We start from the raw sequence: 57671 nt of genomic DNA, 5'->3' as shown, positions 1-57671 counted from the left end.
CACGTTCATCGCGGCAATCGACCAGTTTGACTTCCTCGAGTCTCTCTATCAGCCCATCGTCACCGGCGCCGTCATCGGTCTTATCCTTGGCGACCTCAACACCGGTCTTCTCGTGGGTGGTACCTATCAGCTCATGACGATCGGCAACATGCCGATCGGAGGCGCTCAGCCGCCTAACGCCGTCATCGGCGGCATCATGGCAGCCATTCTCGCTATCGCCACGGGCCTCGAGCCCAACGCGGCAGTCGGCCTCGCCATTCCGTTCGCTCTGCTTGGCCAGCTTGGCGTTACCCTGGTCTTCACGCTTATGTCCCCGCTTATGTCCACGGCCGATAACATGGCTCACAACGCGGACACCAAGGGCATCGAGCGCCTGAACTACTTCGCCATGGCTCTGCTTGGCCTGATCTTCGCTGTCGTCGTCACCCTGTTCTTCATCGCTGGCGCTACCATCGGTCAGACCATCGCTTCTGCCATCCCGACTTGGCTGCAGACCGGTCTGTCCGCTGCAGGCGGCATGATGCGCTTCGTCGGCTTCGCCGTCCTGCTCAAGGTTATGATGAACCGCGATATGTGGGGCTTCTTCCTCATGGGCTTTGGCCTCGCGCTCATCACCGTTGCCAACGATTCGCTGGCAACCCCTGCTCTGCTCATCCTCGCTCTCATCGGCTTCGGCATCGCTTTCTGGGACTTCCAGCAGCAGACCGAGCTGAAGGGTGCAGCTGTTTCTGACGGAGGTGACTTCGAAGATGGCATCTAATGAGTATGTGATCCCGGAGCACTACGAGGATCTCACTCCTGCTCCGCAGCTCGACCAGAAGACCCTCAACAAGATGGCTTGGCGCTCCTGCTTCCTGCAGGCATCGTTCAACTACGAGCGCATGCAGGCCGCTGGCTGGCTTTACTCCATCATCCCCGGTCTGGAGAAGATCCACACCAACAAGAACGACCTCGCGGCTTCCATGAGCCACAACCTGGAGTTCTTCAACACCCACCCGTTCCTCGTCACCTTTGTTATGGGCATCGTGCTTTCGCTCGAGCAGAACAAGGTTGACATCCCCACGATCCGCGCCGTCCGCGTCGCCGCAATGGGCCCGCTCGGTGGTATCGGTGACGCCCTGTTCTGGCTGACGCTCGTGCCTATCACGGCCGGCATCACCTCCAACATGGCCATCAACGGCAACGCCGCTGCGCCGATCATCTTCCTGGTGATCTTCAACGCCGTCCAGTTCGCTCTGCGCTTCTGGCTCATGAACTGGTCCTACAAGCTTGGCACCAGCGCTATTGACGCTCTGACCGCCAACATGCAGGCCTTCACGCGTGCCGCTTCCATCATGGGCGTCTTCGTCGTCGGTTGCCTGGTCGTCACCATGGGTGGCACCCAGATCAACCTCCAGATCCCCAACGGCACCACCCGTGGTCTCTCCGCTACTACCGTGATCGTCTCCGAGAAGGAGGCCGAGAACTTCACCGGTATGGAGGGCATCGATACCGAGACCGCTGAGGCCGGTACCATCGCCATGACCGATAAGGACGGCAACGCCCTTACCGCTTCCGATGCCGACGGCAACGCTGTCGAGTGCGGCGTCACCGATCTGGGTAACGGCATGGAGTCCGTGACCTACGGCACCGTTACCGAGGATCCGGTCAACTTCTCTGTTGCCGACACCCTCAACACCATCGTCCCGAAGCTCGTCCCGCTTATGCTTACGCTGCTGCTTTACTACATGTTCGCTAAGCACAGCTGGACCCCGACCAAGGGCATTCTCCTGCTCTTCGTCCTTGGCATCCTGGGCGCTGGCCCGCTTGGTCTCTGGCCGAGCATCTGGTAAGGCTCTAGCTTGAGGGGTGTGTCCCTACGCGGCTCACACCCCGACCCCTTAAGCCATGTGTATGTTAAAAGCCGCGTGCTCGAAAGAGCGCGCGGCTTTTGTTTTCTTAATGATTCGGGTGTGGCAGACAGATAATGCATAACACCCTAGGTAGTTAGCCGAATTCGAGCAAAAGGGAGGATAGGATGGCGATCGGAGCGCGTAAGCAACCGCTGTACGATCAGCTGGTCGATATTCTGACCGAAAAGATTGACCATGAATATCGCGCCGGTGACATGATTCCTTCCGAGCGCGAACTTTCGGAGCGCTATGGTCTCTCGCGCACTACGGTACGCCTGGCTCTGCAGGAACTGGAGCGTTTAGGACTGGTGGTTCGGCAGCACGGTCGCGGTACCTTTGTGACCGACCGTTCGGCAAAAGCAACCAATCTTATGCAGTCCTACAGCTTTACCGAGCAGATGCGCGCGATGGGTCGAGAACCCGAGACCACGATTCTCGAGTTTTGCGAGATGGAGGCCGATAAGAATCTGGCCGAGCATATGGGATTGCGCATCGGTGATCGCATTTTTAAGCTCAAGCGCCTTCGCTCTGCCGACAACATGCCCATGATGGTCGAACGCAGCTATCTGCCGGTTCGTCAATTTCTGTCCCTAAAGCGACCGCTGCTGGAGCGTAAGCCGCTTTACGATGTGATTGAGCAGGACTTTCAGCAAAAGATTCGCGTGGCCGAAGAGGAGTTCTATGCGAGCATAGCCCGTCCCACCGATGCCCACCTTTTGGGAATTGTCGAGGGCTCGCCTGTGCTCGATTTGGTCAGGACTACGTATAACGAGTCAAACGAGGTTGTGGAGTACACACTCTCGGTTGCTCGTGCCGATCAGTTTAAATACAAGGTTTACCACCAGCGCAGTAACTAGTGCTCGCATCGTTTCCATATGGTGATTCTTTGCATTTAACTGGTTACTACCAGATAACCAACCGAAGTGTATAATTGCACGTCAGAGGATTACTTCTAGAGAGAGGTATTAGAAATGTTCGAGAAGAGTGTCGAGGAGCTCACCGAGCTCGGCGCCCAGATCACCACGGCCGAGATTGCTCAGCAGCCCGAGCTTTGGCGTGATACGCTCAACATCTATCGCGAGAACAAGGAGGCCATCGAGGCCTTCCTGGCCGAGGCTCGCGCTATGGGCGAGGGTCGTCTGTCCGTTGTCTTCACCGGTGCCGGTACGTCCGACTACGTTGGCGATACCTGCGCCCCGTACCTGCGTCACGCTGGCAACACTGATCTCTACGACTTTAAGCCCATCGCCACGACCGACATCGTGAGCGCCCCGCGCGACTTCCTGCGCGCCGAGGATCCCACGCTCGTGGTTTCCTTTGCCCGCTCTGGCAACAGCCCCGAGAGTCTTGCCGCCGTTGCCGTTGCCAAGGAGCTCGTCCACAACGTCAAGTTCCTCAACATCACCTGCGCTCCCGAGGGCAAGCTTGCCGTCGAGTCTGCCGATGATCCCAATGCGCTGACGCTGCTCATTCCGCGCGCCAACGACAAGGGCTTCGCCATGACCGGTTCTTATTCCTGCATGACCCTGCTCTCCACCCTTATTTTCGACACTGCCTCTGACGAGCAGAAGGCCGAGTGGGTCGAGACCATCGCCAAGATGGGCGAGGAGGTCATCTCCCGTGAGCCCGAGATCGCCGATTACCTGGCTGGCGATTTCAACCGCGTGACCTACTTGGGTTCTGGCTCCTTCGGTGGCCTTGCTCAGGAGAGCCAGCTCAAGATCCTCGAGCTCGCTCACGGTCTGGTCGCTACTTCCTACGACACCTCCATGGGCTATCGTCACGGACCTAAGTCCTTCGTCGACGATAAGACGCTCGTCTTCGTGTTCGTCAACAACGACGCCTACACCCGTCAGTACGACATCGACATCCTCAACGAGATCGGTGGCGACGAGACCGCTCAGCACACCATCGCCGTTCAGCAGGAAGGTGCCACCGTCTATGAGGGTGAGTCCTTCACCTTTAAGGGCTACGAGGCACTTCCCGAGGGCTACCTTGCCCTGCCGTTCGTGATGTTTGCCCAGGCTATCAGCCTGCTCAACTCCGTGCGCGTGGGCAACACGCCCGATACGCCGAGCCCCACCGGCACGGTCAACCGCGTGGTCAAGGGTGTGACGATTCACCCCTTCACCGCTTAATCGCGTCCCCCTGTAAGGGCGCCCGTCCGCTCATAACGGCGGGCGGGCGCTTTTTGTTTTTACATGGACCGGGTATAAGCATTACCACAGTCAACTGCTTTAGAAGCAAGGAGTGCATATGAGCACGTACGCAATTAAGGCTGACAAGTTCTTCTTGCCGGCAGGCCCGCAACTGGGCGGCTATCTTATGGTCGAGGATGGGGTTTTTGGCGCCTGGCAGGCCGACGAGCCCTCTTGCGAGATCAAGGACTACACGGGATCGTGGATCGCACCGGGTATGGTCGATACTCACATCCATGGCTTCTATAACCACTCGACTACCGATAACGATCCCGAGGGCATTGATATCAGCTCGACCGAGCTCGCCCGTCGCGGTACCACCAGCTGGCTGCCCACGACGTTCACCGATGGCGTCGAGCAGATCAAGGATGCCTGCGCCGCCATCGCCCAGGCGGACGAGGGTCGCGGCCCTGACTTCTGCGGTGCTCGCATTCAGGGCATCTATCTGGAGGGCCCCTTCTTTACCATGAAGCACGTGGGCGCGCAGAACCCCGCTTATCTTATCGATCCCTCCGAGGAGGTCTTCGATCAGTGGCAGGAGGCTGCGGGCGGTCGCATCGTCAAGAGCGCCATGGCGGCCGAGCGCGACGGTGCCGCTGCTTATGCGGCTGCTCTGAATGCCAAGGGTGTGGTGACCAGCATCGGTCACTCCGACGCCACCTACGATGAGTGCATCGCCGCCATCAACGCCGGTGCCAGCTGCTTTACGCATACCTATAACGGTCAGCGCGGGCTGCATCACCGTGAGCCCGGTGTCGTGGGCGCTGCCATGTCCACGCCCGAGACCTACGCCGAGATCATCTGTGACGGCAAGCACGTTAACCCTGCCGCCATCAAGGCGCTGCTGCAGGCAAAGGGCTGGCAACACACGGTGCTCATCACTGACTGCCTGGGCTGCGGCGGCATGCCCGAGGGCAGCTACACCAGTGGTGGCATGGACGTCATCATGAAGGACAACCTGTGCTGGCTCGCCGACGGCAAGAGCATTGCCGGCTCGGTGCTCACGCTTGCCCAGGGCGTCAAGAACATCGTTGACTGGGGCATCGCCAGCGCCGATATCGCCATTCGCATGGCAACCGAGGTGCCGGCACGCTCCGCGCACATCGAGGATAAGTGCGGCAGCATCATGCCGGGTCGCGACGCCGACTTTGTCGTGTTCGACCATGAGCTTACCCTCGTCGAGACGTATGTTGGCGGCCAGAGCGTCGGCAACGCCTTTACCGAGTAACGATAGAAAAAGACGGCGGGCCCGAATCTGCTCGGACCCGCCGTATGGGTTAAACGCTCAAAAGCACCTTCACAGTTACAGCTTGTTAGCGATCTTCTTTGCCGTGCGCTTAACGCCGGCCACCAGGCCTCCTGCAGGATGCTCCTTCTCGTATGCTAGACGCTTCTCACGTTTGGCGTACTCTTCGACGATGATATCGCCGTACTCATCTTCGATCTTGTCGAAGAAGTCGACGGCGCCCTTAATTTCCTCAGCGGTCGGGTGTCCCTTTTGGACACCGCCGGCGAGTTTGAACGGCCCCCACGTATCAAAGCCGGGGCAGCCGTAGACACCCATAAAGATGGCCTGCCTCATGCGGCAGATGCCATCGATATCCTTGCCGTACCACTTGTTTTTGCCACCGTAGGTCATAAGGCCAAACACCTTGTCCTGCGGCTGCAGCACGTTGGTCAGTACACGTGCCATATCCTTGTCGATCTCGGAGTAATAGATGCCCGTGGCGACGCCGATTAGATGATATTCGTGCAGGTTGGGGTACTCGTTTTTGCCGAGTGACTTCACGTCGAGGGTATCGATCTCGGGGTGCGCCTCGACGATGGCGTCCACGAGCTTTTTCGTATTGCCGTGATGGCGCGAGGCGTAGAGGATGATGGTTCGCATAAGAAGGCCTTTCAGCTGTAATTGCATCAATGTCTGTATGGTACCCCGTTACATGGCTGGGATACCGGACGCATCGATGAACGTGCGGGTTTGTCCTTTGGTCAGGGCCGAGACGGGTACTTGCGAGCAAAAAGCAGTTGTTCGAAAGGATGGGCAATGGAATACGCTCTCTCCAACGATTCGATTTCTATTAAGGTGTCCACGGCTGGTGGTTCGTTTACCTCGATCGAGGCCGGAGGTCGCGAGTATCTGTGGCAGGGCGATCCCGCCGTGTGGTCCGGCCAGGCACCGATTTGCTTCCCGATTTGCGGAGGCTTGCGCGATAACAACGCCATGACGTTTGCCGGGCATCATGTAAAGCTCGCTCGCCATGGGTTTGCGCGCAAACAGGAGTGGAAGCTGCTGAGCCAGAGCGAGAACGAGCTGGCGATGTGCCTGGCTTCGGAGGATAACGCCGCGCTGCTGAGCGATTATCCGTATCCGTTTAAGCTTGTCGCCCGCTATACGCTCGAGGACGCTGCCGTGCGCGTTTCCTATGAGGTCACCAACGAGGGCACCGAGGACATGCCGTTCTTTATTGGCGGTCATCCCGGCTTTAGGTGTCCGCTCGATGAGGGCGAGGCCTATACGGACTACGAGTTGCGCTTTGAGAAGGACGAGGCTGCGGAGCTCTGCACCGCCGTCCCCTCGACTGGCTTGATTGACGTGACCAATCGCTCCAAGAACCCCATGGTGGGAAAGACGCTGCCTCTGTCACATGAGCTCTTCGATTTTGCGGAGACCATCTTTGACGTGCTCGAGAGCCGTCAGGTCACGCTTTCCAAAAAGGGCGAGGACAAGGGCGTCCGCCTGAGCTTTGAGGACTTCCCATATCTCATTGTGTGGAGCAAGCCCGAGGGCGATTTTGTGGCGGTTGAGCCCTGGGGCGGCCTTTCGACCTGCTCCGATGAGGACGACGTGCTTGAGCATAAGCGCGGCTGCCTTGTCGCCAAGCCCAAGGAGACCGTCGTTCGCTCGTTCACGATTGAGATTCTGTAATTCCGTTTTGTCGACTCGTATCGCGAGGCATAAGGAGCCTGCGAGATAAGGAGCTAAAAATGATCCTCACCGTTACGATGAACCCGTCTGTCGATACGCGCTATCAGCTCGATGAGCTCATTATCGACGACGTCAACCGTGTGACGCCCGAAAAGACCGCCGGCGGCAAGGGCCTCAACGTGGCCCGTGTACTGGGTCAGCTGGGCGACGACGTTGTGGCAACCGGTCTGCTCGGCGGCCACATGGGCGCCTACATGGCCGAGCTCATGGACGCCAACGGTATTAACAACGACTTTGTGCCCATCAAGGGCGAGACCCGTATTTGCCTCAACATCCTCCACGCCGGCAACCAGACCGAGCTGCTCGAGAGCGGCCCGACAATTGCCCCCGAGGAGCTCGATGCCTTTACCGCCAAGTTTACCGAGCTTGCGGGCAAGGCCGACGTCGTCACTATTTCGGGGTCGCTGCCCCGCGGTGTCGAGGCAGACTACTATGCCAAGATCACGGGCATTGCCGAGAACGCCGGCGCCAAGGTGCTGCTCGATACCTCGGGTGCTTCGCTCGAGGCCGCCCTTAAGTCCGAAATTAAGCCCGAGCTGGTCAAGCCTAACTTGACCGAGATCAACGGCCTTCTGGGCACGAGCTTTACCACCGACGATGTGGACGAGCTCCGCGCCGCGCTTGCCTCTGATGCCCGCTTCTCCGATATCCCCTGGGTCGTCGTGTCCATGGGCGCTGCCGGCTCCGTTGGCTTCCACAATGGCCGTGCGTTCCGCGCAAAGACGCCCGATATCCCTGCCGTTAACGCCACGGGCTCTGGTGACTCCACTATCGCAGGCTTCGCACATGCCATCGCTGCTGGCGCAGACGACGAGACGGTGCTGCGTACCGCCAACACCTGCGGCAAGCTCAACGCCATGGATCCCATGACTGGCCACTTGGTTATGGATCGTTGGGACGAGGTCTACAACGGCGTTGTCGTGACCGAGCTGTAAGGGCTTGGGCGTCGGCCCCGGCATCGATTGCTAGCTCATGTCGACGACAAGTGCGATAGCATTATGTCGGGGCGCGACGCCGACGTTGTCGTGTTCAATCCCGACCTTACCCTGGTCGAGACGTATGTGGGTGGCAACAGCGTCGGTAACGCGTTTGCCGAGTAGCCGCCAAAGAAGCGATCCGAGAGGGGATTTAGATGATTTACGGTGCATTGGGCGATATCGAGGAGTACCGCGGAATGCTCAAGGGCCTCGACGTGTTGATCGACTGGCTCGAGGAGAACGACCCGGCGCAGCTCGAGGTCGGCAGCCATCCGATTCTGGGCGACAAGGTCTTTGCGAACGTCATGGCTCCCACGACGCGTCCCGAGGCAGAGGCTCACTACGAGACGCATCAGCGCTATCACGACCTGCAGATCGACATTGAGGGTCGCGAGGCCTTTAAGGTTGCCACGGGCAGCCTGACGCTGGTCCAGGAGTTTGACGAGAAGGACGACTACGACCTGGTCGATTCAGACGCCTCGATTGCCGGCGATCTTGCCGACGACAAGTTCGCGCTGTTCGTTGCCGGCGAGCCTCACATGCCCACGCTCGAGTTCCCGGGCGATGGCGCACAGCCGGTCAAGAAGATCTGCTTTAAGCTACTTGCAGATGCTTACTGGGAGGAGTAACGCGCTGCTCGGCTGAGCTGTTCGTGTTGTGAGCGTTTTCCTTTGGAGGAGCGCGCTTAGGCCCCGCTGATCGCGGTTCCTTTGGGGATTGCGGCTGGCGGGGCTTTTTGTTGAGTAGGGGAGTTGCCGGCGGCGTTGTGCTTGGATTGGCATTGTGCGATAAATCGGCAAGAAAAAAGCCGCCCGAAGGCGGCTATCTTGTGCAATGGAGCCAGCGACCGGGCTCGAACCGGTGACCCCCGCTTTACGAGAGCGGTGCTCTACCAACTGAGCTACGCTGGCGGCCATGTGGTGACGCAACTGAGGCGTCAATGGCTGTTTATGATACGGGACATCGCACATCCGCGCAAGGGTTCTGACGGCTTTTCTCACTTTAAATGCACTAATATTGGAGACGTGATGTCCCGCTCGTATGGGTCTCAAACAGAATGGGGCAGCCATGGCTCAACCCAAGATTCTTCTCACGCGTATCGATGACCGTTTCATTTACGGGCAAGACGTTGAGCTGTGGAACGAGGCGACTGGTTCCAACCTTGTCCTAATCGTCAACGATGAGATCGCGGCGGATTCGCGCCAATGGGCACCCATGAGGGCGGCGGCGCCAGAAGGCGTCTGGACAAGGTTTTTCTCGGTGCAAAGGACTATCGACATCATTCATACCGCAACGCCGCGTCAATGGATTCTGATCATGGTAGCCTCACCCGTCGATGCGCTCGCGCTAGTTAAGGGTGGTGTGCCGATTACCAAGATCAGCATTGGCCATATGCAGACAGGGGAGGGCAAACGCTCTGTAACGCCCGCAGTCGCCATAGACGATGCGGACATCGTCGCCCTCAAAGAGCTGCAAAAGCTCGGCATAGAACTAGAAATCCGTTACCTCCCCAGCTCCAATCCCGACCCCATCCAACTAGTCATTGGGGACGTTCTTAAATGACTAGTCAAGCGGGACACCCTTGGCACTTGGGGACGTTCCTTATGTGCCGGCCTTTTAGGAACGTCCCCAAGTGCCGGCAGATTGGGACAGTCTTTCTTGCCAAACGTTAAAGACTGTCCCCAACGACTAGTCATTTAAGAACGTCCCCAATGACTAGATAGCAAAACGCCCGTCGGCGGTGGTGCCGGCGGGCGTTGCTGTGCAATATGTTGCATTGTGGGCTTAGTGCCTCATAAAGCGGTACTCGATCACATTGCTGTAGGGGTGACCCGGGCCCACAATGCCCTGCGGGAACAACGGCTGGTGCGGCGTGTCGGGGTACATCTCGGCCTCGAGAGCAAAGCCGGCGCCCCAGCCATAGTTAGCATCGTCCTTGGCGTGCTCGTCGCCCAGCCAGTTGCCGGTGTAGAGCTGCACGCCCGGGGCAGTGGTGTAGTAGTCCAGCTCGCGGCCGGTCCACATCTCCTCGACGTGCATCGCGCGGCGGAGATTGCGGCCGTACTGATAGCCATCGATGCACAGACAGTGATCGTAGCCACGGGCCTGCTTAATCTGCGGGTCGTCGGCCTCCATGCCGGGAGCGACGGGGCGCAGCTCGCGAAAGTCAAACGGTGTTCCCTCGACCGGAGCGATCTCGCCGGTGGGGATATTCTGCTCGTTGATGGGCAGGTAGTGGGCAGCGTTGGCAACAAAGAAGTGCTCGCAGTCCATGCCGGCGTTATGGCCGGCAAGGTTAAAGTATGTGTGGTTGGTCATGGACACGTAGGTGGCGCGGTCGCTCTCGCAACCATACTCGATGCGAAAGACGCCGGTGCGTGTAACGGTAAACACGGCCGTAAAGGTGCGTTTGCCGGGAAGGCCCAGTTCGCCATCCTCAAGCGAGGTGGTCATGCGCACGGCGTTGTGAGTCTCGTCGAGCTCAACGTCCCACACGCGTTTATGCAGACCGTGCTCAAGATCGCTGTGCAGGTTGTTGGCGCCCTCGTTGGCGGGCATATGCCAGTCCGTACCGTCGATGGTGATCGTGGCGCCCGCGGTGCGGTTTGCCACGGGGCCGATGGTCGCGCCAAAGCAGGCGGGGTTGTCAAAGTAATCCTCGAGCTTATCGAAGCCCAGCACCACATCGCGCACGTTGCCGGGAATGTCGGGCACGTCGATACCAAGCACGGTGGCGCCATAGTCCATAATGCGAACGCAGATCTCGGGCCCGTTGAGGGTGTAACGATGAACGGGGGTACCGCACGGCGCGGTGCCGAAAAGCTCGGAAGTGATCATTTGGTTCCTAACATCGAGGTATTTCCGACAAACTGTAGCGCGAACAGGCGAGATTATCACTACACCCCACTAAAGCAAGGGGTATTTTTCTCAAAAAAGTGATGATTGGAGCTGTGCGGGCGTTCATTTTTGACGCGCACGGGTCTGATACAATTTGTTCGTTACTGTTTGAATGATATGCACGCATAGAACGGCGAGGATTCATCGTGATTAAGGCAGAGCGACAGGATAGGGTTCGCCAGCTGCTCGATGAGCAGGGCACGGTTTCGGTTAAGGAGATTTCGGATGCGTTAGGTGTCTCGGACATGACGATCCGTCGCGACCTTGAGGAGCTTGCGAGCCTAGGCGAGATCGAGCGCGTGCACGGCGGCGCCCGTAGTGCGCAGAGTCGCCCGCACGCTATGTTGCGCCATGAGTATTCGCACAGTGAAAAGCGCACTAAGCATGCCGAGGAAAAGCTGCAGATCGCGCGCCGCGCCGTTGGGCTCATCGAGGAGGGCTCGACCATCTTTTTGGGGACGGGCACTACAGTTGAGCAGATGGCCTCGATGCTGCCGGCGTGCCGCCTACGCATCGTGACTAATTCGCTTTCGGTGTTTAATCTGCTCGAGGCGCGCGAAGACTGCGACCTGTGTCTCGTGGGCGGTATGTACCGTCGCCGCACTGCCGCCTTTGTGGGCCCCACGGCCGAGGACACCTTGCGCGCACTGGGGATCGACGCAGCCTTTATCGGCGCAAACGGCATTCTGGACGGCGACGTGTCTACGTCTAACATGGAAGAGGGCCGCATCCAGCAGCTCGCCTTTAGCAAGGCCGATTCACGCTACCTCATCGCCGACTCCAGCAAGATCGGCAAGCGCGACTTCTACACCTTCTGCCGCCTGGACAGTTTGGACGCCGTGGTGTGCGAGCCGGGTATCGCCGCCGAGGATCGTGTCGCCATCGAGGAGCACACGCAGGTCATTTGCTAGCTAGCGCTACGGGATTGCCAACAGGCGATGCGGGAGGACTTTTACCTCCTGTCATTGTGGAAACCAGCGCGTCAGCGCTACGCGATATGACGCGCAAATGAGGATTCCACTATCAAATCGTCTCAGCCTGTAACAGGTAGGGGTGAAACCACCAACCAGATGTTGCAGATTGAGATTTTTGACCCGGCCTATTCCGTTTGTCTCGATCTGTAACAGCTAGGACCGAATAATTCAGCTAGTTGTTACAGATTTAGATTGGGGATATTGGCCTGTGCATTCATCTCAATCTGTAACATCTAGACGTCCAAAACCGGTCTTAGTGTTACAGATTGAGACAATTCGGCGGGGCCTACCTTGTTTGTCTCGATCTGTAACGGTTAGGACTTAAAAACTCGGCTACGTGTTACAGATCGAGACAAAAGAAAAAGAACATTAGGACTTGAAAATAAAGTTTTGATAAGGGACCCGCCCAGTTAAGACGGTGCGGCAGACAATTGAGATTAGTTTGCCTCCGGAGTCGTAAGCATAATGAGTCAGTTCGATGACCGGAAGTTTTGCAACACCATAATTACTGGCTTCGGAATCGCTAAGCTGACGTGCTCTATAGCTTTCCCTAACAGATTGGATAGACTTGGACAAGTCGTCCATGATTCTGCTAAATGCCTGAAAATCTAACTGGTTATTCGGAACGCGCGACTTTGAAATGAAGAACGTATCAGCGCCTATGAAGCTGCCTTCAAGTTCGTAGGTCAATTCAAGACGCTGAATTTCATCGCGACTTTGACATCCAAATTGTTGGAGCATCATTACGGAAATTGGACGACCTGATGTGAGGCCGCCGAAATGTTTGGTGATGGCATCCGGATCAACGCCATCGCAATGGCTTGCAAAGTCAAAGTCTAAAAGTGAATTGAGCTCGCTAACGCGTTTCGGTGCAACAAACGACCCCTTACCTTGGATTCGATAGATACTTCCACGATGCTCCAGCTCACTCATGGCAAGTCGGACGGTTGTTCTGCTTACGGCGTATTCGTCGCAGAGTTCCATTTCTGTTGGAAGTTTATCGTCTGCTTGATATTCATCGACGATCTGCTTGAGCAGCGCGTCGGTGAGCTGTAAATAGAGTGGCCGTTTTTCGTGTGTATCGAGCATTAGAGCCTCAGTTTGCATGTTGGTTATACCTGATGGTTGCCTCAGTCGGGATGTAACGTGGGCAAGGTAACCTTAACGTATCACAGAGCGGCTCAGCATGACGATCTGATGCCTGTATCCACGAAGGGCTTGTCCGAGCGTGAAGATATTCTGGGGCAGGCAAATACCGTTCATGGAGTCCCCGATATGTTGGAGGTCAGCACCGGCTGCTTTTGCTGCAAGGCCTATTTTCTTAATGGTCTCGCTGTCGCAGGAGTCTTGACTCGTCCCGTTCGCCGCCATGACGAGAACCTTCTCTTCAATTGACTTGCCTACGTTGTGGGATCGTACAAAGTCTACGATGGCGCGCAGGTCTGCTTCTTGGAAGCAAGGGACGGTGTAGGGGGCTGGCACGAGAAGGATATCGACGCCGAGGTCAACAAACTTGCGCGCAATTTCGAGCGTCATGACAGGTTCCGCAACGCCCGCTCCATGCATTTTTCCGGCTATGACCAGGCCATTGAAATGCTCTTTGGAGAGTTTAATCGAATGGGCGATTGCATCGTTGGAGACGCCGGTTCCAGGGTTGCCCGTCAGGCAGATAAAATCAAATCCGAGTTCGTTAGCCTTTTCTAAGGTCTTGGGAGAGACGCGACGACCCATGGGGATTTCCGTTCGGGATTCAGACATCTCTGCCTCGTTATCAACTGGCTCCAGATTGACGCCAATGGGCCTTCCGCATGCTCGCTTCACCCAAGTGACCGGGTTTTCATTGAGATCATCTGGAATACCGGCAATAACTGGATCGAACACATCGAGCGCGTTAAACAGAAGCAGGTCGGCACCTGCGGCACGTTCGATTTCTGCATTAGTAACGCCGCCGAGAAATTGGGAAGAGGGTACGTTTTCCGCCATGATGGTACGTCCCTCGGAAGCCAGAATTGCCTGTTTTAGATCCATGGGTGACGTGGCGGCAAAATCGGATGCGGACATGTTCAGTAATCGTTTGGGCATTGTTACTTCCTTTGACTAGAACGACAGGCTTGTGACATTGTCTCTAATATTGTTACAACAATATATTCAATATGTTATATCCAATCGGTGAACGGTTGCAAACTTATTGTACTGCTCGGAAAAAATAGCCTTTAGCTGGGAAAACATTATATTAATCAACTACCGTTCACCGAATAAGTATTTGAATTCTTGACATATCGACAAAGCGGAAAAAGAATTGGTTATGACAAATCGCGCAAATGATATTACATTTCGCACAAGAACGTATTCACTTACATAAGTGGATACAAACGGGGACGACGACGGTTGAGTCCGGATAAATCGTTGTGTGCCCGGGAATCATGAAAGGATGTGTTATGGACGCTATCGTCAAATTCCTTGAAAAACACCAGCCTCTCTTCGACAAAATCTCGAGGAACATTTATCTGGTGGCGATCAAGGATGGCTTTCTCTCGAATATGCCAATTGTGCTGTTCTCGAGCCTGTTCCTTCTTCTTTCGACGCTCCCTGCCTATGTAGGCATCACGCTTCCGCCTGAGGTGCTGGATTTCTTCAATAAAATCTATGCATATACCATGGGGCTTCTTGGCATTATGGTGGCCGGCACCACGGCGAGCTCACTTGCCATGTCGATGAACCGTCGCATGCCTTCGGGTAAATCTCTCAACCCCACCTCGTGCATGGTTTGTGCCATGTGCGGCATGCTCTTGCTATCGGTGACGAACGATGTTGTCTCGATTGGCGGAGCAGATACATCTGTTTTTGAAACCGGCTATATGGGAACCAAGGGTTTTCTCGCTGCGTTCGTAGCCGCATTCTTGACCGTTAATATCTATAAGGTGTGCATTAGCCATAATGTGACGATCAAGCTCCCCAAAGAGGTCCCTGGCTCTATTGCGCAGAGTTTTCGCGATATCTTTGCATTTGGGTTTTCGATCCTTGCGTGCGCTTTTATCGATCTTGCGAGCCGCAAGCTGCTTGCTGTGCCGTTCGCCAATTTGGTATCCGCTCTCATCTCGCCGCTGTTCTCCGCGGTTGACACCTATCCTGGCATGGCGCTTATCGAAGGCGCGGTCGCACTTTTCCAATTTATGGGTATCCACGGTGCTTCGGTTGTCATGAGTCCGATCAATGCTGCGCTCTACGGCAATACCGTTACCAATCTTGAGGTTTTCCAAGCAGGTGGACACCCGTCAATTGCTCTCACGCAGGACTTTACAAGCTTCATCGGCGGTCTGGGCGGTTCTGGCTGCACGTTCATCGTTCCTATTATCCTGATCATGTTTATGCGCTCCAAGCAGCTTAAAGCCATGGGCAAGGCATCGATTATCCCGGTGATTTTTGGAGTTAACGAGCCCGTTATCTTCGGTATGCCGATTGTTCTCAATCCCTATATGTTCGTGCCCTTCCTAGTGGCTCCTATGGTCAACGCCATTATCGGTAAATTTTTCATTGACGTCATTGGAATGAACGCCCCCATGTATACCATGCCGTGGGCGCTTCCCGGCCCAATCGGTGCATTCCTCACCACGGGTCTCGATCTGCGTTCTCTCGTATTGATGGCAGTGCTGTTGGTCGTTGACTTTGTGATTTACTATCCGTTCTGCAAGGCGTATGACCATCAGCTTTGTTTGGAAGAGTCTGCAAAGGAGACTGCAGGAACCTCGGATGCAGATGCTATTGCCGCACAGGAAAATGTCGCAAAAGCTCTCGAGGCGGTAAAGGACAAGGCGGAGCAGATCCGCGTGCTTGTGCTTTGCCAGGGTGCCGGCACTTCGACTCTCTTGGCAAATGCTCTTCGCGAAGGTGCCGCTGCTAAGGGTATCGATCTGGTTTCTCAGTCCGGTGCGTACGGAAGCCACTATGAGACGATGGATCAGTACAACGTGATTGTTCTGGCACCCCAGGCACGCATGTACTATGACGCTATGAAGGCCGATACCGATCGCCTTGGAATTAAACTGCTCACCACAAGGGGCAAGGAGTATATCGACCTTACCAACGATCCCGAAGGTGCAATTGACTGGATCGTTCAGGAGCTGGCCAAATAGTGGATGCACTCCGTCGTTGATTCGTCGGTGTATAGTACGGCCCTGCAGCTTATTGAGCTGCGGGGCCGTATTTCGTTGAGTATCTAATTGAGACAATGAGCGCAACCGTCGTGAGATCGCATTGGCGCTCTCCGAGTCACCGACAAGCTGACTTTCATCTATGTGACCAATTCGCTTTCGGCCTTTAGCCTGCTCGAGGCGCGCGAGGATTGCGAGCTGTGCCTGGTGGGCGGCATGTACCGCCGCCGCACCGCCGCCTTTGTGGGGCCCACGGCCGAGGATACCCTGCGCGCGCTGGGCATCGATGCGGCGTTTATCGGCGCCAACGGTATTCTGGACGGCGACGTGTCCACGTCCAACATGGACGAGGGCCGCATCCAGCAGCTCGCCTTTAGCAAGGTCGATACGCGCTATCTGATTGCCGACTCCAGCAGGATCGGCAGGCGATACATCTGCCCCCCTGCCGGCGCGGGGGTACCGCTTTACAATGACGCGCAAATAACTTTGAGCAACAAGGATGAGGCTATTCTGAGATATGACTAGACTCCGTATTTCGTCTTTATGTCCCTTGAGAATGAATCATAGTCTTCATAGAGCCCCTCTTTGCTTTCATCCTCGGCGTGGTTTATACGTTCAAGGAGCTTATCCTTTGGAGCCTCTTTTGTTATTGCGGCCTCGCTATCGGGTATTGTGGATTGCAAGAATAGTTCTAGAGCATGGACGTCTTTGAGTATGTAGCCTGTCGAACGACCCGCTCCTGTTTTTTCGATTGCGCTGCAACTAACAAGCTGACCGAGGGTTCGTTTAACGGTGACCTCGCTGATATCGGGGCAGTTGGATCGGATGTCGGATTTCTTAATGACGCCGGGTCTCTGTTGAAATAGAACGGCGATGCGCGCTTGCTTCGACATGGGACGAGTGCTTGATTCAATTAAGGTACGCTGCTCGAGCTGTCGGTAGGCGGCCAGGGTTGTTCCGAGCATGAAACGGATAAAGGGTACTTCGGTGTTTTGATTTTCATTCCATCCAGTGGAGCTTGCAGCGAGAGCGTTGTAGTAAAGCGCTTTGTTGTCTTCAATAAGTCGTTCGATGCTGATGTAACGCGCAACGTCGTATCCAGTCTTTTCGAGCAGCAGCGTTGTAAGGAGCCGGCTCATCCTGCCATTGCCATCGTTGAAGGGATGAATGCTAACAAAATCGAAGATAAAGCGGAGCGATATAAGGAGGGGATCGCAAACTTGGCGAGATAAAGCATCGTTGAGGGACTGGCAGGCTTCTTTAATAAGTCCCGGGGTTGCTAGGGCCGAAGGGGGCCTAAAGCGCACAAATCGATTTCCTTGATCGTCAATGGAGACGATTTCGTTATCGCTATCTTTCCAATGGCCTCCATACGAGATTGCCGTGTGCGCCATGAGGTCACGATGCAACTGCAGAATGACCGATGGCGTTACGGGAATGGAATCGTGTTGCTCGTGAATAAGCGACAGCACATCTCGGTATCCAGCAATTTCTTCCTCTGCGCGGGAGCTTGGCTTGGCGGAATACGCCATGATCGCTTTGAGTCTTTTTTGGGTGGTAACAATTCCTTCAAGTCCGTTGGAGGACCGGGTGCTTTGGATCTTAGCCTCCTCCATTAGGGACGATAGAAGCTCGGGTTTGACTTGACTCAGAGCAAGCTGACGGCCTTTATGCTCGCGTATCGAGAGGAGGAGGTTGGTGATTGGAGTTGCTTCGAGTTCCGCTGGGACTGTGGTGTAATCGAACTGGCGCATGCGGCTCCTTTCGGTATCACGAACATACTTTCGATATCATAATATCATTAAATGATACCGAAAGTATGTTCGTGATACCGAAAACTAGAAACCATGCTTTATAACTGCTTGGAAAGTTCGGATTTGACTATCTTATTGTCTCGATCTGTAACAGTTAGACGGTTAAAAGTGGGCTACGTGTTACAGATTGAGATCTTTCAGCCCTGGTCGCCCGTTCGTCTAAATCTATAACAGTTAGGATTGAAAATCCCTGCTAGATGTTACAGATCGAGATAAACGGCCTGCTCGGGCTCACCAAAAACAAAAAAGGCCGCATGCGAACCCGTGGGGGATTCGCATGCGGCCGACAGGGGATACGCGGCTGAAGTTAGGCCATGAGCAGGCCGGTCTCCGCGACGTTCTTGTACCAGTACGCGCTCGCCTTGGGATAGCGCTTCTGGGTCTCAAAGTCGATGTAGAACAGGCCATAGCGCTTGTTATAGCCGTTGGTCCAGGAGAACTGGTCCTGCAGCGACCACACAAAGTAGCCGTCGACGTTCACGCCGCCGTCAATCGCCTTGAGGATCCATGCGAGATGCTGACGCATGTAGTCGATGCGAGGGGCGTCGTCGATAAAGCCGTCCTCGAAGTCGTCCTTATAGCCCATGCCGTTCTCGGTGATGTAGATTTTCTTGTAGTTGGGGTAATCGTTCTTAATGCGGAGCAGCAGGTCGTAGAGGCCTTCGGGATAGATAATCCAGTCCCAATCGGTGGTGGGTACGCCTTCGCGCACGCATGACTCGCCCACGCCCTTGAGGAACCAGCGCGAGGAGCCCTTGTCACCGGTGCCATTGTGGTTGATGTCGTTTTCGCCCTCGGCGGCACGCAGGAACTGGCACTTGTAGGTGTTGACGCCCAGGCAATCGTTGTAGGGGAGCGCGGCGGTCAGCGCGGCGATGTCCTCGTCGCGGACGTCGAGCTCGCCGCCGGCGATATGGGCCAGCTTGGTCGCAGCCTCCATGGTGTCGGCTGCATAGTGGCCGCGGAAGGTGGCGTCGAGTACCCAGCGGTTGTTGATGACGTCGGCCATGCGAGCTGCCTCGCAGTCGGTGGCGTTGTTGGGGTCGAGGGGATACTTGGGCTCCAGGTTCTGGACAATGCCGATCTCGCCCTCAAAGCCGCCCTCGTGGAAGGCGACGACGGTCTTGGCATGGGCCACCATCATGTTGTGCATGAGCTGGAAGGCCTTGTCCAGGCGATACTTCTCGCCGTGCGGCCAGTTGCCGACGATAAAGCTGCCCTCGGCGGTCGCGGGAATCTCGTTAAAGGTAAACCAGTGCTTGACCTCGGTGAACTCGGCAAAGCAGAACTTGGCGTACTCGACAAAGGCGTCGATCGTCGTGCGCGTCAGGAAGCCCTCGCCGCCGTTCTGGTAAAAGGCCTCGGGCGTATCGAAGTGATCGAGCGTGACATAGGGGATAACGCCGGCTTTATTGCAGGTGGCAAAGAGCTCGTGATAGAAGGCAACACCCTCGGGGTTAATCTCACCAGTGCCGCTGGGGAAGATGCGGCTCCAAGCGATGGAGACACGGATACCGTTGATGCCGAAGCGCTGGCACAGGTCGATATCGACCGGGTACTTGTTGTAGAAATCGCTTGCGGGATCGGGGGAGAAGCGACCCTGAGCAGCCAGGAAATCGTCCCAGGGCACTTTGCCCTTGCCGTGCGTACGGGTCTCGCCCTCAACCTGGTAAGCAGCGGTGGCGCCGCCAAACACAAAGCCGTCGGGGAACTGCATGGGGTTGGTCATGAGTCATCCTTTCTGTGGGATACGAATAGGGAGAGGTGCCCGAACCGGGAATCCGGGCACCAACAGAGGGAGGAACTAGTCGAGGTTCTCGCGGAGCCACTTGATGGCGCCAGCGGGGTCGCGAGTAAGGTCGATATATTCCTTACCGCGGGGAGCGAGCAGCTTAATGCCCAGGCGATCGGTGTCGGCCTTCATGTCGTTGTAGTAGCTACGAACCTGCGGGGCGAGCACGATAACGTCGTACTGATCCATGATGGCAGTGTGCTGGCCATAGGCGCCTGCGGAGGAAGCGATGTTCTCTCCGGTCTGCGCAGCACCTTCCTTGATGGCGTTGGCGAGCATGGCAGAGGTGCCGGCGCCGGCGCACAGGACGAGGACCTTCAGGCCATCGACATCCTTCTTAGCGGATGCGTCGGAGGCGGGCTCGGGCTGATCGGCGACAGGCTTGCTGTCGGCGGCAGCGGCGGTCGGCTCGACGGAAGCGGCGGTCTGCTCGACAGCGGGCGCAGAGGTGCTGGCGGTGATGGTGGCAGCACCATCGGACTCGAGACCCAGCTCGGCGGCGCGCTCGGCCTCCTGGTCGCAGAGCAGCTTATCGTATGCCTTCAAGAACGGCAGGTAGATGATGGCGTCCAGCAAGATGATGATCGCGACAAATACCAGGGCGATAAGCTGGAAGTTCGTGGTGATGAAGATGCCGATGGGGGCAGGGGTAGCCCAAGGCACCACGAAGGAGAAGCCGTTCATGCCCACGTTGTCGATAAAGAACTTGGCAACACTTACGTTGACGCAGCCGGCGGCAACAAAGGGGATGAGCATGTAGGGGTTAAGGATCATCGGCGCGCCAAAGAGCAGCGGCTCGTTGACGGCGAAGGCAACAGGAACAATCGAGGCCTTACCGACGGCTTTGAGCTGCTTGGACTTCATAAAGAGAATCAGCAGAAGCGGCACGATGAACGTGGCGCCGGTGCCGCCGAACTCACCCACGAGCGACATGTTAAAGGTGAGGGAGTGGGCGGGGTGGCCGCCGGCCAGCAGAACCTGCAGGTTCTCAGCCTGGTTGGCAAGACGGATGGGGTCGATGCCCGGCTGGACAATCGAAGGACCATGGACACCGATGAACCAGAAGAACGCGGTGGCTGCCTGGATAAGGATAAGGCCAGGATAGTTTTCTGCCGCAGTGAAGAGCGGGGAGAGCAGCTTGATGAGCAGCTCGGAGAACGGAACGCCCATGAGGTTGCGCACGACGACATCGATGATGCCGCAGATGATGACAGCGCCGCCAAAGGGGATGATGTCGCGGAAGTTCTGAGCGATGGCGCCCGGAACCTCCTTGGGCAGCTTAATGGTCAGATCGCGCGAGACGCAGAACTTATAGACCCACACGGTAATGAACGCGGCGATATAGGCCGAGAACAGACCGCGCGTACCCATGCTGGTGCAATCGAAGACAGAAAGCTCGGAGCCGTTGAACTTGGTGGTGAACTGCGTAACAGCGAGCAGCAGCATGCTGCACTGGGCGGCAACCATGGTGGAGCCGTCGTTGAGCACCTTGCCGGCGGGCATGCGACGGTTCATGGAAGCCGTGAAGTTCTTGGCGGTGGTGCCGGCAACCATGATGCCCATGACGCCCATGGTGAAGTTGTACAGCTTGTTGCACCAGTCGATGAGCGGCTGGGGCAGCGTGATGCCAACTACGCCGGGAAGGGTGGCGATCAGCAGAAAGATCGAAGAGGTAAGGACGATGGGCATGCACCCAAGGAATCCGTCTTTGATGGCCTGGAGGTAGATGTTCCTCGAGATCTTCTCGAAGAACGGTTGATGCTTCTCGAGCATCTTTACGATGGCGTCCATAGAGCTCCTTTGCTACTTGATGCGCGATGCATGTGAATGGAACTGGTCGTCGATGGATGGTCAGGACTGCCCGGAAACCTTCCTGCTCAAGGAAGGCATTGCGAAATGACAACGTTGTCATTTCGTTAATGACAACGTAAGACATTTTTCGAAGAGCAACAAGGATTTACAGGTGAACGGTCGATATCGTCCGATAAACGGCTGATTTATCAGTCAGGCAGGTAGTGTATGCTAGAACACAAAAAAACAAGCGATGCAAAACCGACTGGAGAAGTAGTGGCAACGATGGACAAGAAAAATGTCTCAATGAACGATGTGGCGATTGCTGCGGGTGTTTCTCTCAAGACGGTTTCGCGTGTGATCAACGAGCCCGATAGCGTGCGAGAGTCGACACGCGATAGGGTCCATGCGGCCATGGAGGCGCTTGGGTTCCGGGCGAACTTTGCCGCGCGTTCACTCAAGTTGGGTCGTTACGGGTGCATCGGCGTGGTGCTGTTCCACTTGTCGGGCGGTGCCGTGGACATGATTGACGGTATTGCCGATGCCGCCGAAGAGCGAGGCTTTGCGCTCACGATGATTAAAAAGCGGGCGGGGGAGAAGATGACCCTTGCCGAAGCGGCACGTAGGATGTCGCAGCTTCCCGTCGACGGCATGATTTTCAACCTGCGCCAGATGGTCGATGACTTTGATACCTTTGAGGCGCCGAAAGACCTCAAGACGGTGATTATCACACCGATGGAGCATCCTACCTGCTCCACCGTCAGTGACGATCAAGAGGGCGGCGCTCGTATGGCGTGCGAGTACTTCTTGAATCGCGGGCACAAGAACGTGTACTTCGTCTCTGGTAAGGAAGAGTCGCTGTCGAGCCAGTGCCGTATGAAAGGTTGGCGTGCGGCGCTCGAGGCGCGTGGCATTGAGCCGCCCGAGCCTCTGCAAGGCGATTGGAATGCGGATAGTGGCTATGCCGCGGGCCTTGTGCTTGCCGATAAACCCGATTGCACGGCGGTCCTCGCTGCTAACGACTGCATGGCAAACGGCGTGATGATGGCTCTACGTGACAAAGGGCTCAGTGTGCCCGACGACGTGTCCGTGATCGGCTTCGACGATGAACTCTATAAGACGATTCCCAACTCGATTCTGACGTCGGTAAAGTTTCGCCACCGCGAGCTGGGCGTCCGTGCGCTTAACGAGGTCGTCGCAGGTCTGGAGGCCCCGAGCTCCAGAAGCCGTACGCTCGTCTCGGGTGTGCTGGTCGAGCGTTCCAGCGTAAAGGACTTGCGGGCGTAGACGTGCTCGGCCTGTTCGTCTAAATCTGTAACAGCTAGGACCCAAAAACTCGGCTAGATGTTATAGATTTAGACAATTCGGTCCGGCTTATTCCGTTTGTCTCGATCTGTAACAACTAGACGGTCAAAAGTGGTCTACATGTTACAGATCGAGACAAACGGCCCGCCCTCGGTCCGCCCAAAAACAAAAACGGCGGATACGACCAAGGATGCTGGAGCATCCACCGGGAAGGTCGTATCCGCCACACGGAAAGAGGTGCATGGACGCAGCGCCCATGCGATCGGGAATGGTGAGGTGCACGGCAGCGTGATGGTTACGGCGGCCGATGGCGTTAACTAGTCCAGACGACGGGTCTGCGCCACGTGCTTATACCAGTATGCGCTTGCCTTGGGCGTGCGCTTTTGGGTTTCAAAGTCAACGTAGAAGAAGCCGTAACGCTTGTTGTAGCCATTGGTCCAGGAGAACTGATCCTGCAGGCTCCACAGGAAGTAGCCGCCCACGTTGACGCCAACCTCCATGGCCTTGAGCAACCAGCGCAGGTGCTGCTCGATGTAGTCGATGCGCGGCTGGTCGTCCACAAAACCGTCCTTGTAGGGGTCCTTGTAGCCCATGCCGTTCTCGGTGATGAAGATCTGCTTGTAGTTGGGGTAGCGCTGCTTAATGTAGACGAGCAGATCGAACAGGCCCTCGGGATAGATGATCCAGTCCCAGTCGGTGGTGGGGATACCAGGCTTGTTCACATGCTCGCCAATGCCCTTAACGCGCCAGCGGCCAGTGCCCTTCTCGCCCGTACCGTTGTGGTGCAGGTCGTTCTCGCCGTCGTAAGCCTTCAAGAAGCGGCACTGGTAGTTGTTAACGCCCAGGTAGTCGTTGTAGAGCGCTGCCTCGCGCATGATTTCCAGATCCTCGTCCAGGATCTGGATGGTGCCGCCCGAGACGGCAGCCAGGCGGTTGGCGCACTCGAGGGTGTCGGGCGCGTAGTCGCCGCGGAACGTCGCGTCGAGCAAGAACTGGTTTTGCAGCACGTGCTCGTTGTTGGCGGCCTTGATGTCGGCGGGGTCGTTCTCGTTGAGCGGATACTTAAACTCCAACGACTGAATGACGCCGATCTTGCCCTTAAAACCGCCGTTGTGGAAGGCAAGCACAGCCTTGGCGTGGGCGAGCATCATGTTGTGCTCGCACTGGAAAGCCTCGGCCAGATGCGCCTTGACGCCACCGGGGAAGGTGCCCTCGATGTAGGTGTTGGAGGCGTCGGCCCAGATCTCGTTAAAGGTGAACCAGTAGGTCACCTGGTCGGCGTACTCCTTAAAGCAGAAGGTGGCAAAGTCCACAAAGGCGTCGATGGTCTCGCGGTTGAGGAAGTCGCCCTTCTCAAAGAGGGGCAATGGCGTATCGAAGTGATGCAGGGTAACGAACGGCTCAACATGGTGCTTGTGGCACTCGGCGAAAAGGTCGTGGTAGAACTGGACACCCTCGGGGTTGATTTCGCCGGTACCGTTGGGGAAGATGCGGCTCCAAGCGATGGAGAGGCGAATGCCGTTGATGCCAAACTCCTCGCAAAGCTCCAGATCGACGGGGTACTGGTTGTAGAAGTCGGAAGCGGGATCGGGGGAGAAGCGGCCCTGGGCCTCCAGGAAGTCGTCCCAGGCAACCTTGCCCTTACCGTGAGTGCGGGTCTCGCCCTCTACCTGGTAGGCAGCGGTGGCGCCGCCAAAGACAAAGTCCTCGGGAAACTGCGCAGGCGGGTTGGTGACGCTGGCGGGGTTAACGGACATGATGATCCAATCGTCTAAATCGAAGGGCCAGCCGGCTGCTGATGGTCGGCTGGCCCTGGGCGTTACTTACTTCGAGAGTTGCTCGGAGACGAAGGCGAGAGACTTGTCGCCGTTCTGGGAGAGCTCGATGTACTGCTTGCCACGGCAGGCGACGCACTTGTTGCCCACGCGCTCGCAGTCCTTTTGCAGATCGGCCAGATAGCTTGCGGCCTGCGGGGCCAGGACGACCAGGTCAAAGTCGGGGAGCATGTCGACGTGGTTGCCATAGGCCTCGGCAGCGGTTTCAAGATTGATGCCGCGCTCCTTGGCGGCCTTGGCCAGCGCGTTGGCGAGCAGGCCCGAGGTACCGCCACCCTGGCAGAGTACGAGCACGCGCTTGCCGTTGAGGTCACTGGCGGTCGTTGCCTCGGCAGCGGGTGCTGCAGAAGCGGCGGGAGCGTCGACCTTCACGGCCTCGGCAGCAGCGCCAGCGGCAACGCTCTTGGCGTCAGCCTTGCCCTGGAAGGCATCGTTGAGCTTGGCGGCCTTCTCGGCGTTCTTGGCGGCGAGCTCCTCCTCGGAAATCTCGGCCTCCTCGGCGCACTTCTGGGCGTCATAGGCACGGAAGAACGGGTAGTACAGAACAAAGTCGACGACCAGGATAAGGGCGAGCATCACAAAGGCGAGCGGCTGGAAGCCCAGGCCCATGATGGTGCCGATGGGGCCGGGGACGGTCCAGGGCAGGGTGTACATAAAGCCGTTCATGCCCAAGAAGTCGATAAAGATCTTGAGGATCCAGATGTTGGCGATCGGGGCAAAGACAAACGGGACAAAGAAGACGGGGTTGAGCACGATGGGCGCGGCGAACAGCAGCGGCTCGTTGACGGCAAAGCACACGGGGACGATGGCGGCCTTACCGACGGCGCGCATCTCCTGAGACTTGGCCAGGAAGCAGAACATGAAGACCAGGACGAGCGTGGCACCGGTGCCGCCCATGCAGACGACGAAGTACTGGGCACCCTGGGTCAGGACAGCGGAAGCGTGCTGACCAGCCTGGAACGCAGCCAGGTTGTCCGTCATGTTGGCAACGAGGGCGGCGGCGATGGCGGGCTCGACGATCGAGGGGCCGTGGACGCCCACGAACCAGAACAGGCTCATGGCGCCGTAAATTACAGCGAGGCCAATATAGCCGTCGGCAGCGGTGAACAGGGGCTGGAACACCTGGATGACGCCCTGGGCAAAGCAGAAGCCAAAGGCAGCACGGAAGACGATGTCAAAGACCCAAAAGACGGCGATGCAGACGGAGAAGGGGATGATGTCCTTAAAGGTCTGCGAGATGTTGGGCGGAACCTGCTCGGGCATCTTGACGGTGATGTTGCGCTTAATGAAGAACTTGTAGATGATGCCGGTCACAAACGCAGCGATAAAGGCGGTCAGCAGGCCTTTGGAACCAAGGTAGGTGGTGTTGAAGCCGCTGGCAGCGTCCGTGGCGATGGTGTCGCTCGAAAGGAGCAAGAAGCCGATGATGGCCGCGCACATGCACGAGATAAAGTTGATCTGGTTGTTCTTGGGCAGATCGCGGTTCTGCGCGTCGGCGAAGTGCTTGGCCGTGGTGGCGGCGCAGGCGATGGCCAGGATGCCCATGGAGTAGTTGTAGCACTTCCACAGGGCGTTGTTGATGTCATCGGGCCAGTAGAAACCCCAGATGTTGGGGACCGAGGCTACCAGGCAGAAGATGGACGAGAAGATGATGATGGGGATGACGGAGATAAAGCCGTCGCGAATCGCCTTGAGATACTTGTTGCGGGCGATCGCGTTGAAAAAGGGCTGGCCCTTTTCGATGATGGCGATGAGTTGCTCCATGCAATGCTCCTAAGAGTCGGTGGGTTAGCAACGATGGTAGCTTTTGGCGTTCAGTTGCCAAAATGTTGACGTTGCCATTTTGCGACACAAAAAAAGACACGAACCGGTGGTTCCTGTGCCTGCGAACCGTCGATTCCTTATGCGTAAACGTTTGAGCCGCCCGGTGGCTCTGTGTTTGCACAATGGCAACGTTAACATTTGGGCGCCAAAAGCCGTTTGGGGAAGTAAAAATGTCGGTGAACGGTAGGTTTTTGGTGGTGAGCGTATGGTGGGGGAGGCGTTGGATATACTTGAAGGCGTTAAAAATGACTGCGTAGGGTGCCACCAATGGCATCGTCGACATAGAAAGATCGACCTATGGCCGCTGTTAAAAAATCGGTTTCCGTTAAGGATGTGGCGCGTCTCGCGGGTGTCTCGGAGCAGACAGTCTCGCGTACGGTGCACGATTCGCCCAGCGTGCGCCCCGAGACCAAGGAGCGCGTGCGTGCCGCCATGCGCGAGCTGGGGTATCGCCCCAATTTTGCCGGTCGATCGCTGCGCCGCGGCAAGTTTAAGACCGTCGGCGTCGCCATGTTCAACATTACCGGTACCGGCAACCTCGACCGTATGGAGGGCTTTGCTGCCGCCGCCGATAAGCACGGCTACGCCATTACCCTCACGAAAGTAGATGGGCATCCGTATACCCTCGAGAGCGCATCGTCGCGCATGAGCGCACTGCCGGTGGATGGCATGGTCGTGATCATGAATCGCATGCCGGCGGACTTTGGCACCTTCGAGCCGCTGCCCGGCATGCAGACGGTGCTCGTTACGATGTTGGAGCACCCGCTCTGTTCAACGGTCGATAACGACCAGTTCGATTGCTCGCGCCAGGTGGTCGAGTACTTGCTGGAGCGGGGGCACAAGACTGTGCACTTTATCTCGTGTCCCGAGCGCTCGCTTTCGGGCATGCGGCGCGAGGAAGGCTGGCGCGAGACATTGCGCGCGCATGGCATTGAGCCACCGCGACTTATCCGTGGCGATTGGACGGCGCAGAGCGGATATACCGCAGGTCAGGCCCTGGCGGATGATCCGACCTGTACTGCCATCTATGCCTCCAACGACGCCATGGCCTACGGCTGCATTCGCGGACTCGAGTCGCGCGGAAAGCGCGTGCCCGAGGACGTGAGCGTGGTGGGTGTTGACGACAGCCTGGGCGATATCGTGCCCGACCGTCGCCTGACCACGGTGCGCTTTGACAACAAGCGCGTCGGCATGTGGGCGGTCGACAAGATTGCCGGCGCCGAGGGCGTTGAACCCGGTGTGGAGCACATGCTGTTTCCGGGCGTGCTCGTCGAGGGCGATACGGTGCGCGATTGGCGCTAGAGCGCGGGTCTGTTTGGGTTTCCGCTAATTGTGTTCGATATTGTTCAAAACAGTTTAAAAACCGTTCACGGGTGAATAGTGACCGTTCATAGCTCAAAAGTACGTTTTGCGCTGTTCTTTTTTGTTTGAATGTTAATGTTTCTGCTATACACAACGCAGCGCGTATGCCCGGACGCGATGCTCTCCATTGGTTCATATGTGAAAGGAACGCAATATAGCAACCAAAGAAGAAATCTCGATGGTTGGATTCGAGATTGTCGCATACGCAGGTGACGCCCAGACCGATCTGCTTGCAGCGCTCGATGCTGCTCGCGAGGGTGACTTTGAGAAGGCCGAGCAGCTGCACAAGGATGCCAGCGATGCACTTATCGGCGCCCACGACACGCAGACCAAGCTGCTTTCGCAGGAGGCCGGCGGTGGCGAGATGGAGATGACCTTCATCATGGCTCACGCTCAGGACACTCTCATGACCACTATGATCCTGGAGAAGCAGGCCCGCTTTACCATCGATGCCTACAAGCGCATCGCCGAGCTCGAGGCCAAGCTCGCCTAACGAGTCCTCACAACCAAGCCCCTTCCAAAAGCCCTGCCGCAAACTCGCGACAGGGCTTTTCTGTTTACCCGGCACTTGGGGACGTTCCTTATCTGCCGGCAGTTAGGGACACTCCTGCCATGCATTTGATCCTTAGTCATTGGGGACGTTCTTAAACGACTAGTCATTGGGGACAGTCTTGGTGCGCTCCGTTCGTCCTTCCGTTCGATTTTTGCTCGGTGGGTATACTTCCTTTCGCATTAAACGCCGGAATGAGGAGGTATCCAAATGCCGGACAACGGATTGATTCAAAAAAGAGACGCGCACGAGATGGCTCATGGGCGTCCTGTCCAGATAACCGAGCGCACGACGGTAACCGAGCTGCAGCCCAGCCTGTCCGATGTCGTGTGCGCAAACAAAAAGCTGCAGATTGGCTTTATCGTTGCGCTCGTGGTGCTGGCGCTGCTATCGGGCTTTGTGGCTCGTCCGCATTTCGCCGATACCAAAACTTGGGACTCCACCATCGAGGTCATCGATCAAAAGAAGGGCAACGTTTTGGCGCTCACGGCTTCATGCGTTGCTCTATCTGCGGGTATTACGGCGCTGCCGGGTGATACGGGAACGCCGGTTGCCGAGCAGCTCGCACAGCTTTCAGGTAACCTTGGTATCGTGCTTGCCGTGCTATACCTAGAGAAATATTTGCTCACAATTTTGTGGTCGGTTGGCTTGGGCATCTTAATCCCGCTTGCGTTGGTGCTCTTTGCGGTGTCGCTCGGCATTCACGGGCGCTGGAGCACGAGCGCTGTCCTGCGCCGTGTGGCGACGCGCGTGCTGGTGGTCGCCATGATCAGCATGGCGTTGGTACCTGCAAGCGTATGGGTGTCGCAAAAGGTCGACGAAACGTATCGCGTAAGTATTGAGCAAGCTGAGCAAAAGGCTGCGGACGCTGCGGACGCGGCCGACACCACGGACAAGTCAGCCGAGACCAGCTCAAAATCGAACAAGAAAAATCCGAGGCCACGGAGTCCAAAAACGTGCTCGAACAGTTGACTGATGGGGCATCGAGCCTTGTTACGTCGGTGACAAGCGGCGCCAAGCAGATGACCGACGAGATCGTGCAGCAGGTGACCGATCTGATTGAAGGCGTCATCGTGATGATCGTGACCTCGTGTGTGATTCCTCTACTGGTGCTCGTGGCGTTCCTATGGCTGGGTCACGTGCTGCTGGGGATTGATATTTCCGGCCCGGCGAACTATTTGACGGGCCGTTTCTTGAGCGCTCCTTCCAAGCACGTCAAAAAGGGCGGGCAGTCCGAGTAGCTAAAACAGCTGTATATACCGGGGAATACCGCCGAAGGGCGGCCGAGACACGTTCTCGGCCGCCCTTTTGTTTGTTGAACACATGGTCGCTACGTCCGCGCCGGGTCCAAACGGTCAGCAATCACCTGTGAACGGTATTTGTTCAAAAAAGAACAAAGATAAACAAATAATTCTTGCAGTTGATGTTCGAATGTGTTCAAATAAACACGAACAGTGAAGAACCGCACATTCAGATGCCCGGACCTGAACGCGATTCAACACTTCCAAACAGAAACTACGCACCTGCGTATCTCTCAAGGAGGATGTCATGAGGGTTGTAATCGCTTCCGATGCCGACGGTATGTCGATGAAGGAGTCCATCAAGGAGATGCTCATCGCCGACGGTCACGAGGTCGTCGACTATTCCGAGACCCCTGCCGCGGACTTTGTCGATTCCGCGACCGCCGTTGCCAAGGACCTGCTGGAGCACAAGGATTCCCAGGGCTTCGCATTCGATAAGTACGGCGTCGGCTCCTATATGGCCGCCGTCAAGATAAAGGGCATGGTCGTCGCCAACATTTCCGACGAGCGTTCCGCCTACATGACCCGCGAGCACAACGGCTCGCGCATGGTCACCATGGGCCCGGGCGTTGTGGGCACCGAGGTCGCCAAGAAGATCGCCCGCGAGTTCCTGCGCGCCCAGTACGCCGGCGGCCGTCACCAGATCCGTGTCGACATGCTCAACAAGATGGCCTAACGAGAGCCACCGAGAACTCGAACTTCTACCTCAACTTGTGAATTCAGACGAAAGGACGTTCTGATGAAGAAGACCATCGCAATCGGTTGCGACCATATCGTTACGGACGAGAAGATCTATCTGGCCGACCGCCTGGAGCAGGCTGGCTACAAGGTGCTCGACTGCGGTACCTACAGCCATACCCGTACGCACTATCCCATCTACGGTAAGGCCGTGGGCGAGGCTGTTGCCAGCGGCAAGGCCGACTTTGGCGTGGCCCTGTGCGGCACCGGCATTGGCATCACCAACGCCGTCAACAAGGTTCCCGGCGCCCGCTGCGCCCTGGTTCGCGACATGACCTCTGCCCTGTATGCCCGTCGCGAGCTCAACGCCAACATCGTGGGTTTTGGCGGCAAGATTACCGGCGAGTTCCTGATGGCTGACATCATGCTTGCCTTCCTGGAGGAGCCCTACGAGAAGACCCCCGAGCACGATGCCCTGATCGCCAAGATCGATGCCTGCAACAAGGCCGACGCCGAGGCTCAGGCTGATCCGCACTTCTTTGACGAGTTCCTCGAGAAGTGGGACCGCGGCGAATACCATGATTAGCGGGTATCCGGCGTAATTAACTAGTCCGTTGACGGCTCGCGTTTCTGTGAGGGGGCGCGAGCCGGTTTTCTATCAGCCCAATTGGCCCAGCGGGCTGGACGTGCATTGTTCTTTTGTTTGCGGCGCTGCCTCATTACCTTTCTGCTCAAGGCACGACGTTCACAATGGATCGTGCGAGATGATATGTGAAGGAGAAGATTCCCATGGAGTTTGTTCTTGATAACGGCTCTGTCCGCATTGCGTTGAGCACGGCTGGCGGATCGTTCACTTCTATTGCGGCCGACGGTCGCGAGTACCTGTGGCAGGGTGACCCGGCGGTCTGGTCGGGCCAGGCACCCATTTGCTTCCCGATCTGCGGCGGCCTTCGTGACGGCCGCGCGATGACCATGGGCGGCCGCGAGGTCAAGCTTGCCCGCCACGGCTTTGCTCGCAAGCAGGAGTGGAAACTCGAGGAACAGAGCGACAATATGGTTGCGCTGAGCCTAAGCTCTGCCGACCATGCCGAGTTGCTCGAGCAGTACCCGTATCCGTTTAAGATCGTTGCTCGTTACACGATCGATGCGGCTAAGGTGGCCGTGTCGTACGAGGTGACCAATGAGGGCACCGAGGACATGCCGTTCTTTGTGGGTGGCCACCCTGGCTTTAAGTGCCCGCTTGACGAGGGCGAGTCCTATGACGACTACGAGCTCCATTTTGATCAGCGCGAGGCCGCCGAGCTCTGTACTGCCGTTCCTTCGACGGGTCTGATTGATGTTGAGCATCGCAGCAAGAACCCCATGATCGGCCAGAACCTGCCGCTTACCCATGAACTCTTTGACTTCGCGGAGACCATCTTCGACGTGCTCGAGAGCCGCGTGGTTACGCTGACCAAGAAAACCGAGGACAAGAGCGTGCGCCTGACGTTCCCCGATATGCCGTACCTGATTGTGTGGAGCAAGCCCGAGGGCGACTTTGTGGCTGTTGAACCGTGGGGTGGTCTGTCCACCTGCTCCGACGAGGACGATATCCTGGAGCACAAGCGCGGCTGCCTGGTGGCCAAGCCGGGAGAGACCGTCACCCGCGGCTTTGAGATCGAGATCCTTTAACGAGTTATCGTATGTTTGGGGCGGGTTATGCCGCCCCGGAACAGGAGTTCAACATGATTCTGACCGTTACCATGAACCCGTCGATTGATACGCGCTATCAGCTCGACAAGCTGATCATCGACGATGTTAACCGTGTGACGCCCGAAAAGACCGCTGGCGGCAAGGGCCTCAACGTGAGCCGTGTGCTGCTGCAGTTGGGCGACGATGTGCTCGCGACCGGTCTGCTCGGCGGCCACATGGGTGCCTATATGGCCGAGCTTATGGATGCCGACGGCGTCAAGAACGACTTTGTGCCCATCGCCGGTGAGACGCGTATTTGCCTGAATATTCTGCACGAGGGTAATCAGACCGAGCTGCTGGAGAGCGGCCCGCAGATCGCCCCGGCCGAGCTCGAGGCCTTTACGGCCAAGTTCGCCGAGCTTGCAGCGAAGGCGGACGTCGTGACGCTTTCGGGCTCGCTGCCGCGTGGCGTCGATGCCGGCTACTATGCCGAGCTCGTCAAGATCGCCGAGGAGGCGGGCGCCAAGGTGCTGCTCGACACCTCGGGTGCATCGCTGGAGGCCGCGCTTGAGTCCGACGCTAAGCCTGAGCTCGTAAAGCCCAACCTGACCGAGATTAACGGCCTGCTGGGTACGTCCTTTACGACTGATGATGTCGATGCCCTGCGCGAGGCGCTCGCCGCCGATGGCCGCTTTGCCGGTATTCCCTGGGTTGTCGTCTCGATGGGCGCTGCCGGTTCGGTGGGCTTCCATGAGGGTCGCGCGTTCCGCGCCAAGACGCCCGCGATTGCGGCTGTGAACGCGACGGGTTCCGGCGACTCGACCATCGCCGGCTTTGCGCATGCCATTGCTGCTGGTGCCGATGACGTCACGGTCCTCAAGACCGCCAATACCTGCGGCAAGCTCAACGCCATGGATCCCAAGACCGGCCATCTGGTCATGGATCGCTGGGACGAGGTCTACAACAGCGTTGAGGTAACGGAGCTGTAGGGTTACGCGGTTTTACCAAACCGCGTAACGGGTCGACGCTCCAAACGCCCCTAAGCGGCAATCTGACGTTCAATCGTCGGGCATGACCAGAAGGTCAATGCCCTCCTCTTTCACGTCACCTTGCTCGCTTAGGGGCGTTTTCGCTGTCGTTGCCAAGACACCGGCGTTGCCTTGGTCGCAAGTAGTCATTGGGGACGCTCTTTAATGACTAGTCGTTTAAGAACGCCCCTTAAGAATGACCCCAATGACTACACTCAAAAACGGCGCCCGCCGGCGATGTTGCCGGCGGGCGCCGCTGTCGCGTAGGCGCTATTCGTTGAGTGCGTGCGTTCGGGCTCGCTGCTACAGCGAGTCGATAAAGCGCTGCTGGGCGGCGCGTCCTGCCTCGTCCCACTTAAAGACTCCGGCGTTGTCGAGCACGTGGCCAAACACCACGCCCACCTCCTCGTGCAGGATGTCGATGGCGTTGTCCGCCGTAAGCTCGTCGGCACGGCGGGCATAGACATCCTCGGCCCACGCGGCATGGCTGCGGCAAAGATCATCGCCCTCGAGCGCGCCGGCAAGGTCGTAGCTGGCATCGGCCTTGGCTGCCAGCAGGTGCTCGCGAACGGCACCAAGCTCGGGAACCAAACGCGGCGGTAAAATGGCCAGGCCCATGACCTCGATCAGGCCAATGTTCTCCTTCTTAATGTGGTGGTATTCGGCATGCGGGTGGAAAACGCCCAGCGGATGTTCGTCGGTCGTGATGTTGCAGCGAAGCGCCAGGTAGGCCTCGTAGATCTCGCCGCCGGCATTGCCGCGGGAGTCGACGCGGCGGATGACGGGCGTCACGGTGTTGTGTGCCACGCCGTCGGCCGTGTGCGCGATGACGCCAACCGATTCGTCGGTCCACTCGCGCCAGGCGAGGATAATCTTCTCGGCGGCGTCGAGCAGCTGGGCGCGGTCGTGCGAGCGCAGTCGCAGCACCGAAAGCGGCCACTGCAACACGGTACCGCTGACTTGGTCAAAGCCGGGCACGCTAAACTGCGAGACCTCGGTGGCATGCATCATGGGGAACTCGTGCGCGCCGCCCTGGAAGTGGTCGTGCGACAGAATCGAGCCGCCCACGATGGGCAGGTCGGCGTTGGAGCCAATAAAGTAGTGCGGGAACAGGTCGACAAAGTCGAGCAGGCAGGTCAGCCCCTTGCGGTCGACGTGCATCGGACGATGCTCGGAGCTCATGGCAATGCAGTGCTCGTTAAAGTACGCGTACGGGCTGTACTGGAAGCCCCAGCGCTCGCCGTCGAGCTCAATGGGGATAACGCGCAGATTCTGGCGGGCGGGGTGAGCGCCGCCGTCGGCTGCGGCGGAGCGTCCGGGGTAGCCCTCGTTCTCGATGCAGAGCTGGCAGGCGGGATACTTCTCGCCCAAGTTCTTGGCTGCACCTGCCGCGGCGATATCGCGCGGGTCCTTCTCGGGTTTGGACAGGTTGATAGTGATTTCAAGATCGCCCCAGTTGGTGGGGGTGCTCCATTTGATATTGCGCGCGATGGCGGCGCGGCGCACGTAGCCGGCGTCGCAGCATAGACCGTAGAACCAGTCGGTTGCGGCGCGGGGCTCGTTGACACCAATGCGGCCGTTGAATTCCTCGTTTACAACCGAAGGCCTCGGCATCAGCACGCCCATGATGCGCATGGCGATGCGATCGCGGCCCGATGCCGTGTCCTCGGCGGCGCCGTTGGCAACGGCAGCCTCGGAAAGCGCGGCAAGCGTGCCTTCAAGGTCAAAGTTGGGGAGTGTATCGGGGTGCAAGAGCGAAATCTTCTCGGTCTTGAGCGCCCAGGCCATGTCGAGTGCGGGGCCCGTGGCGCCGATGCACTCCAGAATGGTGTTGTAGGCCCAGATGCGATCGTCCTGTCCGATCATCGATCGGTGGATGGCATATTCGATGAGGCCCTGCGCGGCCTCGCGCACATCAGTCATTACAGCCATGCCGCGTAAGCCCCCTTGTCAGAGATGGCGTAGTGACGGGCAGAGCCCTCGCCCAGCCAGCCGTTCATCTTGGTAATGAAGGTGTCGACCAGGTCGAGCGGCACGAAGGCCTGGATGGTGCCACCAAAGCCGCCACCGTGGATACGGACGGCGCCGCGGCCGTCGAGTACGTGCTCGGCCAGCGCCAGGGCATACATGGAAGGCTGCTCGGAGCCCAGCTTGGCAACGACATTCTGCAGGTACATGGCAGAGCTGGCGCCGGACTCGCGCGTCAGGACCAGGAACTGGTCGATGTCGCCGGCGTTCAGGGCCGCCCAGCGCTTGTCGACCAAGCCGTTCTCGTACCAGTAGTGAACGGCGCGCAGGCAGGCGCGGTCGCCCAGCTTGGCGCGCAGCTCGGGGAGCTTGGCGTCAAAGTCCGCCACGTTTACCTCGCACAGGCGTGCCTTGCCAAACTCGGCGGCGACGTCCTGCATCTCGCGCGGAACGGCGGCGTAGTCGTCGGTGGCTGCCACGTGGTCGGCACCGACCTTAACGAGCACGAGCGCATAGCCGTGATCCTCAAAGTTGAGCTCGAGCTTCTGGGTCTTAGGCTGAGCCTGGTCCTCAAAGTCCATGTAGGCAAGGCCGCCCAGGCACACAGCGGCCTGGTCCATCAGACCGCAGGGCTTGCCGTAATAGTTGTTTTCGGTGCGCTGGCTCATCTGGGCGAGCGCGACGGGCTCGATGGCGGGTGCGCCCCAGAGCGTCTCCATGGCACGACCGTATGCGGCCTCGACGGCGGCAGAACTGGAAAGGCCGCCGCCCGAGGGGACGGAGCAGGTAAAGGCAAAGTCGAAGCCGTGGGGCTCAACGCCAAGGGCTGCAATCTCGTGGGCCATGCCGCGGACGAGACTTGCGGACGTGCCTTTCTCGGACGCTTGAATATCCAGCGTGTCGAGCGTGATCTCAAAGGTGGGATAGCCCTCATCGGCAACGCGGACCTTGTTGGTGTCGGTCGCCACGGCAATGCCGTCAACGGCGACATCGAGCGAGCCGGCTATAACGTGGCCACCCTCGTGGTCGGTGTGGTTGCCACTGATCTCGGAACGGCCGGGCGCGTGCACGTAGAGCACCTGGCGGTCGCCGATGGGGCCAAACTCCTCCTCAAACAGCTTAGTGAGCATGGCGAGTGTCTTTTCGTCGGGGGTGGTCATGGGAGTCCTTTCCTTGGCGCGCCCGGGTGGGTTTTGCGTCGTTATGAGTACGTTAACAACTTGAAGCGGCATGAACCAAGTGTTCTCGACACCGCACTTTACGGGCTATGTTAACGTACTCATATCACATCGCTTGTCACTTTTTGAGAATCTGGTAATCGGTCGATATTCGGCCGTGAACGGTAGTGCCGTATGGACTTATAAAGCAGAAGAGATGCAGATAGAAAAAGTAGAGTACGTTAACATGCGTCCGACGATAGCGGTCCTCGGCGCGGGGTGTATTTTTGCTCGGCCGGCATTCACGCTATTCAGATCTCGCAAGGGTGAAGGTGATTCTGTGGCAAGGCGCCCGTCCAACGATACAGGCACGCGTCCGGTCTCCATGGCCGACGTCGCCCGCGCTGCTGGCGTTTCACAGCAGACGGTTTCGCGCGTCGCAAACGGCTTGCCCAACGTTAACGAGCAGACGCGCCAACGCGTGCAGGCCGCCATGCAAGAGCTCGGCTTTCGTCCGAGTTATGCCGGTCGCTCGCTGCGCGACGGCCGTTACCATTCGGTCGGCCTGTGCGTCAACGATGTCACCAAGTTTGGCAACCTCTCAATGATCGACGGCATCGCCAGCGCTGCTCGCGAGCATAATTGCGCCATCACGCTGGTCGAGATGTCCAAGACCGAGGAGTTTTCGCTTGCCGAGGCAACGCGTCGCATGGCCGCACTGCCCGTGGACGGCATCATTATCGGCATGAGTCGCATGGCGCCCGATTTTGAGACGTTTGATCCACTGCCGGGCATTGGTACGGTCATCGTTACCATGTACGCGCATCCGCGGGTGACCACGGTCGATTCCGACCATTACGGCTGCTCGCTATTGCTTATGGACCACCTGTTTGAGCTGGGGCACGAGCAAATTCGCTATATTGGCGGCCCGTCGTTCTCGGTTGACGAACAATTTCGTCGCGCCGGTTGGCAGGATGCACTCGAGCGTAAACACATCGAGCCGGCAGAGCCGCTCGAGGGAGACTGGTCTGCCAACAGCGGTTACGAGGCCGGTAGGTATCTGGCCGAACACGACCGCACCATGACGGCGATTTACGCGGCAAACGATCAGATGGCAAATGGCGCAATTGCAGCGCTGCGCGATAGCGGCTTGCGCGTGCCCGAGGACGTAAGCGTGGTGGGCGTCGATGACTCGCTCGACGACTTTGTCGCGCATAACGAGCTCACGACCGTTCGATTCGATTTGCATCAGCGCGGACGCGAGGTATTCGAGCATGCGGTTCCCGAGGCGGGGGCAACGGATAAAACCGTCGCCATTCGCATTCCCGGTCAGCTTATCGTTCGACATACCACGGCAGCGCCTCACGTATAGTTTGTGCAGGTGAACGGCGGTATATTCCGCCTCAAAAACAATCGGTAAGGATGCTGACAGATAGCCGTGGCTATGAAGGCGAGTGTTATGATAGACGGGCTCTTTTGTCTATCTAGGAGGCTTTGCCTGATGGAGATCACCAAGGATATCCGCTACATTGGCGTCGACGATCACGACATTGACCTGTTCGAGGGCCAGTACGACGTGTCCGAGAACGGTATGGCATACAACAGCTACGTTATCTTGGGCGACAAGATCGCCGTCGCCGATTCGGTTGACGCTGACTTTGTCGACGAGTGGCTCGGCAACCTCGAGGCCGTGCTCGATGGCCGTACGCCCGACTACCTGGTCGTCCATCACATGGAGCCCGATCACTCCGCCGGCATCGCTGCCTTTATGGAGCGCTACCCCCAGGCCCAGATTGTGGCTAGCATGGGTGCCTTCCGCATGATGGTCAACTACTTTGGCACCGACTTCCCCGAGCGCAAGATGGTCGTCAAAGAGGGCGACGTGCTCGACCTGGGCGGCCACAGCTTGACCTTTATCGGCGCCCCCAACGTTCACTGGCCCGAGGTGATTTTCTCCTACGAGGCCACCGACAAGGTGCTCTTTAGTGCCGACGGCTTTGGCAAGTTTGGCGCCAACGACGTCGAGGATCCCGAGGGCTGGGCCTGCGAGGCTCGCCGCTACTACTTTGGCATCGTCGGTAAGTTCGGCAAGTTCGTGCAGGCCGTCCTCAAGAAGGCCGCCGACCTGGATATCCAGATCATCTGCCCGCTCCACGGCCCCGTGCTGACCGAGAACCTGGGCTACTACCTCGACACCTATAACACCTGGTCGAGCTATCAGCCCGAGGACGAGGGCATCACGATCGCATATGCGAGCGTGTATGGCCATCTGAAGACGGCCGTCGAGGAGCTCGCATCTGCGCTCGAGGCCCGCGGCCAGAAGGTCTCCGTCTTTGACCTGGCTCGCGACGATATGGCCGAGGCCGTTGAGGATGCGTTCCGCTACGACCGTCTGGTGCTCGCCTCCATTACCTATCAGGGCGAGATCTTCCCGTGCATGAGCACCTTTATCCACACGCTCGCCGAGCATGCCTACCAGAACCGCACCGTGGCGCTTGTCGAGTCCGGTTCCTGGGCGCCCGCAGCTGCCAAGGTTATGACCAAGGAGCTCGAGGGCATGAAGGACATCACCCTGACGCAGAACAAGGTGACCGTCCTGGGCTCGCTCAACGACGCCTCGCGCGCTCAGATCGAGGTTCTCGCCGACGAGCTGTCCAAGTAGCGACACTTTCACTTTTGACGCTCAAACCACCACAAAGGGGACAGGCACCTTTGTGGTGGTTTTTGTTTTTAGATGCGGGCGATGACGAGGGCTGGGCGTGAGCTGTCAGTGGCCTCGGCGATTGAGGTGGCGACAGCATGGTCGGGGTCACGGTCCATCACGATGGAGTCGACATCGGCAAGCTCAGCAAAGCGGTACATGCCGCGTCCGTTAACCTTGCTGGCGTCCATGAGGGCGACGCTTTGACGGGCGGCACCGACCATAGCCGCTTTGGTCTCGGCCATCTGCGGAAAGTCGGTCGTAAAGCCGCAACTGGGGACAAAAGCGCCAGGGCACATGACGGCAAGATCGGCATGGACCATTTGGAGCGCTTGCATAGTGAGCGGTCCGTACAAATAACGATGGCCTTTGCGCAGCGCCCCGCCCAGCATGACGACATCGACTGAGGGCATGCTCTCGTCGATGTAATCGGCAATGGTAATGTCTGCTGTGATGACGGTGATACCGTCGCGTTGATCGAGGAGCCGGACGAACTCGAGCGCCGTGGTGCCCGAGTCGACGAGCAACGTGTCGCCGTCGTTGACGAGCTCGATGGCGCTTTGCGCGATGGCCTGCTTGGCGGCGACGTTGACATTGATGCGGCGATCCTGCGTGGAGACGGTCAGGCGTTTGTGGAGCGATACGGCACCGCCATGCGTGCGGCGCAGCTTGCCTGCTTCGGCGAGCGCGTCCAGGTCGGCGCGGGCGGTGACGGAGGACACGCCAAAGGTCTGGGCGATTTCTGCTACCTGCACCGAGGCATTATGATCGAGCATCTCCATGATGGCGGAACGACGCTCGTCGGCGAAAGCTCGGGTTGTTGCGTGGGCCATATCTGCTCCATCATCGTCTGAAATTTGCAGGAATTGTGTTGACTCTATTTTCGTTCATTTTCTTTTTGAGTAAGAAAACACCTTTCGATTACTTATCTTTTCTATAAAAGAAAGACGCTGAACGCCCAAAATTCAATATCGAACATGTTCACTCGGCTCAAATTTCTTCCGTTTGCTTTTCAAAAATGACTGTATTGACCTGCATGGGCTCAATATCTCGCACGTGCAAAGCTGCTGAATTTCATACAATGAGCGCAGCAAAACGCAAGGTAAAATGCCTTGTGAACAACTACGCCCGATGTCCAGATGCGGGCGAGGGAGAGGAGCAAACGCTCATGGCACTTGTTACCACCGAAAAGATGCTCAAGGACGCTCAGGCCGGCCACTACGCTGTTGGCGCTTTCAACGTCGAGAACCTCGAGTTTGTTATGGCCGTTCTGGCCGCTGCCGAGGAGACCAAGTCCCCCGTCATCATGCAGACCACCCCGGGCACCATCAAGACCGCTGGTCTGGACTACTTCTACGGCATGGTCAAGGCTGCCGCCGAGCGCGCTTCCGTGCCCGTCGCTCTGCACCTCGATCACGGCGATGGCTATGACCGCTGCATGCAGGCTTTCCGCACGGGCTACACCTCTGTCATGATCGACGGCTCGCACGAGTCCTTCGAGGACAACATCGCCCTGACCAAGTCCGTCGCCGACGCTGGCCGCGCCATGGGCGTGCCCGTCGAGGCCGAGCTCGGCAAGGTTGGCGGCAAGGAGGACGACGGTCCCGCGGTTGAGGGCGAGAGCCCCTACACCGATCCGGCCGAGGCCAAGGAGTTCGTCGAGCGCACCGGCTGCACCTCTCTCGCTATTGGCGTTGGCACCAGCCACGGTGTGTACACGAGCGATCCGCACATCGAGCAGTCCGTGGTCAAGGCCATCCGCGACGCCGTCGACGTGCCGCTGGTTCTGCACGGCACCTCCGGTGTGCCCGATGAGCAGGTTGCCGAGGCTGTGAAGAACGGCATCTGCAAGGTTAACTACGCCACCGAGCTGCGTCAGGCCTACACCAAGGGCTTCATGGCCTACATGGCCGAGAACCCTGCCTGCTTCGATCCCAAGAAGCCGGCCAAGGAGGGTATGCGTGAGATCACCGAGCTGGTTAAGATCCGCATGACCAACCTTAACTCTGTGGGCAAGGCAGAGTAACAGCAAGGGTACTCCGACTCGCTACATATCCCGGGGAGGGACGAGGGCTTAGTTCCCCAATCGTCCTCGGGCATGCAAAAAGCCTCGCTGCACACTTCGTGCGGCGAGGCTTTTGCCCCCTGCGGAAAGATTGGGGAACTAAGCCCTCGTCCCTCCCAAGGTGACCTGCTCGAGATCGTCGCCCTTGTGGCGTTAGGGCGGAAATGGGTGGGGCGTTAGGGCTTCTTTGCTGATGGGGGATTAGTATGCCCGGGCTTGGTTGGGGAAGGTTTTGTCTAGGGATGCTTGGAGCTTTTCGAACGATGCTCGCAAGTTGTGGCTCTGGTCGGTTGAGCGCTTGGTTTTTGTGGTGGGGGAGTCGAGGAGGCCGTTTCTCTGTGTCGGGGGGAAGGAGAAAAGGTCTGCATGTTTTAGGGATGGCTGCTGTGCTGCGTCATTGGAAGAATGCATGCTTATGCGGCCTCCTCGATGTCCACCAAAAGATAGCGCACGGGGTGTGCTGCTAGGTCCCGTGCGTTGGCAGTATTATGCCGCGGACGTCGCAAAGAAGCGCTAAAGAAAGGCTTAATGAGGTTTGCAATTACGATGAAACCGCAGGTTAAAGCTATCGAGTAACACTCTTGAAAGGTTTTGAGCTTAAGGGCTTTCTAAGGTTTGAGGCGCGGATGTGGCTCGCCTGTGTGGGGCGTGTGGATGGCTCGTTCCTAGCGCTGCGGCTCTGCGGCGCGCACCTGCTCGATGACCTTTTCCATCGTGGCGTCGATGCGGTCTTTTTTGAGCTCGCATTCCCAGACGGTGATGGGCGTCCAGCCCATTTGAGTGAGTGCTGCCACGGCAGCGCGGTCGCGCTCGACGTTGCGACGGAACTTTGCCTCCCAAAACTCAACGTTGCGCTTGGGCTGGCTCGGGTTGCACTTGGGGCAGCGGTGCCAAAAGCAACCGTTGACGAAGATGGCGATCTTGCGCCCGGGGAAGGCGATGTCGGGCTTGCCGGGAACCTTCCATTCCAAGCGATAGCCCGTAAGGCCCGCGGCGCGCAGGCGCTGGCGAACGAGCAGCTCGGGCTTGGTGTTCGCACGCTTGTTGCCCTTCATGGACTTTTTGATGGCGGCGCGACGGCGCACCAGTTCGCGCTCGTCGGCGGAGAGGTCCGAGGTATCGATGCCGTCGAGCAGACCGGGCTTGGGACGCTTCTTGCTGTGGCGCTTAGGTGCGCGCTTGGGCCTGGAAGCGGGCTCGTCGGTCGTGGTGGCCTCGGCGTCGTTGGCAGTGCCGTTGGCCTTAAGCCGATCTTCCTTCAACTCAATCAGAGCATCGATAAGCCCCTTGTCGGCGGGCATCCACTCAACGGTGGCAAGCGAGGTGCGTGGAATCCAGCGGATATCGAGCTGGCGGTCATGTTTCTGGGGCTCATCGGATTCATCGGCGAGCGAGCAGTAGTAGCACTCCATCGAGAGATGAAAATCGGGGTAGTCGTACTCAACGGTATAGAAATCGCGCAGGTTCGTGACTTTGACCTGCAGCTCTTCCATGAGTTCGCGGCGTACGGCGTCCTCGGGCGTCTCGCCGCGCATGAGCTTGCCACCGGGGAACTCCCAAAGTCCCTGCATGTCGCCATAGCCGCGCTGCACGGCAAGCAGCTCGTCAGATCCTTCCTTGCGAATGATCCCAGCGGCAACATGAACAGTCTTCAACAGGAGTCCTCTCTCAACATCAACACGTGGCAGGGTAGCTACGCGTACCTTACACGACGGTAAGGCAAGCGTAAGCCATATCGATGGTAGCCGACTCGTCTTCTTGCGACTATAGATGCCGTAGACTAATCGCAAGAAAGGACTCGGTATGCAAACCACGCACATGGCGACCCCGGTACTGGAGGCCGCGCATCTCGAAAAGGTATACGGAGCGCTGGGCAACGTGACGCGCGCGCTCAACGACGTCAGCTTTACCGTCAACCGCGGCGAATTTGTTGGCATCATGGGCGCTTCGGGATCGGGCAAGTCGACCCTGCTCAACTGCGTGTCGACCATCGATAGCGCCACAAGTGGCACGATCCGCATCAACGGGCAGGACGTAACACGCATGAAGCAGGCTAAGCTTTCGCAGTTCCGCCGCGAGGAGCTCGGCTTTATCTTCCAGGACTCCAACCTGCTCGATACGCTCACGGCACGCGAGAACATCGCCCTGCCGCTCACCATCGCCCGCACAAACTCGGCAGAGATTTCGGCCCGCGTGCAGGATGTGGCAGCGCGCCTGTCCATCAGTCAGGTGCTCGACAAGTATCCCTACCAGATGTCCGGCGGTCAGCAGCAGCGCGTTGCCGCGGCTCGCGCGCTCGTCACCGACCCCACCATGATCATGGCCGACGAGCCCACCGGCGCTCTCGATTCCAAGAGCGCTCGCCTGCTGCTCGAGAGCCTGGAGGCCCTTAACCGCCGCCTGCGCGCCACCGTGCTCATGGTCACGCACGACAGCTTTGCCGCCAGCTACACGAGCCGTGTGCTGTTTATTCGCGACGGCAAGATCTTCACCGAGCTGCGCCGCGGCGACATCGACCGCCGAGAGTTCTTCGACCGCATTATGGAGGTCGTTGCCATGATGGGCGGTGAGGGCTCCAATGCTCTGTAAACTCGCTTGGGGCAACGTCCGCCGCGCCGGCCGCGACTACCTCGTCTACCTTTTGACGCTCACCTTGGGCGTTACGGTCTTCTATGCCTTTAACACCATCTCGATGCAGGTCGACATCGCCGGCATCGATGAAAAGGGCTTGGCGCAGGTTATGGGCAGCATGCTCGGCAACCTGACGTACTTTTTGGCCGGTGTCATGGCCTTTTTAATGGTGTATGCCAATAACTTCATCATGAAACGCCGCAAAAAGGAGTTTGGCCTGTACCAGGTGCTCGGCATGGGGCGCGGGCGCGTCGCCACGATCATGGCGCTCGAGACGGTGATTGTCTCGCTCGGCGCCTTTGTCGCCGGCATTGTGCTGGGTGTGGGACTCTCCCAGCTCATGACGTTCTTTACGGCCTCGCTCTTTAAGACACAGATCGCCAATTTCCACTTCTTTTTCTCGGTGCATGCGTTCAGCCTGACCCTTGCCTGCATGCTCGTAATGTTTGTGCTCACGCTACTGCTGAACCTTCGCGCCGTGCGTCGTACCAAACTCATCGAGCTTATGGGTGCCGAGCGTCGCAACGAGAGCATCAAGGCACGCAACCCCTGGATCGCGATTGCCATCTTTGCCGTGGGCGTGGTGCTTGTGGGCGTGGCCTATTACCGTCTGCTACGTGATGGGTTCCCGCTAACCGCGACGGACAGCAAGCTGCAAGAGGCCATGAACCAGTTTGGTATTACGACCGCTATGGTTACCGTGGGCACCTTTGCCCTGTTCTGGGGACTCTCGGGCATGCTCATCAAGCTGCTGCAGAGCCTGCGCGGCGTGTATTGGCGCGGCCTCAACATGTTTACCGTGCGCCAGCTTGCGGCCAAGGTCAACACGGTGTGCTTTTCGATGGGCGTCATTGCGATGCTCCTGTTTTTGGCCATCACCTCGGTGACGTGCGGTATGTCGATTGCCAATGTGATGAACGAGAATCTGGAGCGCTATAATCCGGCCGACATGTCGCAGACGTATGTCTATTACACGCCCGATACGCTCGACTTCTACAAAGAGTCTTTCAATCCGTCTGAGGCCGATCGAATGGTGCTGGCCGATAGTACGGTCGATTTGTACTCCGCATGGCACGGCGATCGTATCGATCACGATAACGTTGCAGACGGTATTAAGGGCAAGTCGGCGGACAACAACGACGAGACCGGCAAGAAGGTCAATATCGCCGATGTTGCCGGTGAGCATGTGCAGATCGATTCGTATCTGAGTTACCCGCTTGGCGGCTCGGATCCTTCGGTGACCCCAAGTGAGATGTGCAAGACCATGGGCGAAAAGCTTCCCAAGGCGTTCGGGGGTAGCAATGCCGACATGACAGGCCTGTCTGTGACGCCGGCAAGTCAGTACAACAAACTGCGCCAGATGATGGGCAAGGAGCCGGTGCACATCGGTCACGACCAGTATCTGCTCACGTGTGATATGGGCGGCGAGCTGGTCGACCTGTACACCAAGTATATGGCTGGCGGCCATACCCTTACCTTGGGCGGGCATACGCTCAAGCCCGCAACCGATAAGTCGGACGAAGATACGGCGGCCATCGCCAACTCGGCGATGGGCAGTAATGGGGGTACCGTCGTCGTTGCCGACGAGCTGTTGTCCCAACTTAATCTGCAGCCGTATTCCAGTAGTCTGCTCGTTAACTACAAACAGGGGATGGATACGACCGAGGCAGACGAGAGTATTAAATACACTGTGCTCGACAATCTGCTCGTTGACGGCAAGGAGCCGGGGTCGTGGGGAACCTTCATCACACGCTCCGAGATGTACACGCAGGCAGCGCAAATGAACGGTCTTATTAGCTACCTAGCCATCTACATCGGCTTTGTATTGGTCGTTGCATGCGCGGCGATACTGTCGATCCAGCAGCTCTCCAATGTGGCCGACGGCAGCCGCAGCTATCGTGTGCTGGCACAGATCGGCTGCGACGACCGCCAGATTCGCCATTCGGTGATGGCGCAGCAAGCGGTATTCTTCCTGTTCCCGCTGGCAGTGGGCCTGGCGCACTCCTTTGTGGCACTTAAGGTGATCATCGAGTTGGTGAGCATTTTCGGAAATATGAGCATTGGCGGTACCGTGGGCCTCACCTGTGCAATCTTCCTGGCAGCATACGGTGGCTACTTCCTGGTGACCTACCTCATGAGCACCGGCATGGTACAAGCTGCCATCGCCACCCGCTACAGCGAGTAACAAGCGGGCAAAACCGTCGCAAAATTAGAGGTGTATGACCGCCGCGAAGGGACCAGGGGCCCTTTCGCGGCGGTTTTTGCCAATCTGGTGCGTCTCAGATACAAGTGAGTAGACTTTTTTGAACCTGCCGAGCACATCGTGACAAATGATCTATAAAACTGCAGGTCAGAGCTGTGGCGTTTTGGGGCGTGCTTGGCCTCCTGCAAAAAGCCTACTCACTTGGTTTTTCTGCTAGAAGACCGCCACGAGGGAAGGCAACTCCCCCGGGTAGTCGTTGGGGACGTTCTTAAACGACTAGTCAAACAAGAACGTCCCCAATGACTACCCCAAGGAATGTCCCTGACTGCCGGCAGAAAAGGAGCGTCCCTAACTGCCACATCAAACGAAAGGGCGCCGACCTTCTGGTCGCGCCCTTGAAGTTGAACGTCAGATTGTCCAGGTGCGGCCCGCGCAGCGTCGAGCCGTTACGGCGTTTGGTAAAACGCCGTAACCTACACCCGCTCCGCGATCTCGTGGATGAGGTAGTCGGTCTTTTCCCAGCCCAGGCACGGGTCGGTGATCGATTTACCAAAGACGCCGCCGTCGACCGGCTGGTTGCCGTCCTCCAGGTAGGACTCGATCATAAAGCCCTTGACTAGCTTGGAGATGGACTCGTTGCGGCGGCAGCTGTCGAGCACCTCCTTGCAAATGCGATACTGCTCCAGCGGACGCTTGCCCGAGTTGTCATGGTTGCAGTCGATGACCGCTGCCGGATTGGCGTAGCCGGCATGCTCGGTATAGCGCTCGGCCAGGCGCTCGAGGTGCTCGTAGTGGTAGTTGGGGTAGGTGCGACCGTCGAGACCGATGTAGCCACGCATGACGGCGTGCGCGAGCGGGTTGCCGTCACACTCGACCTCCCAGTTGCGGAAGATGAAGCTCTGGTGCGCCTGCGCGGCGTAAATGGAGTTGAGCATAACGGTGGTAGAGCCGGCAGTGGGATTCTTCATGCCGACGGGTACCGAAATGCCGCTCGACACCAGGCGATGCTCCTGGTTCTCGACCGAGCGCGCACCCACGGCAACATAGCTCAGCAGATCAACGAGGTACTGGTAGTTGGACGGATAGAGCATCTCGTCGGCGGTGAAGAAACCGGTCTCCTCAATAACGCGTAGGTGCATATGGCGGATTGCCTTGACGCCCTCGAGCAGGTCGTCGGGAGCCTCGGGGTTGGGGTTGTGCAGAAGACCCTTGTAACCGGTGCCCTTGGTACGCGGCTTATTGGTGTAGACGCGCGGAATGATGATGAGCTTGTCCTTGACCTCCTCGGCGGTCTTGGCCAGTCGGTTCATGTACTCAAGCACCGAATCCTCGCGGTCGGCAGAGCACGGGCCGATGATGAGCACCTTGCGCGCGTCCTCGCCGGTAAAGACCTTGGCGACTTCGGCATCGAATGCCTGCTTTTTGGCGGTAAGCTCTGCGGAAAGCGGCATTTCCTCGCGGATCTCCATGGGGATCGGCAGCTTGCGTTTGAAATCCATGGCCATGCGGGGCCTCCTTTATCAATTAACGGCAACAATTGGCGAATTCTCGAATGCTCGGCATTATCCGCTGTCGCACGCTAAAGTGCAAGCGAAACCTGCCGAAAAGGGACAGGTTTATTTTGGTCGGTTTTATCTGGGGAAATGTCGGCGCTCGCCGGAAGGGGGGGACCGGCGTACGACACGCTGGAGCAAGTTGGGTCTCCTGCGGCATACCCCGTGGACAAAAAATGGCAAATATGAGTACTGCTGCTAGCTTAGTATCATATCGACCTTACAAGATAATAGACACAACATTAAATATGTTCATTAACGTTGGCACACAGAAGCATGTTACCGGGCGTTTTGATCAATTTGATGGCATATCTAGGCCGCAAAGACGTCGTTTGGGGCTGTTTTGGCTGTTACTAAAAAAGTAACAGTACTCATATTTGCCATTTTTTGCCCACGGGGCCTCGAAGGGGCTGTCAATGCGGTCCCAGGGGAGGCGGTTCGAGGGTCGCAAAACAAAAACGGGGGCGCAGGTTGTCCTGCGCCCCCGTTTTCTTGGCATTGCGGTTGTTTGCCGCCGGTTTTTACGCCGCTTCGTCGAACTGCGAATTGTACAGATCGGCGTAGAAGCCGCCTTGGGCGAGCAGCTCGTCGTGCGTGCCCTTCTCGACGATGTCGCCGTCGCGAATCACCAAGATCACGTCGGCGTTGCGGATCGTGGACAGGCGGTGCGCGATGACAAAGCTGGTGCGGCCCTGCATCAGCGCATCCATGGCGCGCTGAATGAGCTCCTCGGTACGTGTGTCGACGTTGGAAGTCGCCTCGTCCAGAATCAGCGCCGGGCGGTCGGCCAAAATGGCACGGGCGATGGTCACGAGCTGGCGCTGACCCTGCGACAGGTTGGTGCCCTCCTCGTTGATCATAAAGTCGTAGCCACCGGCGAGCGTATGAATAAAGTGGTCGCAGCGTGCGGCGCGCGCAGCGGCCTCGACCTCGGCATCGCTCGCGTCGGGGCGTCCGTAGCGGATGTTCTCGCGGATGGTGCCGTTAAACAGCCAGGTGTCCTGCAGCACCATGGCAAACTCGCCGCGCAGTGCAGCGCGGTCCCAGTCGCGCACATCGACGCCCTCGACACGCAGCGAGCCGCCGTCCACGTCGTAGAAGCGCTGCAGCAGCTTAATGAGCGTGGTCTTGCCGGCGCCGGTGGGGCCGACGATGGCGATGGTCTGGCCGGGCTGTGCCTCGCAGCTAAAGTCGTGGATGATGGTCTTGTCGGGCGTGTAGCCAAACTTGACGTGGTCGAACTCCACATGGCCGGGGCGCTTTTCGGGAATCTGCGCGTCGGCTTTCTGCTCCTCCTCGGGCGCGGCCAGGAACTCAAAGACGCGCTCGGTGGCGGCTGCCATCGACTGCATCGTGTTGCTCACGTTGCCCAGTTGCTGCACGGGCTGCGTAAAGTTGCGAACGTACTGGATAAAGCTCTGGATGTCGCCGGGCGTGGCGTTGCCGGTCAGTGCGAGCTGTGCGCCCACCACGACAACGCCCACGTAGCCCATGTTACCCACCAGGCTCATAAGCGGCATCATCAGGCCCGACAGGAACTGCGAGCGCCAGCCACTAATAAAGAGGCGGTCGTTTTGACGGTCGAACTCTTCGATCGAGGCCTCGGCGCGGTCGAACACCTGGATGACGTTCTGGCCGGCAAAGTCCTCCTCGATAATGCCGTTGACGGCGCCCAGAACCTGCTGTTGCTCGCGGAAGTACGGCTGCGAGAAGTGAATCATCACGGTCAGGATAATCGCAGCGGCCGGCAGCGTGAGCACGGTGACGCCGGTAAGCGGCAGGCTGATCGAAAGCATCATGACGAGCACGCCGATAATCTGCGTCACCGACGTGATGAGCTGCGTCACGCTCTGGTTGAGCGACTGACCCAGCGTATCGACGTCGTTGGTGATGCGGCTGAGTACGTCTCCCTTGCTGTGGCCGTTGAAGTAACTCATCGGCACGACGGCAATCTTGGCGGCGATTTCCTTGCGCATGCGGTAGCAGATCTTTTGCGTGACGCCGGTCATGAGCCAGCCCTGGACCAGGCTGCAGACAGAGCTCGCCAGATACAGGCAGAGCAAAAAGCCGAGCGTCTTGGCGATCCAGTCAAAGTCAACGTCGCCGGTGCCGTTGACCTTGGCGACCAGGCCTTCGAACAGCTTGGTCGTAACCTGGCCGAGCACCTTGGGTCCCACAATGTTAAAGATGACCGAGCACACGGCAAAGGCGACGGCGGCAAACACGGCAATCTTGTGCTGGCCGATATAGCCGAGCAGCTGCCTCATGGTGCCCTTAAAGTCCTTGGCCTTTTCGCCGCGACGCATGCCGCCCATGCGGCCCATGGGACCACGCTGGCGGGTGGGCTTGGGAACCTGAGTCTTGGTCTCGTCTGCCATTAGCGCTCGCCTCCTTCCGTGACGGCTGCAATTTCTTCTTGGGTAAGCCCCAGCTCTTCGGCGGAAAGCTGCGACTGTGCGATCTCCAGGTACGCCGGGCAGCTGTGCAGCAGCTCCTCGTGCGTGCCGGTGCCCACTACGTGGCCGTCGTCGAGCACGATGATCTGGTCGGCGTGCATGATGGTCGCGATGCGCTGGGCCACGACCACGAGTGCGGCGTCGGTAACGTTTTTGGCCAGCTCCTCGCGCAGGCGCGCGTCGGTCTTGTAGTCGAGGGCACTAAACGAGTCATCGAACACCACGACCTCGGGCTTTTTGGCCAATGCGCGGGCGATGGCCAGACGCTGGCGCTGACCACCCGAAACATTGGAGCCGCCCTGGCTGATGGGGGAGTCGTAACCGCCCTCACGCTCGGCGATAAAGTCCTCGGCCTGTGCGATGCGCGCGGCCTGGCGCATGTCATCATCGCTCACCATGTCGCCGGCAAACTTGAGGTTGCTCTCGACGGTGCCCGAGAACAGACGCCCCTGCTGCGGGATGTAACCAATGCGGCGGCGCAGCTCGGAAAGGGTCATGTCGCGCACGTCGATGCCGTCGAGCGAAATGCTGCCGCCCGTGACGTCGTACAGGCGCGGGATGAGCTGCACAAGCGTGGACTTGCCCGAGCCCGTGGAGCCAATGATGCCGAGCATCTGACCGGCATGCGTGGTGAAGTTCACACCGCTAATGACGTCGGCGCGGGCATCGGGGTACTGGAAGCTCACGTCGCGGAAGGTGAGCTCACCGCGCGGCGAGCTGGCCGCGGGCAGTTTGGGCGAGGCAGGGTCGTTGATGCTCGTGGGGCAGGTGATGACCTCATCTACGCGCTCGGCTGCGACCTCGGCACGGGGCAGGATGACCGAAACCATGGTGAGGATCATAAACGCCATGACGATCTGCATGGTGTAGGAGATAAACGCCATCATGTTGCCGACCTGCATCACGCCGTCGGACACGCCCTGCGCGCCAAACCAGACGATAAGCACGGTGATGCAGTTCATGACGAGCATCATGAGCGGCATCATAAAGCTCATGGCTCGGTTGGTGTAGAGCTGCGTGGTCATCAGGTCGAGCGACGCCTTGTCAAAACGTTCGAGCTCATGTTCCTCGCGGTTGAACGAGCGGATGGGCATAAGGCCGTCGAGCAGCTCGCGGGCGGTAAGGTTCACGCGGTCAACAAAGCTTTGCATCTTTTTGAACTTGGGCATGGTGAGGCCCATAAGCACGCCGACGACGGCCGAGACCGCGATGATGGCAACGGCGATGGTCCACTCCAGGCCGGTATGGTTGGCCAGGACGCGCATGACGGCGACGATGCCCATGACGGGGGCCATCAGACACATGCGGATAAACAGAGTTGCGGCCATCTGGATCTGCTGAATGTCGTTGGTGCAGCGGGTGATGAGCGAGGCCTGGCTAAACTTGCCCACCTCGGCCGGCGAGAAGTGCATAACCTTGTTGAAGGTCTCGCGGCGCAGGTCGCGGGCGATGGAGCAGGCGGTGCGCGAAGCCACGGCACCGGTCAGGATGGTGGCGACGAGCGACACGAGGCACAGTCCAAACATCGTGGTCGCCATGCGGCTCAGGTAGGCGTTCTGCACGTCGGCGGGGTCGATGCCCTGTGCCTTGTACTCGTCCTGTACATAGCTCACGGCGCGCTGGGTGACGATGGAGCCTGACATGGAGCCCATTTTGTCTGCCATTTGGTTGGCGCCCTCGACGAGCTTGCTTTGGTCTACCAGACCGCCCTCGACACCCAGGCGCAGGCTCTTCATGGTGATCTTGCCGCCGTCGGCGTCGATCTGCTTTTGCATGCTCTGCGCGGCTGCGGCCTTCTGCTGCATCTCGGCGAGCTGTTCGGGTGTCATGGCAGCCATCTGCTCGGGGGTGGGCATGGCCTGGGCAGCGTTGTCGTCTTTCTCGCTGGACGAGCCCATCATGTCGCCCATGGAGTTGGCGTCGATGCCCTGGTCGAGCGAAAGGACGACGGTCTCGGGCAGACTCATGATATCGGCGAGCTTGCTGCCATCGGCACGCTCTTCCTCGGTGCCCATGTACGTTCGAATGCCGTTTTTGTCAGCCTTGCTAAACACGGCCTCCACAGCCTTGGCGTCCTTGGCGCTCATGAAGAGTTCGAGGTCGTCGAGCGATTCGGCGCGAATGGTGTCGGGCACGGGCGAGGCGATGCCGCCTTGCTGCACGCCCACGTCGACGATGTCGCTCATATAGGTAGGCAGCGCCAGATCGGCGTTGCAGCTGATTACGATAAGTACGATAGCTGTGAACAGTGCCAGGACGTGCTTTTTAAAGAGCTTGAGAATCCTCACTCGGCATCTCTCCTTTCTTGATTGCGGTCGATAATTTCGTTGGCACGTCTTAGAAGGCGCACCATCTCTTGGGTATCTGTTTCGCCGAGCTGCTCGAGGAAGGCCGCGGTGCGCTCCTCGAATTCCCGTCGTTTGATTTCGAGATCCTGGAATCCCTTGTCGGTCACCGTGACGTGTACGCGACGACGGTCGGTCTTTGAGTGCTCGCGCTCGACCCAGCTCTTGGCTTCGAGAGCGCGTAGGATATTGGCGATGCGGGCGCTCGAGACCCAGGCGCGATCGGCGAGTTCGCTCGGCGTGAGCGAACCGCCAGCGAGCATGAGGGCGCGCATGACGGCCATCTCGCCGCCGAGGGCTTTGTCCGCAAAGCGCGAAATGCGCTGATGCATGCTGCCGAACTCGGTAAGGAGCTGACGCCCAAGTTCACGGAAATCGGTATCTTCCACCGAAAACCCCTAACACTAGAAACTATTTTCGGTGAAAGATGATACCCCTGCACGCACGCCCTATGCGGTAGATTTCTAAGCATGTCCCAAAAATCTACTTGGCCGCTAGGCAATATTAAGAGTGCATTAAGACTTAAAATCATTCAATTGCTGAAGCGTTTCAAAGAACTACTATGCACGCGGTTAGGCGAGGGGTTGTCACCACCATGACGACTGGGACTCATATAATCGCCACGTGCGATGCTCCAACTTCCCGCAAGGAGACACCTTACATAAAGGGGGATGGAGTCATGGCATTTGACTTCACGGGCAAGACCGCGATTGTCACGGGCGGCACTCAGGGCATTGGCCTCGAGATCGCCAAGGGCATCGTCGCGGGCGGCGGACATGTCGCGCTCATCGCAAGGAACGCTGCTAAGGGCGAGGCCGCTGTGGCCGAGCTTGGCGAGGGCAACAAGTTCTATCAGCTCGATGTCGCCGATGCGCCCAAGGCGCGCGAGACCGTCGAGCAGATTTTTACGGACCTGCCGCAAACCAACATCCTGATCAACTGCGCTGGCGTCATCAGCACCAAGAAGTTTGACGAGATCGATGACACCGAGTGGCGTCGCACCATCGACATCAACCTCAACGGTACCTTCACTATGATGAACGCCGTGTACCCGCACTTTAAGGCGGCCCATGCCGGCACTATCGTCAACGTGAGCTCTGTTGCGGGCAAGATCGGCGGCGGCCTGCTCGGCACCGCTGCCTACGCTAGCTCCAAGGCCGGTGTTAACGGTCTAACCAAGGCAGTCGCCAAGGAAGGCGGCAAGTTCGGCGTTCGCTGCAACGCCGTGTGCCCGTCGCTCACGTTGACCGATATGACCTCGATTCTCTCTGACGAGAACTCTCAGCGCATCATCAACGGTATCCCTCTGGGCCGCGCCGCCCAGGCCAGCGAGCCTGCGCAGATGGTGCTGTTCTTCGCTTCCGACCTCGCCAGCTTCGTGAACGGCGAGATCGGTGACTGCGACGGCGGCATCGTCCTGGACGGGTAATACCCCGCGATGATTATTCGGCGACGGCTCCTGCGACTCGGGACCGTCGCCTTCTTTCTGATATAGGCGCATGCGGCTACGATTCGCATGCATCCAAAGGAGATATATATGAGTGAATCGGCTGCGGTGGAGGCGCCGGCGGCAAAGGAGCCGTTCTTTAAGATGTCCTCCATCCCGGGCGCCAATATCTTGGTGCCGCTTCTGTTGGGCTGTCTGCTCAACACGCTATTCCCCGACCTGTTCAAAACGCTCGGCAGCTTTACGCTTGGCATGACCCAGCAGGGCGCTGGCCCGCTCGTGGGCGCTTTTTTGCTCATCGTCGGTACGACGATTTCGTTTAAGAGCGCTCCTGCCGCCGCTGCCCGCGGCGCCATCATCATCGCCGTCAAGCAGATCGTGGTCGTTGCCATGTCGCTGCTCATCCTTTATGTGTTCAACGACAACTTGTTTGGCATCTCTGCCATGGTGATGCTGGCGGCTTGCACCGGCGCCAACAACGCTATGTACGCTGGGCTGATGGGTACCATGGGCAACGAGGCTGAGCGTGGCGCTGTCGCCATCACCACGCTGGTTGTCGGCCCTCCGGTCACGATGATCGTGCTCGGCGCTGCCGGCCAGGCCCCGATCGGCTGGTCGCTCGTGGGTGCCATTCTGCCGATCGTCGTCGGCATTATTCTGGGTAACCTGTTCCCCAGCTTTAAGAAGATGATGGCACCGGCACTTTCCGCCATCATCGTGCTCGTCTTCTTTGCCATGGGCTCGACCATGACCTTTGGCCAGCTCATTAATGGCGGTCTCCCCGGTATTCTGCTCGGCGTGATCTGCTCGGTGGTCTTTGCAATTCCCGTTATCGCGGTCGATAAGCTCACGGGCGGTACGGGTGTCGCAGGTGCGGCCATTTCGAGCTGCGCCGGAGCCAATGTGGCCACGCCTGCTGCCATGGCAAGCGTCAACGAGGCCTTGTACGGTGGCGCCGTGCTCGCGACGGCTACGGCACAGGTTGCCGCCTGCGCAATCGTGACGGCTATTTTGACCCCGCTGGTCACCAGCTGGTGCTACAAGCATTTTGAGGGCCAGCAGAGCAACGGCAAGGCAACGACCGACAAGGCCGCCTCAGCCGCCTAATGCCAAACGGCAATCAAAGCTAAAAACTAGCTACGCCACAGGGCGGCAACGGGGGATCCCGTGGCCGCCCTGCAGTTTCTGTAGGGTCTCTGGGACACTTTACCCTGCTAAAGCTGGCATAACAGCTAGAGTGAACGTCGTACAAAGGCAAGGAAAAATAACATACAAATCGGTGAACGGTAGCTGTCCGCGCTCGCATTTCCTGCGGGTTTGTAAAAAACGCCCTTATGATATAAAAAAAGAAACATATAACAGCCCAGATGGAGAGGGTCGCTATGTTATCCTTCTCAAACGGGTGAAATCTTGGGTTTTGGGTTGTAGTTCCAAGGTGGACAAACGTTTTTCTCTGCACCAACGTGTGGTGAAGAACGGAAGAAGCCGGTAGTGCAAGCCGAACATTCAAGAATTCAATAAGCAGCGGTGTGAGAGAGCGCCGCATAACACGTAACTAGGAGCGTGGTTACACAATGCAGGAGGCATGGGAAGGCTTCAAGGAAGGCATTTGGACGGGAGAGGTTGACGTCCGAGACTTCATCCAGAAGAACTACACCCCCTACGAGGGCGACGAGTCGTTCCTCGTCGGCCCGACCGAGCGCACCAAGGAGCTGTGGGGCGAGGTTCTCGACCTGCTGCTTAAGGAGCGCGAGCAGGGCGGTGTCCTCGATATGGACACCAAGACCGTTACGGGTATCGTGAGCCACCCCGCTGGCTACATCGATAACGCCCACCGCGAGAAGGAGACCATCGTCGGTCTCCAGACCGACAAGCCGCTCAAGCGCGCGCTGCACGTCAACGGCGGTATCCGCATCGCTTGCCAGGCTGCCAGCCAGCACGGCTATAAGGTCGACGAGAACGTTGTCGAGCGCTACACTTTCGAGCGTAAGACCCACAACGCTGGCGTCTTCGATGTTTACACCCCCGAGATGCGTGCTTGCCGCTCGGCTCACATCATCACCGGTCTGCCCGATGGCTATGGCCGCGGCCGTATCATCGGCGACTACCGTCGTGTTGCCCTGTACGGCGTCGACTACCTGATCAAGGACAAGGAGGCCCAGAAGGCTTCCACCCCGACGGTCATGACCGCCGACAACATCCGCGACCGCGAGGAGCTGCAGGAGCAGATCCGCGCCCTCGGCGAGCTCAAGATGATGGCCGAGACCTATGGTTTCGATATTTCCAACCCTGCCACCAACACGCAGGAGGCCATCCAGTGGATGTACTTCGCCTACCTTGCTGCCGTTAAGGAGCAGAACGGCGCCGCTATGTCCATCGGCCGTACCTCTACGTTCATCGACATCTACGCTGAGCGCGACCTTGCCAACGGTACCTTCACCGAGGAGCAGATCCAGGAGTTCGTGGATCACTTCATCATGAAGCTCCGCATGGTCAAGTTTGCCCGTACCCCCGAGTACCAGGCCCTGTTCACCGGCGATCCGCAGTGGGTCACCGAGTCCATCGGCGGCATGGGTGTTGACGGCCGTACGCTCGTTACCAAGATGAGCTACCGCTACCTGCACACGCTCGAGAACATGGGCACCAGCCCCGAGCCCAACATGACCGTTCTGTGGTCGACCCGTCTGCCCGAGAACTTCAAGAAGTTCTGCGCCAAGACTTCTGTCGCCAGCTCCTCGATTCAGTACGAGAACGACGACCTCATGCGTGTCTATCATGGCGACGACTACGGTATTGCCTGCTGCGTGTCCTCCATGCGCATCGGCAAGGAGATGCAGTTCTTCGGCGCCCGCGCCAACCTGGCCAAGTGCCTGCTGTACGCACTCAACGGCGGTGTTGACGAGGTCTCCAAGAAGCAGGTCGGTCCCAAGTATCGCGCCGTCGAGGGCGATACGCTCGATTACGACGACGTTGTGGCCAAGTACAACGACATGATGAAGTGGCTCGCTGGCGTGTACGTCAACTCGCTGAACATCATTCACTACATGCACGACAAGTACTGCTACGAGCGCATCCAGATGGCTCTGCACGACAAGCACGTGCACCGCTGGTTCGCTACGGGCATCGCTGGCCTTTCCGTCGTGGCTGACTCCCTGTCCGCCATCAAGTACGCCAAGGTCCACCCCGTCCGTGATGAGAACGGCATCATCGTCGACTTCGAGACCGAGGGCGAGTTCCCCAAGTACGGTAACGACGACGACCGCGTCGACCAGATCGCTCACGACGTTGTGCACCAGTTCATGGAGTACATCCGCATGAACGACACCTATCGCAACTCCGTGCCCACGACCTCGGTTCTGACCATTACCTCCAATGTCGTGTACGGTAAGAAGACCGGCTCCACGCCCGACGGCCGCAAGGCTGGCCAGCCGTTCGCCCCGGGTGCTAACCCCATGCACAAGCGCGATAGCCACGGCGCCATCGCTTCGCTGTCTTCGGTTTCCAAGCTCCCGTTCCGCGATGCTCAGGACGGCATCTCCAACACCTTCTCCATCATCCCGAGTGCGCTCGGCAAGGAGGATCAGGTGTTCTTTGGCGATATCGACCTTGATCAGCTGGGCGAGTAACTATTGTTAGTGCTATACTAACAATAACGATTACTGATTAGTGCGCCGGTTTCGGCCGGCGCCTATCGATCGAAGGAGACACATTATGAAGGTTTCTGAAGTTTCCGAGACTCAGGCCGATAACCTGGTCCACATGCTCGACGCTTACGCCGAGAAGGGTGGCCACCACCTGAACATCAACGTCTTCAACCGTGAGACGCTGCTCGACGCTCAGGCTCACCCCGAGAAGTATCCGCAGCTGACCATTCGCGTTTCCGGCTACGCCGTGAACTTCCACACGCTCACCAAGGAGCAGCAGGACGAGGTCATTGCGCGTACCTTCCACGACAAGTTCTAAAAGGACTCAACTCCCACCGGAGACCCGGTAAGGCCTACGCACTTTGCCTCTCAAACGTCCTCGCCGCTTCGCGGCTGACGCTCCTATTTGGCAAGGTGTTTTTTAGAATCCATTTTGCGCTCGGCCTCGAAGGCTTGCCTGTCCCAATCGAGCGG

Annotated in this window: 48 protein-coding genes and 1 tRNA gene (1 of these 49 running past the window's edge); 31 read left to right on the top strand and 18 right to left on the bottom strand. The window is 58.2% G+C overall.

Annotated features, from left to right (window positions below; genetic code table 11):
- The 5 genes from I2F59_RS03740 to nagA all read left to right on the top strand — a co-directional run.
- Positions 1-760, top strand: partial view of a PTS mannose/fructose/sorbose/N-acetylgalactosamine transporter subunit IIC gene (locus I2F59_RS03740; protein WP_022094610.1) — the 3' portion only. Its footprint begins 41 nt before the window's first position; only the last 760 of its 801 coding nucleotides appear in the window; the start codon falls outside the window, past its left edge; the stop codon is at positions 758-760.
- Positions 750-1832 carry a PTS system mannose/fructose/sorbose family transporter subunit IID gene (locus I2F59_RS03735; protein ID WP_138374505.1) on the top strand — a complete coding sequence of 361 codons (1083 nt, stop codon included), beginning with the start codon at positions 750-752 and terminating at the stop codon, positions 1830-1832. The genes I2F59_RS03740 and I2F59_RS03735 overlap by 11 nt, the downstream gene beginning before the upstream one ends.
- A gap of 185 nt (positions 1833-2017) precedes the next feature.
- Positions 2018-2749 (top strand): GntR family transcriptional regulator, encoded by a 732-nt coding sequence (locus I2F59_RS03730; RefSeq protein ID WP_022094608.1) that lies wholly within the window; start codon positions 2018-2020, stop codon positions 2747-2749.
- A 114-nt stretch (positions 2750-2863) separates the two neighbouring features.
- Positions 2864-4030 (top strand): SIS domain-containing protein, encoded by a 1167-nt coding sequence (gene agaS, locus I2F59_RS03725; RefSeq protein ID WP_195503286.1) that lies wholly within the window; start codon positions 2864-2866, stop codon positions 4028-4030.
- Between the two features lie 118 nt (positions 4031-4148).
- Positions 4149-5318, top strand: coding sequence for an N-acetylglucosamine-6-phosphate deacetylase (gene nagA, locus I2F59_RS03720; RefSeq protein ID WP_022094606.1), 1170 nt, complete (start codon positions 4149-4151; stop codon positions 5316-5318).
- 75 nt (positions 5319-5393) lie between these two features.
- Here the strand turns inward: nagA and I2F59_RS03715 are convergent, their stop codons facing one another.
- Positions 5394-5978 (bottom strand): flavodoxin domain-containing protein, encoded by a 585-nt coding sequence (locus tag I2F59_RS03715; protein WP_195246910.1) that lies wholly within the window; start codon positions 5976-5978, stop codon positions 5394-5396.
- A 156-nt stretch (positions 5979-6134) separates the two neighbouring features.
- Between I2F59_RS03715 and I2F59_RS03710 the strand changes: the two genes are divergently transcribed.
- The 3 genes from I2F59_RS03710 (at position 6135) to I2F59_RS03700 (ending at position 8682) form a co-directional block, all read left to right on the top strand.
- Entirely contained in the window at positions 6135-7016 is an 882-nt protein-coding gene (locus tag I2F59_RS03710; protein ID WP_195361255.1) for an aldose 1-epimerase family protein, read from the top strand.
- Positions 7017-7075: 59 nt separating this feature from the next.
- The gene (locus I2F59_RS03705; RefSeq protein ID WP_022093844.1) at positions 7076-8011 is read left to right on the top strand and encodes a hexose kinase; all 936 of its coding nucleotides are present in this window, start codon (positions 7076-7078) and stop codon (positions 8009-8011) included.
- 197 nt (positions 8012-8208) lie between these two features.
- A complete protein-coding gene (locus tag I2F59_RS03700; protein WP_117746073.1) occupies positions 8209-8682 on the top strand; it encodes a YhcH/YjgK/YiaL family protein in 474 nt (157 codons plus the stop codon).
- 206 nt (positions 8683-8888) lie between these two features.
- Here the strand turns inward: I2F59_RS03700 and I2F59_RS03695 are convergent.
- Positions 8889-8964: transfer RNA gene (locus tag I2F59_RS03695), tRNA-Thr, on the bottom strand.
- 157 nt (positions 8965-9121) lie between these two features.
- Between I2F59_RS03695 and I2F59_RS03690 the strand changes: the two genes are divergently transcribed.
- Positions 9122-9616, top strand: a complete 495-nt coding sequence (locus I2F59_RS03690; RefSeq protein WP_195503285.1) for a PTS system mannose/fructose/N-acetylgalactosamine-transporter subunit IIB — start codon at positions 9122-9124, stop codon at positions 9614-9616.
- Between the two features lie 222 nt (positions 9617-9838).
- On the opposite strand, the gene I2F59_RS03685 is transcribed toward I2F59_RS03690, so the two are convergent.
- On the bottom strand, positions 9839-10891 hold the full coding sequence (locus I2F59_RS03685) for an aldose epimerase family protein (protein WP_195503284.1): 1053 nt from the start codon (positions 10889-10891) through the stop codon (positions 9839-9841).
- Between the two features lie 206 nt (positions 10892-11097).
- On the opposite strand from I2F59_RS03685, the gene I2F59_RS03680 reads away from it, so the two are divergent.
- Complete coding sequence (locus tag I2F59_RS03680; protein WP_271755878.1) at positions 11098-11862, top strand: DeoR/GlpR family DNA-binding transcription regulator; 765 nt, start codon at positions 11098-11100, stop codon at positions 11860-11862.
- A gap of 432 nt (positions 11863-12294) precedes the next feature.
- Here the strand turns inward: I2F59_RS03680 and I2F59_RS03675 are convergent, their stop codons facing one another.
- Together I2F59_RS03675 and I2F59_RS03670 are read right to left on the bottom strand one after the other, a co-directional pair.
- Positions 12295-13014: a GntR family transcriptional regulator gene (locus tag I2F59_RS03675; protein WP_195503283.1), complete on the bottom strand. Its 720-nt coding sequence runs from the start codon at positions 13012-13014 to the stop codon at positions 12295-12297.
- A 72-nt stretch (positions 13015-13086) separates the two neighbouring features.
- Complete coding sequence (locus I2F59_RS03670) at positions 13087-14007, bottom strand: DUF7916 family protein (RefSeq protein WP_022094155.1); 921 nt, start codon at positions 14005-14007, stop codon at positions 13087-13089.
- A 356-nt stretch (positions 14008-14363) separates the two neighbouring features.
- Between I2F59_RS03670 and I2F59_RS03665 the strand changes: the two genes are divergently transcribed.
- The gene (locus I2F59_RS03665) at positions 14364-16058 is read left to right on the top strand and encodes a PTS lactose transporter subunit IIBC (protein ID WP_195503282.1); all 1695 of its coding nucleotides are present in this window, start codon (positions 14364-14366) and stop codon (positions 16056-16058) included.
- A 162-nt stretch (positions 16059-16220) separates the two neighbouring features.
- Positions 16221-16601: a sugar phosphate isomerase family gene (locus tag I2F59_RS03660; RefSeq protein WP_271739747.1), complete on the top strand. Its 381-nt coding sequence runs from the start codon at positions 16221-16223 to the stop codon at positions 16599-16601.
- Here I2F59_RS03660 and I2F59_RS03655 read toward each other — a convergent pair.
- From I2F59_RS03655 to I2F59_RS03645, 3 genes are all read right to left on the bottom strand, one after another.
- Positions 16598-17830 (bottom strand): Fic family protein, encoded by a 1233-nt coding sequence (locus I2F59_RS03655; protein ID WP_006234817.1) that lies wholly within the window; start codon positions 17828-17830, stop codon positions 16598-16600. The genes I2F59_RS03660 and I2F59_RS03655 overlap by 4 nt on opposite strands.
- Positions 17831-18197: 367 nt before the next feature.
- Positions 18198-19619: a 6-phospho-beta-galactosidase gene (lacG, locus tag I2F59_RS03650; protein WP_229065322.1), complete on the bottom strand. Its 1422-nt coding sequence runs from the start codon at positions 19617-19619 to the stop codon at positions 18198-18200.
- Positions 19620-19694: 75 nt separating this feature from the next.
- Positions 19695-21473, bottom strand: a complete 1779-nt coding sequence (locus I2F59_RS03645) for a PTS lactose transporter subunit IIBC (protein ID WP_195503281.1) — start codon at positions 21471-21473, stop codon at positions 19695-19697.
- Positions 21474-21758: 285 nt separating this feature from the next.
- Between I2F59_RS03645 and I2F59_RS03640 the strand changes: the two genes are divergently transcribed.
- Both I2F59_RS03640 and I2F59_RS03635 read left to right on the top strand, forming a co-directional pair.
- Positions 21759-22760, top strand: coding sequence for a LacI family DNA-binding transcriptional regulator (locus I2F59_RS03640; RefSeq protein ID WP_195503280.1), 1002 nt, complete (start codon positions 21759-21761; stop codon positions 22758-22760).
- Positions 22761-22898: 138 nt separating this feature from the next.
- Positions 22899-23099 (top strand): hypothetical protein, encoded by a 201-nt coding sequence (locus I2F59_RS03635; RefSeq protein ID WP_195503279.1) that lies wholly within the window; start codon positions 22899-22901, stop codon positions 23097-23099.
- Here the strand turns inward: I2F59_RS03635 and lacG (I2F59_RS03630) are convergent.
- Together lacG (I2F59_RS03630) and I2F59_RS03625 are read right to left on the bottom strand one after the other, a co-directional pair.
- A complete protein-coding gene (gene lacG, locus I2F59_RS03630) occupies positions 23096-24535 on the bottom strand; it encodes a 6-phospho-beta-galactosidase (protein ID WP_195503278.1) in 1440 nt (479 codons plus the stop codon). The two genes, I2F59_RS03635 and lacG (I2F59_RS03630), sit on opposite strands and share 4 nt — an antisense overlap.
- A gap of 66 nt (positions 24536-24601) precedes the next feature.
- Entirely contained in the window at positions 24602-26377 is a 1776-nt protein-coding gene (locus I2F59_RS03625) for a lactose/cellobiose PTS transporter subunit IIB (RefSeq protein WP_195503277.1), read from the bottom strand.
- A 357-nt stretch (positions 26378-26734) separates the two neighbouring features.
- Here I2F59_RS03625 and I2F59_RS03620 point away from each other — a divergent pair, with 357 nt between their 5' ends.
- The 8 genes from I2F59_RS03620 to I2F59_RS03585 all read left to right on the top strand — a co-directional run bounded on the left by I2F59_RS03620 (position 26735) and on the right by I2F59_RS03585 (position 32988).
- Positions 26735-27739: a LacI family DNA-binding transcriptional regulator gene (locus I2F59_RS03620; RefSeq protein ID WP_195503276.1), complete on the top strand. Its 1005-nt coding sequence runs from the start codon at positions 26735-26737 to the stop codon at positions 27737-27739.
- Between the two features lie 238 nt (positions 27740-27977).
- A complete protein-coding gene (locus I2F59_RS03615) occupies positions 27978-28292 on the top strand; it encodes a PTS lactose/cellobiose transporter subunit IIA (RefSeq protein WP_229065321.1) in 315 nt (104 codons plus the stop codon).
- Between the two features lie 267 nt (positions 28293-28559).
- Positions 28560-29321 (top strand): hypothetical protein, encoded by a 762-nt coding sequence (locus I2F59_RS03610; protein WP_195503275.1) that lies wholly within the window; start codon positions 28560-28562, stop codon positions 29319-29321.
- The gene (locus I2F59_RS03605) at positions 29306-29590 is read left to right on the top strand and encodes a hypothetical protein (protein ID WP_195503274.1); all 285 of its coding nucleotides are present in this window, start codon (positions 29306-29308) and stop codon (positions 29588-29590) included. The genes I2F59_RS03610 and I2F59_RS03605 overlap by 16 nt, the downstream gene beginning before the upstream one ends.
- A 307-nt stretch (positions 29591-29897) precedes the next feature.
- Entirely contained in the window at positions 29898-30326 is a 429-nt protein-coding gene (gene lacA / locus I2F59_RS03600) for a galactose-6-phosphate isomerase subunit LacA (protein WP_006234830.1), read from the top strand.
- A gap of 63 nt (positions 30327-30389) precedes the next feature.
- Complete coding sequence (gene lacB / locus I2F59_RS03595) at positions 30390-30914, top strand: galactose-6-phosphate isomerase subunit LacB (RefSeq protein ID WP_006234831.1); 525 nt, start codon at positions 30390-30392, stop codon at positions 30912-30914.
- Between the two features lie 203 nt (positions 30915-31117).
- Positions 31118-31999 carry an aldose 1-epimerase family protein gene (locus I2F59_RS03590; RefSeq protein WP_195503273.1) on the top strand — a complete coding sequence of 294 codons (882 nt, stop codon included), beginning with the start codon at positions 31118-31120 and terminating at the stop codon, positions 31997-31999.
- Between the two features lie 53 nt (positions 32000-32052).
- Positions 32053-32988, top strand: coding sequence for a hexose kinase (locus tag I2F59_RS03585; RefSeq protein WP_055285435.1), 936 nt, complete (start codon positions 32053-32055; stop codon positions 32986-32988).
- A 342-nt stretch (positions 32989-33330) separates the two neighbouring features.
- On the opposite strand, the gene I2F59_RS03580 is transcribed toward I2F59_RS03585, so the two are convergent.
- Positions 33331-34959: a UDP-glucose--hexose-1-phosphate uridylyltransferase gene (locus I2F59_RS03580; protein ID WP_195503272.1), complete on the bottom strand. Its 1629-nt coding sequence runs from the start codon at positions 34957-34959 to the stop codon at positions 33331-33333.
- The gene (locus tag I2F59_RS03575; RefSeq protein ID WP_195503271.1) at positions 34950-36155 is read right to left on the bottom strand and encodes a galactokinase; all 1206 of its coding nucleotides are present in this window, start codon (positions 36153-36155) and stop codon (positions 34950-34952) included. Before I2F59_RS03575 ends, I2F59_RS03580 begins: the two co-directional genes overlap by 10 nt.
- A gap of 382 nt (positions 36156-36537) precedes the next feature.
- Here I2F59_RS03575 and I2F59_RS03570 point away from each other — a divergent pair, with 382 nt between their 5' ends.
- A complete protein-coding gene (locus I2F59_RS03570) occupies positions 36538-37524 on the top strand; it encodes a LacI family DNA-binding transcriptional regulator (protein WP_195503300.1) in 987 nt (328 codons plus the stop codon).
- A 129-nt stretch (positions 37525-37653) separates the two neighbouring features.
- Positions 37654-38814, top strand: a complete 1161-nt coding sequence (locus tag I2F59_RS03565; RefSeq protein WP_195503270.1) for an FprA family A-type flavoprotein — start codon at positions 37654-37656, stop codon at positions 38812-38814.
- 68 nt (positions 38815-38882) lie between these two features.
- Here I2F59_RS03565 and I2F59_RS03560 read toward each other — a convergent pair whose 3' ends face one another.
- The gene (locus I2F59_RS03560; protein WP_195503269.1) at positions 38883-39686 is read right to left on the bottom strand and encodes a DeoR/GlpR family DNA-binding transcription regulator; all 804 of its coding nucleotides are present in this window, start codon (positions 39684-39686) and stop codon (positions 38883-38885) included.
- 335 nt (positions 39687-40021) lie between these two features.
- Here I2F59_RS03560 and I2F59_RS03555 point away from each other — a divergent pair, with 335 nt between their 5' ends.
- Entirely contained in the window at positions 40022-40879 is an 858-nt protein-coding gene (locus tag I2F59_RS03555) for a class II fructose-bisphosphate aldolase (RefSeq protein WP_022095149.1), read from the top strand.
- 704 nt (positions 40880-41583) lie between these two features.
- On the opposite strand, the gene vsr is transcribed toward I2F59_RS03555, so the two are convergent.
- On the bottom strand, positions 41584-42573 hold the full coding sequence (vsr, locus tag I2F59_RS09890) for a DNA mismatch endonuclease Vsr (protein ID WP_229065320.1): 990 nt from the start codon (positions 42571-42573) through the stop codon (positions 41584-41586).
- Between the two features lie 148 nt (positions 42574-42721).
- On the opposite strand from vsr, the gene I2F59_RS03540 reads away from it, so the two are divergent.
- Together I2F59_RS03540 and I2F59_RS03535 are read left to right on the top strand one after the other, a co-directional pair.
- On the top strand, positions 42722-43507 hold the full coding sequence (locus I2F59_RS03540) for an ABC transporter ATP-binding protein (protein WP_271755871.1): 786 nt from the start codon (positions 42722-42724) through the stop codon (positions 43505-43507).
- Positions 43497-45734 carry an ABC transporter permease gene (locus I2F59_RS03535; protein ID WP_195503268.1) on the top strand — a complete coding sequence of 746 codons (2238 nt, stop codon included), beginning with the start codon at positions 43497-43499 and terminating at the stop codon, positions 45732-45734. The genes I2F59_RS03540 and I2F59_RS03535 overlap by 11 nt, the downstream gene beginning before the upstream one ends.
- Before the next feature lie 491 nt (positions 45735-46225).
- Here the strand turns inward: I2F59_RS03535 and I2F59_RS03530 are convergent, their stop codons facing one another.
- The 4 genes from I2F59_RS03530 to I2F59_RS03515 all read right to left on the bottom strand — a co-directional run bounded on the left by I2F59_RS03530 (position 46226) and on the right by I2F59_RS03515 (position 52495).
- Complete coding sequence (locus tag I2F59_RS03530; RefSeq protein ID WP_195503267.1) at positions 46226-47257, bottom strand: 3-deoxy-7-phosphoheptulonate synthase; 1032 nt, start codon at positions 47255-47257, stop codon at positions 46226-46228.
- Positions 47258-47826: 569 nt separating this feature from the next.
- Positions 47827-49683 (bottom strand): ABC transporter ATP-binding protein, encoded by a 1857-nt coding sequence (locus I2F59_RS03525; protein WP_195503266.1) that lies wholly within the window; start codon positions 49681-49683, stop codon positions 47827-47829.
- Positions 49683-52049, bottom strand: a complete 2367-nt coding sequence (locus tag I2F59_RS03520) for an ABC transporter ATP-binding protein (protein ID WP_195503265.1) — start codon at positions 52047-52049, stop codon at positions 49683-49685. The genes I2F59_RS03525 and I2F59_RS03520 overlap by 1 nt, the downstream gene beginning before the upstream one ends.
- Positions 52046-52495: a MarR family winged helix-turn-helix transcriptional regulator gene (locus tag I2F59_RS03515; RefSeq protein WP_195503264.1), complete on the bottom strand. Its 450-nt coding sequence runs from the start codon at positions 52493-52495 to the stop codon at positions 52046-52048. The genes I2F59_RS03520 and I2F59_RS03515 overlap by 4 nt, the downstream gene beginning before the upstream one ends.
- Positions 52496-52785: 290 nt before the next feature.
- Between I2F59_RS03515 and I2F59_RS03510 the strand changes: the two genes are divergently transcribed.
- From I2F59_RS03510 to grcA3, 4 genes are all read left to right on the top strand, one after another.
- Entirely contained in the window at positions 52786-53535 is a 750-nt protein-coding gene (locus I2F59_RS03510) for an SDR family NAD(P)-dependent oxidoreductase (protein WP_006234857.1), read from the top strand.
- 108 nt (positions 53536-53643) lie between these two features.
- Positions 53644-54660 (top strand): 2-keto-3-deoxygluconate permease, encoded by a 1017-nt coding sequence (locus I2F59_RS03505; protein ID WP_229065319.1) that lies wholly within the window; start codon positions 53644-53646, stop codon positions 54658-54660.
- Positions 54661-55127: 467 nt separating this feature from the next.
- Positions 55128-57179 carry a formate C-acetyltransferase gene (gene pflB / locus I2F59_RS03500; RefSeq protein WP_035137643.1) on the top strand — a complete coding sequence of 684 codons (2052 nt, stop codon included), beginning with the start codon at positions 55128-55130 and terminating at the stop codon, positions 57177-57179.
- An 85-nt stretch (positions 57180-57264) separates the two neighbouring features.
- A complete protein-coding gene (grcA3, locus tag I2F59_RS03495; protein ID WP_006234861.1) occupies positions 57265-57516 on the top strand; it encodes an autonomous glycyl radical cofactor GrcA3 in 252 nt (83 codons plus the stop codon).
- Positions 57517-57671 lie beyond the last annotated feature (155 nt).

Origin of the sequence: Collinsella aerofaciens (assembly GCF_015556945.1) — a bacterium.
Classification (GTDB): Bacteria; Actinomycetota; Coriobacteriia; order Coriobacteriales; family Coriobacteriaceae; genus Collinsella; species Collinsella aerofaciens_AO.
The sequence above is the reverse complement of the archived record's forward strand: the minus strand, read 5'-3'. Positions and strand labels throughout refer to the sequence as shown.

What these genes read in the sequence shown, in the direction of transcription:
- I2F59_RS03560 (WP_195503269.1), bottom strand. Translation starts at nt 39,686, where the DNA reads ATGGCCCACGCAACAACCCGAGCTTTCGCCGACGAGCGTCGTTCCGCC.
- I2F59_RS03705 (WP_022093844.1), top strand. Translation starts at nt 7,076, where the DNA reads ATGATCCTCACCGTTACGATGAACCCGTCTGTCGATACGCGCTATCAG.
- I2F59_RS03570 (WP_195503300.1), top strand. Translation starts at nt 36,538, where the DNA reads ATGGCCGACGTCGCCCGCGCTGCTGGCGTTTCACAGCAGACGGTTTCG.
- nagA (WP_022094606.1), top strand. Translation starts at nt 4,149, where the DNA reads ATGAGCACGTACGCAATTAAGGCTGACAAGTTCTTCTTGCCGGCAGGC.
- I2F59_RS03620 (WP_195503276.1), top strand. Translation starts at nt 26,735, where the DNA reads ATGGCCGCTGTTAAAAAATCGGTTTCCGTTAAGGATGTGGCGCGTCTC.
- I2F59_RS03685 (WP_195503284.1), bottom strand. Translation starts at nt 10,891, where the DNA reads ATGATCACTTCCGAGCTTTTCGGCACCGCGCCGTGCGGTACCCCCGTT.
- pflB (WP_035137643.1), top strand. Translation starts at nt 55,128, where the DNA reads ATGCAGGAGGCATGGGAAGGCTTCAAGGAAGGCATTTGGACGGGAGAG.
- I2F59_RS03710 (WP_195361255.1), top strand. Translation starts at nt 6,135, where the DNA reads ATGGAATACGCTCTCTCCAACGATTCGATTTCTATTAAGGTGTCCACG.
- I2F59_RS03580 (WP_195503272.1), bottom strand. Translation starts at nt 34,959, where the DNA reads ATGGCTGTAATGACTGATGTGCGCGAGGCCGCGCAGGGCCTCATCGAA.
- lacG (WP_229065322.1), bottom strand. Translation starts at nt 19,619, where the DNA reads ATGACCAACCCCATGCAGTTCCCCGACGGCTTTGTGTTTGGCGGCGCC.
- I2F59_RS03610 (WP_195503275.1), top strand. Translation starts at nt 28,560, where the DNA reads ATGCCGGACAACGGATTGATTCAAAAAAGAGACGCGCACGAGATGGCT.
- I2F59_RS03615 (WP_229065321.1), top strand. Translation starts at nt 27,978, where the DNA reads ATGGTTGGATTCGAGATTGTCGCATACGCAGGTGACGCCCAGACCGAT.
- I2F59_RS03625 (WP_195503277.1), bottom strand. Translation starts at nt 26,377, where the DNA reads ATGGAGCAACTCATCGCCATCATCGAAAAGGGCCAGCCCTTTTTCAAC.
- I2F59_RS03655 (WP_006234817.1), bottom strand. Translation starts at nt 17,830, where the DNA reads ATGCGCCAGTTCGATTACACCACAGTCCCAGCGGAACTCGAAGCAACT.
- I2F59_RS03575 (WP_195503271.1), bottom strand. Translation starts at nt 36,155, where the DNA reads ATGACCACCCCCGACGAAAAGACACTCGCCATGCTCACTAAGCTGTTT.
- I2F59_RS03665 (WP_195503282.1), top strand. Translation starts at nt 14,364, where the DNA reads ATGGACGCTATCGTCAAATTCCTTGAAAAACACCAGCCTCTCTTCGAC.
- I2F59_RS03675 (WP_195503283.1), bottom strand. Translation starts at nt 13,014, where the DNA reads ATGCTCGATACACACGAAAAACGGCCACTCTATTTACAGCTCACCGAC.
- I2F59_RS03525 (WP_195503266.1), bottom strand. Translation starts at nt 49,683, where the DNA reads ATGGCAGACGAGACCAAGACTCAGGTTCCCAAGCCCACCCGCCAGCGT.
- I2F59_RS03635 (WP_195503279.1), top strand. Translation starts at nt 22,899, where the DNA reads ATGTTACAGATCGAGACAAACGGCCCGCCCTCGGTCCGCCCAAAAACA.
- grcA3 (WP_006234861.1), top strand. Translation starts at nt 57,265, where the DNA reads ATGAAGGTTTCTGAAGTTTCCGAGACTCAGGCCGATAACCTGGTCCAC.
- I2F59_RS03565 (WP_195503270.1), top strand. Translation starts at nt 37,654, where the DNA reads ATGGAGATCACCAAGGATATCCGCTACATTGGCGTCGACGATCACGAC.
- lacA (WP_006234830.1), top strand. Translation starts at nt 29,898, where the DNA reads ATGAGGGTTGTAATCGCTTCCGATGCCGACGGTATGTCGATGAAGGAG.
- I2F59_RS03645 (WP_195503281.1), bottom strand. Translation starts at nt 21,473, where the DNA reads ATGGACGCCATCGTAAAGATGCTCGAGAAGCATCAACCGTTCTTCGAG.
- I2F59_RS03585 (WP_055285435.1), top strand. Translation starts at nt 32,053, where the DNA reads ATGATTCTGACCGTTACCATGAACCCGTCGATTGATACGCGCTATCAG.
- I2F59_RS03555 (WP_022095149.1), top strand. Translation starts at nt 40,022, where the DNA reads ATGGCACTTGTTACCACCGAAAAGATGCTCAAGGACGCTCAGGCCGGC.
- I2F59_RS03505 (WP_229065319.1), top strand. Translation starts at nt 53,644, where the DNA reads ATGAGTGAATCGGCTGCGGTGGAGGCGCCGGCGGCAAAGGAGCCGTTC.
- I2F59_RS03530 (WP_195503267.1), bottom strand. Translation starts at nt 47,257, where the DNA reads ATGGCCATGGATTTCAAACGCAAGCTGCCGATCCCCATGGAGATCCGC.
- I2F59_RS03640 (WP_195503280.1), top strand. Translation starts at nt 21,759, where the DNA reads ATGGACAAGAAAAATGTCTCAATGAACGATGTGGCGATTGCTGCGGGT.
- I2F59_RS03735 (WP_138374505.1), top strand. Translation starts at nt 750, where the DNA reads ATGGCATCTAATGAGTATGTGATCCCGGAGCACTACGAGGATCTCACT.
- I2F59_RS03590 (WP_195503273.1), top strand. Translation starts at nt 31,118, where the DNA reads ATGGAGTTTGTTCTTGATAACGGCTCTGTCCGCATTGCGTTGAGCACG.
- I2F59_RS03670 (WP_022094155.1), bottom strand. Translation starts at nt 14,007, where the DNA reads ATGCCCAAACGATTACTGAACATGTCCGCATCCGATTTTGCCGCCACG.
- lacG (WP_195503278.1), bottom strand. Translation starts at nt 24,535, where the DNA reads ATGTCCGTTAACCCCGCCAGCGTCACCAACCCGCCTGCGCAGTTTCCC.
- I2F59_RS03730 (WP_022094608.1), top strand. Translation starts at nt 2,018, where the DNA reads ATGGCGATCGGAGCGCGTAAGCAACCGCTGTACGATCAGCTGGTCGAT.
- I2F59_RS03700 (WP_117746073.1), top strand. Translation starts at nt 8,209, where the DNA reads ATGATTTACGGTGCATTGGGCGATATCGAGGAGTACCGCGGAATGCTC.
- I2F59_RS03715 (WP_195246910.1), bottom strand. Translation starts at nt 5,978, where the DNA reads ATGCGAACCATCATCCTCTACGCCTCGCGCCATCACGGCAATACGAAA.
- lacB (WP_006234831.1), top strand. Translation starts at nt 30,390, where the DNA reads ATGAAGAAGACCATCGCAATCGGTTGCGACCATATCGTTACGGACGAG.
- I2F59_RS03690 (WP_195503285.1), top strand. Translation starts at nt 9,122, where the DNA reads ATGGCTCAACCCAAGATTCTTCTCACGCGTATCGATGACCGTTTCATT.
- I2F59_RS03535 (WP_195503268.1), top strand. Translation starts at nt 43,497, where the DNA reads ATGCTCTGTAAACTCGCTTGGGGCAACGTCCGCCGCGCCGGCCGCGAC.
- I2F59_RS03510 (WP_006234857.1), top strand. Translation starts at nt 52,786, where the DNA reads ATGGCATTTGACTTCACGGGCAAGACCGCGATTGTCACGGGCGGCACT.
- agaS (WP_195503286.1), top strand. Translation starts at nt 2,864, where the DNA reads ATGTTCGAGAAGAGTGTCGAGGAGCTCACCGAGCTCGGCGCCCAGATC.
- I2F59_RS03540 (WP_271755871.1), top strand. Translation starts at nt 42,722, where the DNA reads ATGCAAACCACGCACATGGCGACCCCGGTACTGGAGGCCGCGCATCTC.